Raw genomic sequence first — 55,158 nt, 5'->3', positions numbered from 1 at the left:
TCACCGGCCCGCCCGTCAGCCGCGGGTGTCCCCCGGCATGGGCGCGGCCGGTTCGGGTGCGGCGACCTGCGCCTGACCCGTCTTCACGTTGCGGCGCTCCCGCTTGGCGACCCAGTGGGCGAACCAGGACAGCAGCATGCACATCCCGATGTAGACCGGTGAGATCACCATGACCACCGGGATGAAGGGCAGGTCGTAGTCGAGATTGGAGGCGATCAGCTTTCCGGCGTGCAGAAACTCCTCATAGGTGATCAGAAAGCCCAGCGAGGTGTCCTTGAGGGCCACCACCAGCTGGCTGATGATGGCCGGCAGCATGGCCCGCAGCCCCTGCGGAACCAGCACATACGCCATGACCTGGGTCTTGCGCATGCCCAGCGAGTAGGCCGCCTCGCGCTGTCCGCGGTCCACCGCGCCCACGCCCGCGCGGAACACCTCGGCGAGCACCGAGCCGTTGTAGAGGGTCAGTCCGGCGACGAGGGCGGGCAGCGGCTGTACCTTCAGCGCCACGAAGATGAAGAAGATCATCACCAGGACGGGCATCGCGCGGAAGAACTCCACCACCAGCGTGGCCAGCCAGCGCACCGGGCCGTGGTCCGAGAGCCGCCCGGTGGCGAGCACTCCCCCGAGCGCGAGCGAGAGGACCGCGGCCAGGCCGAACGCCTTGAGGGTGTTGGCGAGTCCGCGCAGCAGCAACAGCTGGATGCCCTTGTACTCGAACGGCATCCACTTCTGGTAGGTGAACTGGCCCGTCTCGACAAGGAGATGGACGATCCAGGCCAGCAGCGCCAGGAGTACGGCCGCCGAGAGCAGTCCGTAGACCCGGTGGCGGCGGCGGGTGCCGGGCCCGGGGGCGTCGTAGAGGGCGGTCTTGGTGGTGGCGGTCATCGCGGCACTCCCCAGCGCCTCTCCAGGACGGCGAAGATCGCGCTGATGGTCAGCGTCACGATCAGATAGCCGGCGGCGATCCAGACGAAGGTCCAGATGATGCTGTAGCCCATCTCATTGAGCGGTTTGTAGGTGCCGAGCAGCTCGGTGACGCTGAACGACCCGGCGATGGCCGAGTTCTTGGCGAGCGCGATCAGCGTCGAGCCGATCGGCGGAATGACCGAGCGGAACGCCTGCGGCAGGACGACCGTGCCCAGCGTCTGCTCGAAGGACATGCCCAGGCTGCGCGCGGCCTCGCCCTGTCCGACCGGCACCGTGTTGATGCCCGAGCGCACCGCCTCGCAGATGAAGGCCGAGGTGTAGCAGCCGAGTGCGAGCACCGCGAAGGTGGTGAACGGCAGCACGAGCCCGAAGCGCGGCAGCCCGAGCATCACCGCGAAGAAGAGCAGCGTCAGCGGCGTATTGCGGAGCACCGTCACCCAGGTGGTGCCGAAGGCCCGGAGCGAGGCGACGGGCGCCACCCGGAAAGCGGCCATCAGGACACCGACCACGAGCGCGAGCAGCGAGGCGTACGCGGTCAGCTCGACGGTGCCGAGGAAGCCCCTGCCGTAGAGCGAGAAGTTCTTGGTGAGCACGTCCATGGGGTGGCCTCAACCCGTTTGGTAGCGGTCGATGGGGGGAGGTTTGGGAGCGGGGACGCCGGAAAGGCCGAGGGTCGCGTTGTACGCCTTCTTCCAGTCGCCGTTGCGCTCGTGGGTCTGGATGGCGTCGTCCAGCGCGAAGCGGAGCGCGTTGTCGCGCTTGGGCACGCCGATGCCGTACGGCTCCTTGGAGAAGGGTCTGCCCACCACCTTCAGCTCCTCGGGCGCCTTGGCCGCGTAGCCGAGCAGGATGACGTTGTCGGTGGTGACCGCGTCCACCTGGAAGGTGAGCAGATTGTCGACGCACACCGAGTAGGTGTCGTACGCGACCGCGCGAGCCTTGGGGTAGTCGGACTCGATGCGCTGCAGCGGAGTCGATCCGGCCACCGAGCACACCGTCTTTCCCGCCAGATCCCGCGGGCCGTGGATGTCGTTCTCGTCCGTGCGCACCAGCAGCGCCTGGCCGGCCATGTAGTAGGGACCGGCGAAGCCGACCTGGCGCTTGCGCAGCGCGTTGATGGTGTAGGTGCCGACGTAGTAGTCGATCTGGCCGTTCTGGAGCGCGGTCTCGCGGTTGGCGGACGCGATGGTCCGGAATCTGATGGCGCTCGGCTTGAAGCCGAGGGAGGCCGCCATCATCTTGGCGATCTCGATGTCGAAGCCGGAGTAGCGTCCGGTGGCCGGATCCTTCTCGCCCAGATAGGGCTGGTCCTCCTTGACCCCGACGGTGAGATGGCCGCGGCGCTCGGCCCGTCGCCAGGTGGGCGAGGAGGGCAGCCGGAAGCCGGTCGCCACCTGGTAGGTGGGCAGCTTCTCCGGCTTGGGCCCCTTGGCGGGCGGGCTGCCCTCCTTGCCGCAGCCGCCTGCCGCGGGCAGCAGGGCCAGGGCGAGCACCAGGGCGGCGAGCGCGCGGCGCGAACGCCCGGGGGCGCGGCGGTGGGGTCTCATGTCCGTCACCACCCGGCTCAGTGCTTGAGGATCTTGGACAGGAAGTCCCGGGCCCGGCTGGACTCCGGCGCCTTGAAGAACTCCTCCGGCGGCCGGTCCTCGACGATCCGCCCGTCGGCCATGAAGACCACCCGGTTGGCGGCGGAGCGCGCGAAACCCATCTCGTGGGTGACGACGACCATCGTCATGCCGTCCCGGGCTAGTTGGCGCATGACCTCCAGCACCTCGTTGATCATCTCCGGGTCGAGCGCCGAGGTCGGCTCGTCGAAGAGCATCACCTTGGGGTCCATGGCCAGGGCGCGGGCGATGGCCACGCGCTGCTGCTGGCCGCCGGAGAGCTGGCCGGGGTACTTGTCCGCCTGGTCGGCGAGTCCGACGCGGTCCAGGAGCTCGCGGGCGCGCCGCTCGGCGTCGCGTTTCCCGCGTTTGCGGACCTTCGTCTGAGCGAGCATCAGATTGTCCAGCACCGTCCGGTGCGCGAACAGATTGAACGACTGGAAGACCATGCCGACCTCGGCGCGCAGCTGCGCCAGCTCCTTGCCCTCCTGGGGCAGCGGCCGGCCGCCGAAGGCGATGGAGCCGGAGTCGATGGTCTCCAGGCGGTTGATGGTCCGGATCAGGGTCGACTTGCCGCCACCGGAGGGGCCGATGACCACCACCACCTCACCGCGGCCGACGGTGAGGTCGATGTCCTCCAGGACGTGCAGCGCGCCGAAGTACTTGTTGACGTCGCGCAGCTCGATCAACGGCTCACCGACGGCCATACTCGGCCCCACCCACTTTCCGCTGTGTCCCGGTCAGCGCAAGCTATCCAGACAAAAGCGGCACTTCATCGAGGACACGCATCGACGGGCGGATAATCCCCGATAGGAGTGGGGCGAGCCGGCCTCGCCGTGTCCCGGCGAGGCTATGTCTCGGCGACCTCCGCGTACAGCCGGAACAGTTCGGGGGCGCCGTCGGCCGCCCACTGATGGCCCGCCTCCACCACATCGACCTCCCGCCCGGAGCCGAGCCGGACGACGGGCCGGCCGTTCGGCCACACCTGCCAGACGGCGCCGGGGACGGTACGGACGATGACCGTGCCCAGATAGAGACCGGCGTCGTTACCGAGCCAGGGCAGCTCTTCCGGGTCGTCGCGCCAGCGCGGCACCAACTGGTCCAGGGCCTCCAGGGAGGCCGCCGAGTCATCGAGCCCGACGCCCGCGGCGGCGGCCCGCGCACGCAGCAGCTCGCACTCCGAGAGCAGTTGCGCCACGCCCTGCGGATCCTCCTCTTGGGCGCTCATCAAGGCCGTACCGGAGGCCGGACCGCGTCGCTTGCGCCAGTTGTCCAAGAAGGGGATGTTCATACCACTCAGCCTCGCATCAAGGACACGGGCGCACCACAGGGCGCGCGGTAAGGGGCGTGACCCGATGATTGTCTTGACGCCACCCGCCCGCCTCCCTACGTTCGTCCCGCACCTGTCGAATCGCCAAGGGGGCGCGTCGCTGTCGTAAGGGAGAGCGCGCAGGCCCCGAGGAACGAGGGGCCGAGCACGGTCGACCGTCGGCAAGGGCCCCTCCCAGCGGTGGCTGGGGGAGGCTGAGGTGCCCCGGCGGCGAACCGAGTCCTGGAGACGGTCGGGTTGGTTGCGAGAGGGGACAGTCATGCGCGTCGGCAGACGGTGGACAGCAGCCGGGACCATCGCGGGAGGTTTCTCCCTCGTCCTGTTCGCCTCGCCCGCCGCCGTGCGGGCCGAGCCGACCGTCCATCAGCCGCTCCCTCTGGAGCGGCTTTTCGACAACCGGGCGGTCAGCGACGACGCCAGGCCCGGCGACGCGGACTTCGACGGTGCGGGCAGCTCGCTCTCCGCACAGGACCTCAGCGCCGCCGGCTGGACCCCGGGGCGCGTCATCGCCCTCGACGCGGCACGGCTGACGTGGCCTCGGACCACCGCGGACGCGGAGCGGGGCGCCCCCGACAATGTGATCGCCGACGGGCAGTCAGTGCGGCTGCGCGGGCGCGGGGACGGGCTGACCTTCCTCGTCGCGAGCAGTTCGCCGGACGGGCCCGGCGCCGGGGTGAGCGGCACCGGCACGGTGCGCTACCGGGACGGGTCGAGCAGTACGTACACGCTGAGCGCGCCCGACTGGCGCGCCGGCCCCGCCGCCTCCAGGGCGGTCACCCTGCCCCACCGCAACACCCCCGACGGCCCGCGCCAGGAGCCGGCGCGGCTGTACGCGGTGACGGTGCCGGTGGAGCACGGCCGTGAGATCGCCTCGGTGGCGCTGCCGAAGGACCCGGGCCCGGCGGCCGACCTCCATGTCTTCGCCGCCTCGGTGAAGCGGTCCACGCCCGGCTGGACCGGCAGCTGGTCGGCGAGCACCGCCGGATACACCAAGGCCGGACCGTGGACCGACCAGACGCTGCGGCTGGTGGTGCACACCAGCACGGGCGGCCCGAGGGCCCGGATCCGGCTGGAGAACACCTTCGCCGCGGCCCCCGTGGAAATCGGCCGTGCGACGGTCGCCCTCCAGGCGGACGGCGCGGCGGCGCACGGCGCGCCGGTCCCGCTGACCTTCGGCGGCCGGTCCGGGACCTCGATCCCGGCGGGGACGCAGGCGTTCAGCGATCCGGTGGCCCTCGACCATGGACGCAGCGCGGTTCCAGCCGACGCCAATCTGCTGGTCAGCATCCATCTGCCGGGCACGGTCAGCGCGGTGCCGGTGCACAGCCAGGCCACCCAGCGCTCGTATCTCAGCGCCCCGGGCAGCGGTGACCGTTCGGGCGATTCCGGCGGTGAGAGCTATACCGGCGCCCTCACCACCTGGCCGTTTCTGACCGGGGTCGACGTCCAGGGCGGACCGGGTTCGGTCGTGACGCTCGGCGATTCGATCACGGACGGCACCAAGTCGACCGACGGCGCCAACCGCCGCTGGCCCGATGTCCTCGCGCGCCGGCTGCGCGCCCAGTCCGAGGTGCCCGCGTACGGAGTCCTCAACCAGGGGATCTCCGCCAACCGCGTGGTGACCGACGTCTATCCCGGCGAGGGGGTCAACACGAACACCAGCGGGGTGAGCGCGCTCAGCCGGCTGGAGCGGGATGTCCTCGCCCAGACCGGGACCCGTACGGTCGTCGTCTTCCAGGGCATCAACGACCTCCGCTGGGGCACCCCGGCCGAGGACGTCATCGAGGGGCTGCGCACCATCGCGGCGCGGGCGCATGCCCGTGGGCTGCGGGTGCTCGGGGCGACCATCGCCCCCTGCGAGGGCGAGTCGCGGTGCACCGCGGACGCGGACGCGCGGCGCGGTGCGGTCAACGCCTTCGTACGGGACAGCGGCGGGGTGTTCGACGCGGTACTGGACTTCGACGCCGTGGTGCGGGACCCGGACCACCCGTCACGGATCCTGCCCGCGTACGACAGCGGTGACCATCTGCACCCGGGCGACGCGGGGTTGGAGGCGCTGGCGCGCTCGATCGACCTGCGGCAGCTGACGGGGTGACCCGGGCCGGCGCCCGGGCGCGCCCCGGGCGCCGCCCGCGCGGTCACACCTCCAGGTCCACGACCACCGGGGCATGGTCGGAGGCACCCTTGCCCTTGCGCTCCTCGCGGTCGACGTACGCGTCGCCCACGGCCTTCTCGAACGCCTCGTTGCCGTAGACCAGGTCGATGCGCATGCCCCGGTTCTTGGGGAAGCACAGCTCCCGGTAGTCCCAGTAGGTGAAGGGGTGGTCGTACTTCAGGGGGCGCGGCACCACGTCCGACAGCCCCTCCCCGCGCAGCGCGGCCAGCGCCTCGCGCTCCAGGTCGGTCACATGGGTGAGGCCGTCGAAGCGGGCGCGGTCCCACACGTCCTCATCGGTGGGGGCCACGTTGAAGTCGCCGAGAACGGCGAAGGGGCGGGAGGCGGTCGCGTCGGTGGCGACGGCCCGGCGCAGGGCCTCCAGCCAGCGCAGCTTGTACTCGTAGTGGGGGTGGCCGATCTCACGGCCGTTGGGCACATAGACCGACCAGAGGCGGACGGGGCCGCAGGTGGCCCCTATCGCGCGCGGCTCCTGCTCGCCCTCGTACTCGGGGCCGCCGGGCAGGCCGAGGGTGATGTCGTCGAGGCCCACCCGGGAGATCACAGCCACCCCGTTCCACCTGCCGTTGGCGTTGACCGCGGCGTCATAGCCGAGCTCGCGCAGCGGCTCGTAGGGGAAGGCTGACTCGGCGCACTTGGTCTCCTGGACGCACAGCACGTCCGTACCGCTGCTCTCCAGCCAGGCGAGCAGTCGGGGCAGCCGGGCGGTGATCGAATTGACGTTCCAGGTGGCGATGCGCATAGGGGTCAACTTACATCCCGGGTCCGACAGCCGCCCCGGCCCGGCTGCTCCTCACCCGGTCCTCGCCCGGCGGTCCTCAGAGCGTGAGGCTCTCGCCCGGCGTCAGCCGCACATGCTCGGCGCCGCCGGTGCCCGGGCCCTGGGGGCCGAGCAGGCGGTCGTAGACCAGGGGCGCGACGTCGGACAGCAGGGCGTCGTGGACGTCGACCGCGCGGCGCGGCCCGACGGCCCGGACGTAGTCGAGGATCTCGGCGAACTTGTTCCAGGGGGCGTGCACCGGCAGCAGCAGCGTCTCCACCCGGCGCCCCTCGGGCACCGTGAGCGCGTCGCCGGGGTGGAAGACCGCACCGCCGTCCACCACATATCCGACATTGGTGATCCGCGGGATGTCGGGGTGGATGACGGCGTGCAGCTGGCCGTGCACCTCGATGTCGAATCCCGCCGCGGTGAAGGTGTCGCCCTCACCCACGGTGTGCACCCGGCCGGGGAAGGCTGCCGAGATCTGTTCGGCGACGCTGGCGAGCGTCCAGATGTGGGCGCCGGGGTTGGCCTCGAGCGCCGTCCGCAGCCGCTCCTCGTCGAAGTGGTCGGCGTGCTCGTGGGTGACCAGGATCGCCTCCGCGCCGACCGCGGCGTCCGCTTCGCTGAAGGCCCCGGGGTCGATGACGAGCTGCTGCCCGTCCTTCTCCAGCCGGACGCAGGCGTGGCCCTTCTTGGTGAGCTTCATGGGGATCATTGTGCTCCCGCGGTCCCCAGATACCGCGCTATCCGGTCACCGCGCCGCCCCGCCGTGCTACTCGGGGCTGGTCTCCTCGCGGATGACGCGCTGGGCCACCGCGAACGCGGAGTTGGCGGTGGGCACCCCGCAGTAGACGCCGGTGTGCAGCAGCACTTCCTTGATCTCGGCGGGGGTCAGGCCGTTGCGCAGCGCGGCCCGGGTGTGGAAGGCGAGTTCGTCGAGGTGGCCGCGGGCGGCGAGAGCGGTGAGGGTGATCACGCTGCGGGTGCGCCGGTCGATACCGGGCCGGGTCCACACCTCGCCCCACGCATAGCGGGTGATGAAGTCCTGGAAGTCGCCGGTGAACTCGTCGGCCAGGGACTCCGCGCGGTCCACATGGGCGTCGCCGAGCACCTCACGGCGCACCTTGATCCCCTGGTCGTAGGCGTCGGAGCGGGCGTCGGCCCGCGCGTCGGGCTGCGGGGCGAAGCCGATCTCGCCGACCGGGCCGGCGTACGCCGGGGCGCTGAGCACGGGCTTCACCGGGGGCGCGGGGATCGCCGTCATGCCGGTGGGGTGGTCCGAGGACTGCCAGGAGGTGGAGAAGTGGCGCACCAGCAGATCGGTGACGGCCATCGGCTGTTCCACGGGTGCCAGATGGGAGGTGCCGGGGACGAGGGCGAGCCGTGCGTCGGGGATGCCGGCGACCAGGACGCGGGCGTCGGCGGCCGGGGTGACCTGGTCGTCCGCGCCGACCAGCACCAGGGTGGGGACGCCGATCCGGCCGAGCTCGGCGTGGATGTCGAAGCCGGCGAGGGCCTCACAGGCGGCGATGTAGCAGCCGGGGTCGGTCGTACGGACCATCTGGACGGCCCAGTCCACGATGGCGGGCTGGGCGGCGGCGAAGGCGGGGGTGAACCAGCGCTCGGGGGTGGCGCGGGCGATCGGGTCCAGTCCGTTGGTGCGGACGACGACGCCGCGCTGCCGGAAGGAGTCGGCGGTGCCGAAGCGCGGGGAGGCGGAGACGAGGGCCAGTGAGCCCACTCTGCCGGAATGTCTCAGGGCGAGTTCGGCGCCGATGGCCGCGCCGATCGAGCAGCCCGCGTAGCCGAAGCGGTCGATGCCCAGCATGTCGAGGGTGGCCAGCAGCCGGCCCGCGAGGTCGGCGATGGAGGGGGCGGGGTGGGCGGGCGAGCCGCCGTGGCCGGGCAGGTCGAAGCGGAGGACGCGCCAGTGGCGGGACAGCTCGGGTATCTGGCGGTCCCACATGTGCCATGTGGTACCCAGGGAGGGACCCAGGATCAGGACCGGGGCGTCTTCTGGCCCGTCGAAGCGGTATTGCAGGGTGTTCGGTGGTGTCTCGCTCACCCGTCAGACCCTCTCATCTCTCCCGAGACATCACATCGCCGGTCCCAACCTAAGGGCTCTTGCCCCTCTCACTACGACAGGCCCGGCACTGCCGGCACCCTCGGGGGTCCAGGTACGTGTTCTCCGGCGTGTACCCGTGACTGTGTCGACAGTCGGTCCTCCGGGAGCGTGACCTCGCCCAGTCCCGGTGATGAAGAGCTTCCTCACGCGTCACCGCTTCCAGGTGATGCGGGGGGCGGGCAACGCCGGTGCCAGCACCGCCGCCGACCACATCACCGTTCTGGACGCGGCCCTGGCCCAGATCCCCGACGCACACCGCCACGGCACTAAACTCCTCATCCGCACCGACAGCGCCGGAGGCGCCAAGGCGTTCTCGCACCACATACGTGCCCTGCGCTCCCGCGGGATCCGTACCTTCTTCCCGGTCGGGTATCCCGTCACCGAGCCGGTCCGCCGCGCGATCCGCCATCTGCCCGAGCACCTCTGGCACCCCGCGCTCGAGCAGGACGGCGACCTGCGCCATGGTGCGCAGGTCGCCGAGCTGACCGGCATCTACCAATCCACCAGCGCCACCGGGTCCACCGTCAGCGTCATGGTCGAGCGCTCTCCTACGGTCAACGACTACTTCCGAGTCCCCGCCCGCGCCGTGGTCACCTACGACCTCCCCTAACATGCACGGTGGAAGGTTGCCGGTCTACTGCCAGTCCCTCCGGTCGACCAGCACGAGTAGAGAAGCCCACTGGGCTGACTGATTCAAGTGCCATGGGCTTGTGTCGTCGTACATCCCATCATTCCCGCGTTGCGCTGGATGGAAGACCATGGTGGGCCGTTGGCGTCCTCGGACCAGTCACTTCGGCGCCGCGTCCTTGCAGCTCTCCGTAGTCTTCATTACGTTGAAGATCACCGGGAATTTGGTGATCTGCTGGTTCGGGCCCGGCTGGGAGTTGCAGATCTTCCACGCAGCCGGGTCGTCCACTGGACGGCCTTGTCCGCTCGCGTCCTTGAATGTCATGTCGAGTTCGGAGCTCATCTGCTCGTACGCGCGCCCGGCGTTGCCACCGATGACGTCGGGCACGGTGGCGGCGACAGGCGCACGGTCTGCCGGACGACGCGTCTCGGCAGGCCCCGAGCTTGGCGGGGTGTTCGCCGAGACATCAGGCACGGACGACGCGCCGCAGGCGGCAACTGAGGCCAGGAGGGTGGCGGCGAGGGCGGGTCTCAGAAGCTTGGTGACGGTCATATTTCCCCCGAGCGTGATGGCAGTGTGCAACAGTATTCACGGTGAGACAAAAGAAAGCATCGCTTTCTGGATCAACTCTGAGTTGGCAGCCCTGGAGGATCTTCGTCCAGGAGGCCAAGGAACAGGGCCGGCTCGGCGAGGTCTCCGCGATCGAGGCCAGTCTCCTCGCCGCTGGGCAGAAACTCGCCGCCATGCACGACCTCGAAGCCCGACACACCACCGTCCACTCGGCACGCCCGGCTATTCCGCGAGCACAAGTGATTCCTTGGTGATGAGTCGCGGCTGTCCCGTAACAGCGGTTCGCAGGCATCCCGGGCGTCCGTACAGGCGTGAACCGGTGCTGAGAGACTCCAGCTATGGGATCTTGGGGAACGTTGGGGCCGGCGCTGTTGTCTCTCGCCGGTGTTGCACTCGGGGCGGGCGGGTCGCTGTTTGGCCAGTACCTCGTGTCGCGAGCGAGCGCCCGACAGCTTGAGGTACAGGAATCAGCCGAGCACCGCGCGGAGCTCAAGGATGCGGTCCTGAAGTTCCTGAGTCTCGCCTCACAGTTGGAGAAGGCGGCGCTCACGCGTTCGGATGGTGGCGGCACTCTGGCCGGTGCCGAGCTCGGGCAGCTTGTCGATGACCTTTGGCTCGCGCAGGCGGAGATCGACCTGGCGGCCAGAAGTGAGCCCTTGCGGGGCGCTACCTATCGTTATGCGTTCCGCCTTGCTGAGGCGGCCCGAGGCGGGATAGCCGACGCGTCCGCCCTGCGTGGGCCGCAGGTGCAGTTCATGGATGCCGCGTATGACGACATGTGGCCCGGCCAGCGACGGGCAGCTGGGCACCCAGCCACACCTCAGTGAGACGATCTCGCTGTGGCTGGTGTGATCACGGCGTCGGAGCCGTCCTGGACAGCCCCGTTTACCGGGCTGAGCCCACATCAGTTCGGCAAGCTGATCACGCCGCTGCGGCGCGAGGGCGCGGACCCGGTGCGCAAAGGCCGACCGTGGAGTCTGCCGTTGGAGGACCGGGTGCTGCTGGTCGCCGCGTACTGGCGGACGAACCTCACCCTGCGGCAGCTCGCCCCGCTGTTCGGCATCTCGAAGTCGGCGGCCGACCGCATCATCGACCACTTCGGCCCGTCGCTCGCGCTCCAGCCGCGCAGGCGGTTCCGCAAGGACACCGTGCTGATCGCGGACGGAACCCTGGTGCCCACCCGTGACCACACGATCGCCGAGCAGTCGAAGAACTACATGCGGCCCGACTTCCAAGCCCGACAACGGATCTCGTTCTGGACGATCAGTTGACGAAGTCACCCCTCACAGGCCGCTCCGCCGGACCAGAGTTGAGTACGGGTGCTCATGCGCATCACCACCAGCCGCGGCACCCTGCACGCATGACCGACACCCTTTCAGCCCCGGAACGCCGGCGCCCCTGGTCGCACAGAACACGCCTGGGCGTGGACCTCGCCCTCGCGATCCCGCTGTTCCTGTTGGAGACCGCGTGGCTCGTGCTGGACTGGATATACGGCTTCGGCCTGGAGGTATGGGCAGCGCAAGGCGACCAAGCACGGATTGACGCGGCCAGCCTCGCGCACATCGGGCGGGTACAGATGCTGCTGATCGCCGTACTCATCCTGGCAGTGCTCGCGGGAATCTTCCGTGCCCGCTGGACGGTGACCACGCACCTGCTGGTCGCCCTCCTGGCAGGCGGAGGGCTGGCGGCTGCGCGGCAAGAGTGGGACAACAGCCACTCCTCGTCACCCGCTTGCATCCGCTACAGCGCGAACTGCTGAGACAGCCAGGCGCGGATCGTGCCACGTCGGAACCCGCAGGCTAGCCCGTGAGGAGATATCTACGAAGCCGACCGGAATGTGACCTTCGCGTTCTTGCAACCAGCAGCGACAGCGCGCCGGGCTTTCACCTCGGCTCGTCGACGGCTGCGCATCCGGGCGGCGGCTCCCCCGCCCGGCGGCTTCCGCCACGACGCACGCGCCTCCAACGAAAGCGCCCTGCACAGCACCCGCGCCGCAGCTCCCCCGTTATCTTTTTCGCGGTCCTGCAAGAGGGCCGCTGGCCTCCGTACTCGACCACCTCGCCTCGCCATCTGTCTGCCCGGCGAAGGACGCTGCCTCAGGGCCCTCTCAGCCCACTTGCTCCTGAGCGCCGAGGGCACTCGGGTCTCCACTACTGCGAACGCCGGAAAACACGACAGGGTGCACGAGATCTTCTCCGGCACCGGGCGAACGGTTCGGCCACGGAAGGTGGTACCGCTTTCACCACTCCCTGTTCCGGCCGCCGGCGTGATCCGATCGTGCTGAGGCACCCACTGCGGGTGTCCCGCTCCGTCGGGAAAAGGAGATCACACAGGCAATGGATCCCCCTGTCCCGCTCTCCGGGTACCGTCAGGGTATGAGTCATCCGCACCCCGAGCTGAAAACCGCCCCGCCCCTTCCCGAAGGAGGGCTGCGGGTCATCGCCCTGGGCGGCCTCGGTGAGATCGGCCGCAACATGACAGTCTTCGAGCACGCGGGCAAGCTGCTCATCGTCGACTGCGGCGTGCTGTTCCCCGAGGAGACCCAGCCCGGGGTGGACGTGATCCTGCCGGACTTCACCTCGATCCGGGGCCGGCTGGACGACATCGTGGCCGTGGTACTCACCCACGGCCACGAGGACCACATCGGCGGCGTGCCGTACCTGCTGCGCGAGCGGTCCGACATTCCCGTCGTCGGCTCCAAACTGACCCTGGCGTTCCTGGAGGCCAAGCTCAAGGAACACGGCATCCGGCCGCGCACGGTGCGCGTGCGCGAGGGCGACCGGCGTGGCCTCGGGCCCTTCGACTGCGAGTTCGTGGCGGTCAACCACTCCATCCCGGACGGCCTCGCGGTCGCGATCCGCACCGGTGCCGGGACGGTCCTGCACACCGGCGACTTCAAGATGGACCAGTTCCCTCTCGACGACCGCATCACCGATCTGCGCGCCTTCGCCCGTCTCGGCGAGGAGGGCGTGGACCTGTTCCTCACCGACTCCACCAACGCCGAAGTACCCGGCTTCACCACCTCCGAGCGTGAGCTGAACCCGGCGATCGAGCAGGTGATGCGCACCGCGCCGCGCCGGGTCATCGTCTCCAGCTTCGCCAGCCATGTGCACCGCATCCAGCAGGTCCTGGACGCCGCCCACCAGCACGGCCGCAAGGTCGCCTTCGTCGGCCGGTCGATGGTTCGCAACATGGGTATCGCCCGTGACCTGGGCTATCTGAAGGTCCCGTCCGGTCTGGTCCTGAGCACGAAGGAGCTGGAGAAGCTCCCGGACCACAAGATCACTCTGGTGTGCACCGGCTCCCAGGGCGAACCGATGGCCGCGCTGTCACGGATGGCCACCCGCGACCACGTGATCCGCATCGGCAAGGGCGACACCGTCCTGCTCGCCAGCTCCCTCATCCCCGGCAACGAGAACGCCATCTACCGGGTGATCAACGGACTCACCCGGTGGGGCGCCCACGTGGTCCACAAGGGCAACGCCAAGGTGCACGTCTCCGGGCACGCCAGCGCCGGCGAACTCGTCTACTGCTACAACATCGTCAAACCCCGCAACGTCATGCCCGTGCACGGCGAATGGCGCCACCTGCGCGCCAACGGTGACCTCGCCATCCGTACCGGTGTCGACCCCGACCGGGTCGTCATCGCCGAGGACGGCGTCGTCGTCGACCTCGTCGACGGGCGCGCGTCCATCACCGGCAAGGTCCCCGCCGGCAACGTCTACGTGGACGGCATGGAAGTCGGCGGCGCCACCGAAGCGTCCCTCAAGGACCGCCTCACCCTCGCCGCCGAAGGCGTGCTCACGGTGGTGGCGATCGTCGACGCAGACACCGGCGCGCTCGCCGAGGCCCCCGACTTCCTGGCCCGCGGTTTCGTTCACGACGACACCACCTTCGAGCCGGTCATCCCTGTGATCGAGAAGACCCTGTCCACCGCGGCCGAGGAAGGCGTCGGGGACGCGCACCAACTCGAACAACTCGTCGCCCGCGCCGTGGCGAACTGGGTGTTCCGCACCCACCGCCGCAAGCCCCTCATCATCCCCGTCATCATCGACGCCTGAGCCACAGCCCGGCAGCACGGTCCCCGTTCCGGTCGCGGCCCCGCCAGCATCGAGGTCGGGCACGGGAGTCAGCAGCCACCCCAGCAGGCCGGGGTGGCAACGCGCTCCACATGCTGAGTCATCGGGAACACATCCCGAGGACTGGAGGCGCGAAAACCCGCAGTTCGACGGGGGTTCTCCCACCTTGGGGGCGGTCTCTGGAGTGGCCGGAGCGTCAAATGAGCGTCACGATCACGCCAGACGACGGCGTGCAGGACCTCGGCCACCTGTTACCTGATCGTCCGCACCCGCGCGCTGCATCCCCGTGAGGCCGCTCGCACCCTCATCGTGGCGGTCGTCGACGCCCACCACGGCCACCTGAAGGACGACGCGACCGTCATGTGCCTGGACTGGCACGGCGTCGGCCACTCCCAGCGGGACGCCGACACCGGAGCCGACCTCGCCGACGCCTCCGCCCGGCGGACGGGGCGGACCTCGAAGCCGGCCATCTCGATGTGAAGGGCGTCGCAGGCATCGCAGTCGTCGCGGCTGCCCACTCCGATGGCTATGCGGCCACCGGCCATCTCCTCGGGCTGCTGGCCGCACTGCCGGCCCCCACAAGGCAGGAGAACGCTTCTGGTCGGACCTGTGGAGGTCTTCGGGCACCGCGTACCTGCTACCCGGCAACATCAAGGCTCTGGTGCTGCGCTCCCTGGCAGGAGAAGGAACCCCACTGGCCCGACAGATCCTCTCGGCCGTCGATGAGATGACCCCGCCCCAGCGCGTCGCAGCCGGGGAGGCGATCGGTCAGGCCCTCGCCGAGTCCGACCATCTGCCCGACCTCAAGACACAGGTCATCGGAGAGTTGTGGCTCCGAGATCTCGAACTCACCGCCTGGCGCGTTCTGCATGCGGACCGCAGATGGGACGATCCGGCTGGACGGCAAGCTTTCGTCGATGCCTGGACGAGCGCCTGACCGTCTGCTTCTCCAAGCTGCACGAACAGCCGCGCAGGACATGCAGCACCCGAACCCAACGACGCTTGAAGCGACAGAGGTCAGGAGTTCGGGGCCGAGGTCGCACCGGCCCCGCGCCTCGACGGATCAGGGGCCGCGCAGCAATGACTGCGCGGCCCCTGATCCTGTGCACGCCCGGCACGAGAGCAGGCGCCTTCGTCCGGTCGGGCGGCCCGGCCCGCACGGGCGGCGATCACAGGACGCGATGTGCGCGATCCCTCGCGCAGGTCTGCGAGGTCAGGCCAGGTTGATGTTCTCGGCCTGCGGACCCTTCTGGCCCTGGGTGACGTCGAACGTCACGGCCTGGCCCTCCTGGAGCTCACGAAAGCCTGTGGAGTTGATCGCGGAGTAGTGCGCGAAGACATCCGGGCCGCCGCCGTCCTGGGCGATGAAGCCGAAGCCCTTCTCCGCGTTGAACCACTTCACAGTTCCCGTAGCCATGTCTCATGCCTTCCAGTCGATGAACGCCTCCCACTCCATGTGGCAGACGGAGGTGATCGCCCTGGTCCCTGCGGCACAGCACAGCAAAACGCCCACACCCCAGGCGTGGGCAAGAGGGAATTCCGAACCACGACAGCTGACGCAGACGCTACACGCCCACACACCGCGTCACCATAGGAAATGGATCACGCCGCACACGAGACCGTGCGTGCGGTGCCCGCCGACGCCGACGGGCACGCTCATCTCATGCTGCTGCCGTTGGGTTCGCTGATTCGGCGGCGCGGCGATATTCGGCGTTGATGCGCTGGGCTTCCTCGAGCTGGTCTTCGAGGATGACGATCCGGCAGGCGGCCTCGATGGGGGTGCCCCGATCGACGAGTTCCCGGGCGCGGGCGGCCATGCGCAGTTGGTAGCGGGAGTAGCGGCGGTGGCCGCCTGCGGAGCGGAGTGGGGTGATGAGGCGGGCTTCGCCGATGGCGCGGAGGAAGCCCTGTGTGGTGCCGAGCATCTCGGCGGCCCGGCCCATGGTGTAGGCGGGGTAATCGTCGTCGTCGAGACGGCCGAACGTGTCGTCTGCTGTCATTGCACCTCTCTGTGGAACGCGCGGAGGGGCCCTGGCGCCGTACTGGCACCAGGGCCCCGAAGGAACTACTACACCATCTGCCGGCCCTGATACTGCACCGGCCCTCTGTTTCCGCAGACCCGACCGAGACACTGTCGGGGGCGCGGGGATCGCGGTTGCTTGACCGGAGACCACCTCACTATCGATGTCCTGCGGTACCCGGGTCCAAGACTTCCACCCGGGCGATCCTGATGGCGCTCGGCTCCTCCGTTCTTCCCTCTTGATCAACTACTCACTAACGGAAACTGCGAACTGCTGGTACCGCAAACTGCTGGTGGCCTTGAACAGCGCCACCCTTCGGCAGCCAGCCCCGTCGCCCGTCCTGCGTCTGCTCTGGCTTAGAACCCCACTGCCGAACCTCCCGGTGCGCGCGCCCGCAGCCGACGCCTTCACCGAGGTACTGCTCACTGACTTCACTGCTGGGTACTGCGAACTTTCACTTACGGGTACTGCCACTGCGGTACTGCTCACGGCGGCCCCTGATCACTGCGGGCCACCCGGTCCGGTCGTCAGTCCCGTCGCCGTCCTGCAACCGCTCTGGCTTCGGAACTCCACCACCGCACCGTCCTGCGAACTGCAACTGCGGTACTGCTGCCCGGCAGTTCATCTCTGCCGGGCCTCGCTCGATCTCGGCTACGAGAGAAAACATAGCCACACCGCCGCCCAATGTCTACCCCAGCCGACATAGATTTCCGCGCGCTCGAAGATGAGGTAATCCGCCTCGACGGGTCCATGGATGGTTCAAGCAGCTCCGAGGCTCCGTCCGGCGCTCACAGTGACCCACCGCCGCGCAGCACGTCGGGCTGAGCGTGACGTCGCCGACTGCGCCGCGGCTACCGTCGGCGGGCACCGGCCAACACCGCGTCTCGCGCAGAACACCACCGACCGGGACGGACGCTTCCAGCCGTGACGCCCCGCAGGTCGGCCGTTGACGGGCGCGGCACGGGGGTCTGCGCCGCCCTCGACGATCCCGGGATGATCGAGCAGCTCGTGGAAGTGTGCACGCGGGTGCCGCGATCCGCAGGTCGACCGGGCCTCCGCCGGCAAGACCGTGAGCGCCTTCCTTGCCTGGTAGCGTCACCGCTCAAGCAGCCGGATGGTCCGCGAATATGGTCCGCCTCATGTCACAGCCTGACGAGCTGCTCGTTGACGTCGCCGCCCTGGTGGAGTCCGACCAGAGCAATCAGACGTCCCTGACCGTGGTCACCGGTGGCGCTGTCATCACCGGTCGACTGGCTCTCGCAGCCACGCGGAGGCAGAGGGTGTCGGATGTGCTGACGGATTCCGCCCGCTTGGGCGAGTTCGCCGCCGTCTTCGACTCCCCCGCGAAGAAGGACGGGCCGCCCACGCATCTGCACTTCGATGTCACCCGGATCCTGCAGGGCACGCTGGGGATCCCGGAGACGGGTGGGATGTACCGGGTTGCGAAGGACGTCAGCGCCTGATCCGTGGGCGACTTCAGCTATTCCGACCACTGAGCGACGGCGACGGGAACCCGCTGCACGCAGTGTGGGCCCGACCGGCGTACCGGTCGGGCCCACACTGCTGGTCAGATGTCGGCTCGTGCCTGTTTCCCCGGTCAGAGCGCCACGGGGGTGCCGAGCATCGCGGAGGCGTGCTGCAGCGAGCCGTGGATGCCCAGAGGCGCCGCTTTGGGGAGGGCGCGGCAGGTGAAGCCGAGCTGAGTCATGGCCCGGAGGACTTCGGCGGCGCTGAAGTCACGGCGGTCCTGGCGGGTGATGACTTGGCCGACTTGCTTGACGGGGTAGTGGCGGCGGCCGATGATCACCGATTCTCCGGTGACCGGTTCGGGCTTGATGCCCTTCATCGATTCCAGCACTCCGCCCTTGGTGAGCTCGAAGGGGAAGCGGGCGATGACGCAGCGCATGTGGCCTCACAGGGAGAAGGGAAGAACGGTCCGACCAGGGGCAAGGCGTTTCAGCGGGAGAGGGCGAGGATGCCCGGGGCGCTGCCTTGCTCGTCTACGACTCGCAGAGCACCGAGCCGACGGGAGCGCATCGCGTGCTCGGCTTCGCCATCGTGGTCACGGGTGAGGTGAACGATCTGTTGGTCGCCGAGGTTGTCGCGCAGGCGGACGCGGTCCGTGTGAGCGCCGCTGTCGCGGACGGCGGTGAGGTCGGTTCGGGTCACCAGGCCGATGCGCTGGTCGTCCTGGTCGCAGACGACCAGTCGGCCCGTGCGTGCGGCGGCCATGACGGCCAGCGCCACCGCGACGCTCATGTCGTCACAGACCTGCGGTCCGGCCGCGTCCATGACCTCCACCGCCGTCCTGTGCACGGGGTTGGCGTCCGCCGAGCGGGGCTGGATCTGAATCAGCGTCAAAAGGTGTCTCCTGCATAGATGGGTCGACTTCCCGATCACGAAGGTTCTAGGGCCACCGCATCGAGGACGGGCCGGCGTACGGGGGCGCGCCGGGTCTCCGAGGAAGGGCCGGAACCGGTGCGCCCGCGGCCCAGTACGTCACGGCCCGCCAGCGAGTTCGGCAGCGTTGCTCCCTGGATCGGGAACGGTGCGGTCACACGCTGCTTGCCGAGTTCGGGCAGCAGGTGCTCGGGCATGTCGAGATCGGCATCCGGGGGCACAGGTGCTGAAATGGGTGACGCGATGGGGACGTAAGATCCGGGCATCGGCTGCGGCGCAGCTCTTCAGGACGCTTCTGCATCACTGACGGAGGAGCCGCGCGGGGTGAGACTGCGGATTCCTCCGAGTCGTCCCGCGGGTGAAACCGCTGCGGGGGATGCGTGCAGCTGGGGCCCGCACCCCGAAGGATGCGGGCCCCAGCTGCAAAATGTGCGTCAGCGTCAGGCCGCAACGATGTTCTCGGCCGTCGGGCCCTTCTGGCCCTGCGCGATGTCGAAGGATACCTTCTGGCCTTCGAGCAGCTCACGGAAGCCCTGCGCGGCAATGTTCGAGTAGTGGGCGAACACGTCAGCGCCGCCACCGTCCTGCTCGATGAAGCCGAAGCCCTTTTCCGCGTTGAACCACTTCACGGTACCAGCAGCCATGTCACATCTCCTTTGGGGCAGTACATCGGGATCCGCACTGCGCGGACGCCGTGTCGCCGCGATGATTACCCCGCCCGGAAATGACCGGAAATATAAAAGCGCTCCCAACCGACAGAACCGGGTGGGGCACTTGAAGTTTCGGGAACCACAACTGCAACTGAGATCGACAGTAGCACACTGAAACGGCCCGTGCACATTACGCAATTCCGCTCTGCTCATTGCGGCAAAAACTCTCACTTCACGGTCCGCCAAAGCCTCACTTCGCGAGCACAGATATTAATCCGCTCGGAGTGCTACGTTTCAGGAAGAGCGATCTCACAAAGTGCAACCCTGACCGCCAGGGGGCGACGGTACGCGGCTGTCCGTAAGAGTCTTCAAAAGGCGTCCAGCAGCTCGTACCGACGTCCTGGTGGCCGGATCCCGGGGTGCGACTACTCCCGCTGACCGCCTGCGGATCAGCGCCAGCGGTGGGTTGCCCCACCGGGCCGGCGAATGAGCTCCCACCGCCGCACGCCCCCTTGAGGACCAGCTCGCCGAGAACGCGCCTGGGCGGCGGTGATGTCTTGGGACAGTGATCAACGAACACCGATGCCCTGGACCGGCTTCGCGCTCTCGCGAGCCCTGGCTACCAGCGCTTCCCCCTCCCTGCGAGCAGCACCAGACCACCAGAGCCGTGGAACCCGGTCTGGCCCGTCGAAGCGGTATTGCAGCCTCCACGCCGCCGTTCCACCAGCGAGACATCCACCTCTGGCGCGACAGCCCATAGGGCTGTCGCTGGCGCGTCGGTCACGCGTGACCAACAGCGGTCAGGAACAGCCACGGGCGCACCTGGTCGGTGTCACTGGCGTTGTCGAGGACGACGAGCACTCTGCGATGGGCGAGCAGCGATCGATAGCGTTCGACCCGCCGCCGCGGGTCCGCCGGTCAGTCGTCCTCGTGTACACCCAGGCATCCGAGCAGCACGCCCAGGGCCTGCTCGGCGTCCAGCGCCCCGTGCTCACCCCGCAGATCGACATCAGCCGACCGTCCGGAAAGTCGTCAGCCATGCTGTGCGCCCACCGGATTGCGAACGCGGTCTTCCCGACGCCGACCGGGCCCGAAATGAGGAAGACGCTGTTCCGGTGCCGCTGGACCAGCTCGTCAGCAGCCTTGAGCACCGACCCGCGGCCGACCAGGGACCGCACGTCGAGCGGGAGATGATGGGGCACGCTCCCCGCCTTCGGCGTCTCGGTGACCGGGTCGCACTGGGGGTCTCCCCCTCCGGGCCTTCCCTCGCCTCTGCCGCATAGAGCACTCGCCAATGGGCGAGCCGGCGCTCGGTCTCCTCCGCCACCTTCTCCGGAGGCTGCCCGCCGTACACGAGGCAGGCCGTCACAAACGCGGAGACGAACTCCGATCGCGGCAGCTTGTTTCCACACAGGACCGTCGAGACCGTGCTCCGTGGCAGCGCGTCCACCGCGTCGCCATTGGCTGCCTTGGTCTGTCCCCAACCGTTGCAGATGCCGCATAGAAGGCTGCCCAACGCTCAGCGGAAGTTCTCGCAGCTGCTCTATAAAATCCGATGCATTGTGAAGTGCCATCCGGGACAGTCACTCCCCCGTATCTCCGGATGCTTTTGCTGCTGTGACGCTGTGTCATCTGGTCAGTGAATGACTGCGTCTTTCTGGCGTCCGGCCGGCCATGCTCTTGCCGAAGCTGCGGGCTGCCAGCCCGAACACCAATCCACCGAGAATGAACCAGGGGTTCCACAGGGCGAGCGTCCAGAACTTCTGCGCGGCACTGATCTCGCCGACGGTCGACGCCCCGGCGATGAGCAGCACCTCGACAAGAAGCCCCCGGGTCAGCAGCAGCAGGCTGATCGCTACGCCGAGCCACCGGAGCGCACGCCAACGGCGCCCATGCACACCGCGCCGCTGCAGCCCGAGCGCCACCGCGGCGCCGGCCAGGCACAGGATGCCCACTCCCCAGAGGCCTCCGGCTACGAACCAGGTCGGTCGTTCGGACGCGAGACGCTCACCGGACGAGACATCCAGCCCCACTTCCCCGCCGAGGGCCCAGAAGAAATGCAGACCAGCGAAAGCCACTGCCCAACCGGCAGCAAGAAGTCCATAGCAGCGCGACGAGCTCAACCTCACCTCGCGACCCCCGTTTTGCAACCGCATCGCAGCAACCTGCGACACGGTCGATCCTTTCTCAGCGGCACCAGGCCACGCAAGCATTTTAGCCAGCTCCTGCCTGTGATATGCAGCCAACCACCTTTGCCAAGCGTTATGTTGAATTGCAAACCAGGTGCGGCGCTTCTCGTCCCGCCGGTACGACGTACCTCACCGGTCGGCCGGTAAAAGCCTTGCCCGCAGGGCTGGGGCGATCTTTGACAACGCATTCGGTTCCGTCATCTGAGTGTGTTCGCAGTCGACCTCGATCTCCGTGATCCGGCCCTTGATCAGGGGCTGCCAGCTCGATGCGAAGTCCGGCTCATTCGGATGGCTGCGCCTCGCGGTGAAGAACAGCAGGTCGGTGTCGACCGCACGGCCGAACGGCTTCTCTCAGCATCGCGGTCTGCCGACCGAGGATCTCCGGCAGGGCGGCCAGGCTGCGCTCGTCCAGACCGGCCAGCGGGTGGTCGATCTCACGCAGGAACGCGTGCACCCGGCCGAAGTCGAGCTCCTCCCCCGCCATGTGCGGCAGGTCCAGGCCGACATAGTGCAGGGCCTGGAACATCACGTCGGTGTCCGGGTCGGTGTAGTCGGGCCCGGGGACCGTGGTGCCGAGCATGGCGAGCAGGTGCACCCTGCTCACCCTGGTCACGCAACAGCCTGGCGATGGCTTGGGCCACCGCGCCGCCGGACGACCAGCCCATGAGCTGATACGGCCCGTGCGGCTGCACCTCGCGGATCCGGTCGAGATAGTCGTCGGCCATCTCGTCGATCGACGCGGCGTACCCGCCCCGCCCGTCCAGCCCGCGGGCCTGGATCGCATAGAGCGGCTGGTCCTTCTCGAGCTGCCGCAGCAGACCTGCGGACACCCAGCCGAGCCCGGTCGCCGGGTGCACGCAGAACAGCGGAGGACGGCTGCCTTCGGCGCGCAGCGGCAGCAGGACCTGGAGCGAATCCGCTCCGGGCTGCGGACCGCGCTGGAGCACGTCGAGATCGGCGGCCGGCTGATCAAGGTGGGAGAGACGGTCGTCGTCTCCCTCCCCGGCCGCCAACCGCGACCCGGCGAAGTACCCGGAGCCCGACCGCCTCGACCTGCGCCGCAAGGCCATCGGGCACCTGGCCTTCGGCCACGGCGCCCACCAGTGCCTGGCCCAGCAGCTGGCCCGCGTCGAGATGGGCGTACGGCTCCTGCATGCCGGCCACCATGCAGGCCGGTGCCCTGCGAACCGGCACACCGCGTCATTCCGAAGGAATGCGAAACTCGAATTCGGGACGGTCCCACGGCACGGCAGGCGGGTTCGCGAGCGCGGTCCCGGTCCGCACCGCACCAACACGGTGGTAGAAGTCCTCGGCGGGAAGATGCGACACGACCTTGACACGGTCGAGCCCGGCGGCACGGGCCTCGGACTGCATGTGCGCGACAAGCAGTCGTCCAATACCCCGTCCTTGCGCTTCGTCGGCGACGAACAGCAGGTCGAGCTCCGGTGGCGCGAGGACGAGCGAGTAGAACCCGAGGACCCGGCCTCCATGCTCGTCGGCGCCGACGGCTACGAAGGCGCGGTGGGCCTCGATGTAATCAGGACCGACCCGGTAGCCCGCGACTGCGGCTGCGTACTTACCCTCGTAGGCTCCTGAGCCACGCACGAGCCGCGTGAGTCGTTTGGCATCCCGCGCGACGGCCCGTCGTATCGTGATCGGCTGGCCGATCGGGGAAGTGCGTGAACTCATCGGGAGAGTATGTCGCACCGGGGAGTGCCTGCCTGCGGCGGGTCGGCTGCTCGGGCAGGCGTTCCTGCACCGCTCCCGGGAACCGCTCGCCCAAGCCCCGATCGACCACGCCACTGCCACCGAATGGGCCGCCCGCCAACAGCGACTGGCCGTCTGAACCGCTGCGGAGGAGCTGGAGAACGGGGTGGTCGAGGGCTGCTCTCCCTGGGCCTGCCGCGGCGCCTGTGCCAGGTGGTGCCCAACGACGGTCCGAGGATGAGTACAGGCCCGTCCTCGGGGCCGTCGGTCCGGTACTGAAGTGTCTTGGTCTCGCTCACCCGGAAAGGTATCCGACCGGACAGAGGGCCTTCGCGGCCGATGTGGTGGCCTTATGGCGTGACGGTGGAGACCACGTACACCTTCGGGTGGGCGGCGTGCGGATGCCTGACCGTGATCTTCAGGAAGGGCTGCGGATCCTTCTGCTTGACGACCAGTCCCGACAGGTCCTGGCCGCTGCCGAGATTCCAGCCGACCGTCCTGGCCTCCTTGGCGCTGATGGTCACCTTGTCCGTCAGGGCGGACGGCCGGGTGCCCAGCTGGGCGAGGAAGCGGGCGAGCCCTTCACGGGAGGTGATGAACTGCACGTACAGCCTGCTGGTGTCCCAGGAGTTGGTCTCGTAGAAGGCCACCTTCGCCGAGTAGGGCGGGACCGGCACATCGTAGATGCGCCGCTGCACCCTGGTGGGATAGCCCGCGGAGAGGCCCTTGGCCTGGGCGCTCTCGGCCTTGTCCGCGCCGCCGTTGCGGCTCTGGAGGGCTGAGATCACCAGATAGCCCGCCGGGATCGCGATCAGCAGGAAGATGACCAGCGCCTTGAACCAGCGGCGCGGAGGCCGCCCGCCGTCGCCGGGCGCGCCGGGCCACCGCGGGGCGCCGCTGTCGCGGCCCGGGGGAGTGCCGCCCGCGCCGAAGGGGCCCGTACCCGGCGCGGGGCGCTGCTCGGCGGCGGTCACCGGCTGCCTGCCTGGCCGCGCGACGCCAGCCGCAGCGGGGACGACCCGGCGCGCTCGTACCGCTCGACGCGGCGGCGGTTGGCGCGGCGGAAGCGGCGGGCGACCAGCCGGGCGAGGTCGGCGGCCCCGACCATGCCGGCCTCGGGGCCCAGCTGGGCCTTGACGATCCGGGCCTCCGGCCGGTAGCCGCGGCCGGTGAGGGTGCGCCGGAAGGCGTCCCGGGCGGGCCCGATGAGCAGATCGTCGGCGGCGCTGACGCCTCCGCCGATGACGAAGCAGGAGGGGTCGAGGGCGGCGGCGAGATTGGCGATGCCGACGCCGAGCCACTGGCCGATGTCCTGGAGCAGCTCGACGCACATCGCGTCGCCCCCGCGCGCCAGCTCGGTGATCAGCGGACCGGTGATCTCGTTGATGTCGCCGCCGACCCGGTCGGTGATCCCGTACGCCACCGGGGACTCGGCGGCGGCGAGCTCCCGGGCCTCCCGGACCAGCGCGTTGCCGGAGCTGTACTGCTCCCAGCAGCCGCGGTTGCCGCACGGGCAGCGGTGGCCGCCGGGGACGACCTGCATATGGCCGAACTCGCCCGCGACCCCGTACTTACCGCGCTTGACCTGGCCGTCCTCCAGGATGGCGCCGCCGATACCGGTACCGAGCGTGATCATGACGAGATGGTCCTCGCCGCGGCCCGCGCCGAACCGCCACTCGGCCCAGGCGGCGGCGTTCGCGTCGTTGTCAACCATGACCGGGACGGCGAGCCGCTCCGCGAGCCGGTCGCGCAGCGGCTCATTGCGCCAGGACAGATGCGGTGCGAACAGGACGCGGTTGCGATCGGCGTCCACCCAGCCCGCGGCGCCGATACCCACCGCGTGCACATCGTGCCGGTCGGAGAGGTCCAGGACCAGCTCGGTGATGGTGTCCTCGACGACCTTGGGGCTCTTGGACTTGTCGGGCGTCTCGGTGCGCACCTTCTCGAGGATGTTGCCGTCGGCGTCGACCACGCCGGCCATCACCTTGGTGCCGCCGATGTCGATGCCCACGGTCGGCACCCGGGGCGCGGTCAGATGCGAACGGCGCTCGCGGGTGCCCACGGTCCGCAGCACGGTGGCCCGGGCCGAGCCCCGATGCACTCTTTCGCGGTAGATGCTCATCGGCCGACCCCTTCACCGGTGCGGGGGGTGCGGTCGCTGCGGGTGCGTGCTCGCAAGAGTTCGTCGTCCCTGCGGGGGTCTCGGGAGGCCGGGGGCCTCGGGCTGCGTGGTCGTGGCGGGTGGGGCCCGCCGTGCGATTGTGCCTCACCTTGGCCTCTTGCCGCATGGTGGAAACCCCGGGCCCGGGGCGCGCCCCGGGCCGGGTGGCTCACCGCGCCAGCTCGTGGCTCAGCTGTTCGAGTTCGCTGCCGCCCGCCATCTGCCGGGTGAGCTCGTCCAGGCCGATCTCCTCCTTGGCGTGGCTGCCGGCCATCGCACCCCGCTTGAGGAGCACGAAACGGTCGCCGACCAGGTAGGCGTGGTGCGGATTGTGCGTGATCAGGACCACTCCGAGGCCCGCGTCACGGGCGGCGGCGACGTACTTGAGCACCACCCCGGACTGCTTGACGCCCAGCGCCGCCGTCGGCTCGTCCAGCACGAGCACCCTGGCGCCGAAGTGGACGGCGCGGGCGATGGCCACGCACTGGCGCTGACCGCCGGAGAGGGTGCCGAGGGGCCGGTCGACATCGGGCAGGTCGATGCCCATGCGCAGCAGTTCGCTCCGGGTGGTCTCGCGCATCGTCGCCACGTCCAGGCGCTTGGCGGGGCCGTATCCCTTGCGCAGCTCGGAGCCGAGGAAGAAGTTCCGCCACACCGGCATCAGCGGGACGACGGCCAGGTCCTGGTAGACCGTGGCGATACCGCGGTCCAGGGCCTCGCGCGGGGAGCCGAGCAGGGTCTCCTCGCCGCCGATGGTGAGGCTGCCCCCGTCGTGCCGGTGCAGCCCGGCGATGATCTTGATGAGGGTGGACTTGCCGGCACCGTTGTCGCCGAGGACACAGGTGATCTCCCCGGCGTGCACCTCCAGGGAGACGCCGTCCAGGGCCTTGACGTTGCCGTAGTACTTACCGACGTCGCGGAGCGCGACCAGCGGCGGTCGAGATGTCTCGGATGTCTTGGACAGCTGGGTCTTACTCATTTACTGGCCTCCGCCCGCTTGCGGACCCACCAGTTGAGCAACGTGGCGAGCAGCAGCATCGCCCCGAGGAAGAACTGGAACCAGTCCGCGCCCCACTGCGCGTACACGATGCCCTTGTTCGTCATGCCGAAGATGAACGCGCCCACGGCGGCGCCGACCGCCGAGCCGTAGCCGCCGGTCAGCAGGCAGCCGCCGATGACGGCCGCGATGATGTAGAGCAGCTCATTGCCGACGCCCTCGCCGGACTGCACCACGTCGTAGTTGAACAGCAGATGCTGCCCGGAGATCCAGGCGGCGAAGGCGACGCCCATATAGAGCCCGATCTTGGTGCGGTTCACCGGCACGCCCACCGCGCGGGCGGCCTCCTTGGCGCCGCCCACCGCGAAGATCCAGTTGCCGGCGCGGGTCCGCAGCAGAATCCAGGTGGCGAGCGCGATCAGGACGAACCACCACAGAATGGTGATCTGCAGATCGACATCCCCGAAGGACAGCCGCGAGGCGAAGACCTTATGGGCGGAGGGAAAGCCCTCCATGTCGGCGATGCTCTTGGTGGAGACGGTGTCGCTGATCATCTTGGTGAAGCCGAGGTTGCAGCCCTGGAGGATCAGAAACGTGCCGAGCGTGACGATGAAACTCGGCAGACCGGTGCGCACCAGCAGATAGCCGTTGAAGAAGCCGATGGCGAGGGTGGCCAGCAGGGACACCCCGACGCCGACCCACACGTTCGCCGTCATCTGGTACGAGAACATCGACGAGATCAGCGCCGACGAGGTGACCATGACCCCGGTCGACAGATCGAACTCGCCACCGATCATCAGCAGGGCGACCGGCACCGCCATGATTCCGATGGTCGACGAGGCGTAGAGCACGGTGCTGAAGCTGGACCACTGGAGGAAGGCGTCGGCGACGATCGAGAAGAAGGCGAAGACGGCGACGGCGCCGACGACCGCACCCAGCTCGGGACGGCTCACCAGCCGGCGCGCCAGCGAGGTACGGACCGGCCGCTCGCCGTCCGGCTCGGCGCTCACGGGCGGCGCGTCCACGCTCATCGGGTCCCCCGCTTCGCGTACGCGGCGAGCTTCGTGGCGTCGTCCTTGGTGATGATCTGGGGACCGGTGAGGACCGGCTTGCCCCCGCCGAGGACGTTGGCGTTGTACCGGTTGAGCCACAGCAGATCCACGGCCTCGTAGCCCTGGAGGTACGGCTGCTGGTCCACCGCGAAGCCGAGCGTGCCGTCCTGGAGCCCGGCGGCGACCTTCCCGTTGAGGTCGAAGGTGTCGATCTCGGCGTCGCTGCCCGCCTGGTCGGCGGCCTTGGCGGCGGTGTCCGCGAACGGCGCGCCAAGCGTCACGACGGCGTCGATGCCCTTGTCCGACTGAAGCTTGGCCTCGATGGAGGACTCCACGTCGGGCATGTTCGTGCCCTTGACGTAGACCTTCGTCATCTTGCCCTTGAAGGTCTCCTCGGCACCGTCGCAGCGCTGCTCATGGCCCACGTTGCCCTGCTCGTGCAGGACGCACAGCGCCTTCTTGCGGCCGCGCTTGTTCAGCTCCTCGCCGACGGCCTCGCCCGCGATGGTCTCATCCTGGCCGACGTGGGTGAGCGCGCCGAACTCCTTGGAGACCTCGGAGCCGGAGTTGACCGTGATCACCGGGATTCCGGCCTTCTCGGCCTTCTTCAGCACCGCCTTCATGGCGTCGGGCTTGGCAAGGGTGACGATCAGCGCGTCGACCTTCTGGTCGAGGTAGGACTGGACCAGCTGCGCCTGCTCCTTGCCCTCCTCGTTGTTGGCGTAGAGGAACTTGATGTTGTCCTTGGCCGCCGCCTGTTTGGCGCCGCTGCGCACGATGTCCCAGAAGGTGTCGCCGTCACCGGAGTGGGTGACCATCGCAAAGGTCCACTTGGGGGTGGTAACCGCGGCCCGTCCCCGGGCCGCCTGCTGCGCGGCCCGCTCCTCGGCGCGCTTGCCCCCCGTACTGCTGCACCCTGCCAGGGCCGTACCCAGTACCGCCGCCAGCACGGCCGCGGATATCGCGCGTACCCCTGCCCGAACTCTCGCCACGAAGAGTCGCCCTTCTCGCTGTCGTCCCGCTGTCGTGTACGCGGCCGGGGCCACCGCATGATCGGTCGGCCCGGCCGCCGCCCAAGTATCCGCTACGGGCGGCCGCCGGGGCTGCGGGGGTCTTCAGCGGTGGGCCGCCGCCCGGGCGCGGCGGCGGTCAGGGGCGTACGAGCAGCTGGAACTCGAAGGCGTAGCGCGAGGCCCGGTAGGTGTGCGAGCCGAACTCGACGGCCCGCCCGGTGTCGTCGTAGGTGGTCCGCTCCATGGTCAGCAGCGGCGCGCCCTCCGGCTCGCCGAACCGCTCCCCCTCCTCGGCGGTGGCCGCGCGGGCGCCGACCGCCTGGCGGGCACTGTGCAAGGTGATGCCGGCCGCCCGCATCAGCCGGTAGAGCCCGGTGTTTTCCAGCTCCGCGCTGTCCAGCTTGAGCAGACCGGCGGGCAGGCGGTTGGACAGATGCGCCATGGGCTCGCCATGGGCCAGCCGCAGCCGCTCGATCACCACCACCTCGGTGCCCTCGGCGATCCCGAGCGCGGCGGCGACCTCGGCGGTCGCCGGCTCGGTGGCGTGGCGCAGGACGCGGGTGGCGGGGCGCTGGCCCGCCGCCTCCAGGTCGTCGTAGAGGCTGCTCAGCTCCAGCGGGCGCTTGACCTGGCTGTGCACCACCTGGGTGCCGACACCCCGGCGGCGTACCAGCAGGCCCTTGTCGACCAGCGACTGGATGGCCTGGCGGACGGTGGGCCGGGACAGCCCGAGCCGACCGGCGAGCTCGATCTCATTGCCGAGCAGGGATCCGGGCGCCAGCCGCCCCTGTTCGATCGCCGCCTCGAGTTGCTGGGACAGCTGGAAGTACAGCGGGACCGGGCTGCTGCGGTCGACGCTGAACCGGAGCGCTTCCGCCCCGCCAGAGGAGTCTTCTTCCTGCGTTGCCACGGGGCGAGCGTATCCGGATGAGCACATGACGGGAAGTCGTGAAGTTCTGTTGTCCGGACAAACTACTCGATCATGCCGAGGATGCTGTCGCCGGTCGGGGCCGCCGACCCCTGGAAGGCCCGCTTCTAGAAAGCCCGCTCGCGCAGCCGTGCGGCGGACCGCCACAGCCGCACGGCGCCGGCCACCGGGAGACTGACCGCCATCAGCAGGGCGAGCACGACCGCGGTGGCGCTGATCCCGTCGAACACCGACGAGAAGACGAGGGCGAGGCAGGGCACCGTCACCAGGGGCGACAGCACGAACAGCGTGGCCTGCCGCTTCTCGCGCCGCCCCCACGGCGCGGACCGCCACAGCCGTACGAGAGCGGCGAAGGCGGCGACCAGCCCGAGCGGTATCCCGATCCCCGGGACGAGGCACAGCGGCACGGGCAGGACGGCGAGGACGAGGGTGACCCAGGTGCCCCCCACGTTCTCCGGCTCGGGAGGGATGCTGCCCCACTCCTCGGCCAGCGCGTCGTGTGCGATCTCCAGCGGAGTCCCGAGCCAGTCGAGCACCTCTCGCACCCGCTCCTCGCCGACCTCCACATCACCGTCCACCGCGAGGGCCGCCTCGATCTCCTCGCGCAGATCCGCGAGCAGTTCCTCACGCCGGTCGGCGGGAAGCGCGGCGGTCTGCTGCTCGACCGAGGACAGGTACGTCCGCACGAGAGGGTTGCTTAGGGCGCTGGGCATATCGTCTCTCCGGGGCGAGGAAACGTCCGCCGGCCCAGGGCATATGACCGGCATCCGTCAGCGTGTAGTACGTCGTGACCTCCCGCTGCCGGATTCGCGCAAATGCGCAATCGCGACGCCGGGCACGACCTCCTGGGTACGGACGGGGCGGGCGGTATCGGCGGCACGCACACGGCGCATGATCACAGGGCACTCAGGTTGGCAGAAGTCACCGCCGCCGTGAACCCGTTGACCGCCTGCTGGGATGCGGTTGCGCTCCACAGGAATCCGCCGTCCGCACGCCGTCCGTACCTCAGTCAGTACGGCTCCGGCCCGGTCTCCGGCGGCGGCGCCACCTCCGCGAGGCGGGCCAGCAGCTCGGAGACGCGCTTGGAGACGGTGTCACGGTCGCCTTCGGAGAGCGCCGAGCCCATCCCGCAGGCCACCGCCCCGGCGGCGATCCACTCCGGGGCCTCGGCCGGGGTCACCCCACCGGTCGGCACCACGGCGGCCTGGGGCAGCGCGGCCCGTACATCGGTGATCCATCTGGGTCCGTAGGCCGAGGCGGGGAAGAGCTTCAGGGCGTCCGCGCCCAGCTCCATCGCGCGCAGCGCCTCGGTGGGCGTTGCGACGCCCGGGAAGACCGGCAGCCCATAGCGGTGGCCGGTGCGGATCACCTCGGCGTCCAGGCTCGGGGAGACAAGGAAGCGGGCGCCCGCGTCGACCGCCATCCGGGCGGAGGCCGCGTCGAGTACCGTGCCCGCGCCGATCAGCGCGTCATCGCCGACCTCACGGATGAGCGTGGTGACCGCCTCCAGCGCGAAGGGCGTGGTCAGCGAGATCTCCAGGCTGGTGATGCCGGCGGAGAGCAGGGCGTCCGCGGTCGCGTTGGCGTGGTCGTAGCTGTCGCTCCGGACAATGGCGAGGACGCGCTGAGCAAGCGCGGCCCGGGTGATCTCCCAGCGGTACACGGCGGTCGCCGCCTTTCCTCTCCGAGGGTCTGCCTGTAATGCCGCCCCGGATTGCCTCCGGGATATGCGGCATTTTCGGTGTGCGGTTGACGATGTGCGGTGCTGTGGTGCGCTTGGTGATCCGCTCGGGGATCCTTACGTGTTTGCGTCTCTGCGTCTATCCGCGTGCTCTGCTCGTGCTGTCCGCGTGCTCTGCCCGTGCTGTCCGCGCGCTCTGCCCATGTGCGTGAGCTGCGGAAACCCGGCTCAGCGGTGGACCGCGCCGCCGCCCTCGGTCAGCTCCGTGAGCGCCCGGTCCCGCGCGGCGGCGGTGGGCAGCCCGTCCGTATCGGTGGCGGCCTGGACGACGAGCGCGGCGACGCAGGCGGCCTCGGCGAGCGCCTGATGCTCGTGCAAACCTCGCAGCCGGGCCGACAGATAGCCCGCCGCGAAGCCGTCACCGGCGCCGACCGGGTCGACGACCGGCACCGCATGGGGCGACTGGTCCCAGCGGCCGTCCACGGTGAGGACCGACGAGGAGTGGTCGGCGCGCTTGATCACCACCTCGGAGCCCGCGCCGTGCAGCAGCTCCCGGGCAGCCTCGTCGGCCGGCTGGGCGGTCAGCAGCTCCAACTCGTCCTCCCCCGCGAGGACGATATCGGCCTCGCGCAGCAACGGCCCGGCGGTCTGGGCCCACTGGGCCGCGCCGCCCAGCTTGCTCCGTACGTTCGGATCGAAGGACACCCGCGCCCCCGCCTCCCGGGCCAGCTCCACCAGGCGCCGGCTCGCGGCGGCCGCGGTCGGCGACAGCATCGGCGTGATCCCCGACAGGTGCAGCAGCCGGGCGCCTTCGAGAGCCTCGGGGCGTATCTGCTCGGGGGTGAGCCGGGAGGCGGCCGATCCCATCCGGTAGTACTGCACATCGATGGCGCGGTGCGGATGGCTGTCGCGCATCATCAGTCCGGTGGGGGCGTGGTCGTCCACGATGGCGTGCGCGACATCCACACAGTCGGCGCGCAGCTCGCGCAGCACCGCCTCGCCCGCCGGGTCGGCACCGACCCGGCCGAGCCAGCGCACCCCATGGCCGAGCCGGGCGAGCCCCACGGCCACATTGGACTCGGCCCCCGCCACGGAGCGGCGGAAGTGCACGGCCCGGTCCAGCGGAACCCCGGGCTCGGCGAGCAGGAGCAGCATCGCCTCGCCGCACGTGACCGCTTCCGGACCGTTCGCCACCGGTGCCTCCCCGCACGTCCGCTTCTACCGAAACGTTATCGGGAAGGAGCGACATGGGGCCGCCCGGGGTTCCGAGATCGTTATGAGCGACGTCAAGGCGACACCCGGGGGAAGTCATGGTGATTCCATGACCGCGCCGTGAACGTACGGTCGAACGTACGGTGCGTCAGACGGTGGGAGTGGTGCCCCCGTCGATGACGTACTCGGCGCCGACGACGGCGGACGCGCGGTCGGAGACGAGGAAGGCGACCAACTCGGCGACCTCCCGCGGCTCGTTGGGACGGCCGAGCGGAATGCCGCCCAGGGAGTCCATCAGCCGCTCCAGGGCCGCTTCGGGGGCGATCCCCGCCCCTTCGGCGATCCGGTCGACGAGGGCCTCCGCGGCGGCGGTCCGGACAAAGCCCGGGGAGACGGCGTTGACCCGTACCCCGTACGGGGCGACCTCATTGGCCAGGCCCTTGCTGTAGGTGGTCAGCGCGGCCTTGGCGGCGGCGTAGGCGAGCGTGCCGTTCCACAGCGGCATCCGGCGCTGGATCGAGGTCACGTGCACGATCGCGCCCTTCCCGGCCTCGATCATCCCGGGCAGCAGCCCGCGGTCCAGCCGGACGGCGGCCAGGAGGTTGATGTTGAGCTCCTTGGCCCACTCCTCCTCCCCCAGGACCGCGTACCCGCCGGCCGGCGCGTCCGAGCCGCCGAGATTGTTGACCAGGATGTCGACTCCGCCCAGCCGGTCGAGCGTCTCGGCGACGACGGTGGCGGCCCCCTCGGCGGTGGCGAGGTCGGCCGCGATGAACCGCTGCGGATCGAGGCCGTCGGGGCGGCGGCGGGCGGTCACCAGCACGGTGGCGCCGGCCTGTGCCAGCCGGTCCGCGGTGGCCGCGCCAGAGCCCTGGGTGCCGCCGGTGACCAGGGCCCGGCGGCCGTCCAGCCCGTCGTCCGGAGCTGGGGTGAGGGGTTCGGCGAGGGGTTCGGCGGCGCGGGTGCTCACAGGCCCACGGTACGTCGGCGGAAGATCACCGGCACCGCGCCGCGACCGGCTGCCCCCACCATGTGCTGCGGCCGGCTACCCCGCCCATGTGCCGCGACCGGCCACCCCGGCCATGTGCCCCGACCGGCTACCCCCACCATGTGCCGCGACCGGCTACCCCCGCCATGTGCCGCGACCGGCCACCCCGGCCATGTGCTGCGGCCGCTGCCCTGGCTCAGGGCAGCGGCCGCGCGGTGCGGGGGGTGGCGATCCTCGTGGATGGCGGTCCTCGTGGGTGGCGGTCCTCGTGGATGGCGGCCGGATCAGCAGCCGTGGTCCACCAGGTCGAACGTCGCGTAGTGGTCCGCGGTGTAGTAGTCCTCGTCCGTCTTCTCACCGGTGACGACGCGGCGGGCGCCGCGGTCGTCGGAGCCCGGCGTGATGACGGTGTACTCGTGGTAGTAGCCGGAGGACTGGGACGGAAGGACGCCCTCGCGGTTCTGGAAGACGGTGCCGTCCTGCGGGTACGGGAAGGGCCCGCCCTTGTCGATCAGGTTCAGGGTGTCATGGGCCTGGGACGGCAGGTCGGAGTAGCAGATGTCGCCGACGGCGGCGATGACCCGGGCCGATGCGACGGTCCGGGGCGTGGGCGACGCGGTGGCGGTGGCCGTGGCGGCCGTACCACCGACGATCAGCGCCGAGGCGAGGGCGCCGAGGGCACCGATGCGGGCGATCCGTGGGGGGATTTTCATGCGCATAGCATGACGCGCGTAGACCATGGCATGTCAATGCCAAGTGCCTTTCGTTCCACGGGAGTTCACAAGACCTGCGCGAATCGCCACAAGGGGTAACGGAGCCGTAACCTTTGCCTGCTAGGCAAAAGTTTTGCCTCTGGGGCATAACCTGGCTATACCGGAGATATGAATCCGATCCCCCACGGGACTGCGGACGGACCCACCGACGAAGCGGCCGGCGGCGCGCCCGCCGAGCTGCCCACCGTCGCCCCCCGCCTGCGTGACCTGCGTCGACGCAGCGGACTGACGCTCGAAGCCGCCGCCCAGCGCGCCGGCCTCTCGCCCGCCCATCTGTCCCGGCTGGAGACGGGCCGCCGCCAGCCCTCGCTTCCGATGCTGCTGACCCTGGCCCGCACCTATGGAACCACGGTATCCGACCTGCTCGGCGAGGCAACGCCCGAGCGGGACCCGATCATCCGGGCCGACCGCATGGACGCGTCCGAGGCGGGCGGCTGGACGTACTGGCAGGCCGGCGGCTCGGGCCGGGCCATGCAGGCGCTGCGGCTGCATGTGCCGGAGCGGTCCGGCCGGCAGGACGAGCTGGTACGGGTCCACCCGGGCGAGGAGTGGCTGTACGTCCTCCGGGGGCAGCTGCGGCTGACCCTCGGCGACGCCGTCCACGTACTCGACGCCGGCGACGCCGCGCACTTCGACTCCCTCACCCCACACCGCATCGCCGCCGCCTCCCCCGGCGGCGCGGATGTGCTCTTCGTCCACACGCTGCTGCAGAGCGGCGCGGCCGAGCTGTGCCTCGGCGACACCGCCAGCGGAGGAAGGCCTGTTACCCCGTGAACGATCGCACCCACGACCACCACGACGGCTCCACCACCGACACCCCGGCCCCGAAGGTGATGAACGAGGAGGACAGGGCACCGATGTCCCTGACCGTCCGGGTCTTCATCTATCTCGTGGGCGTCCACTTCATCGCCGCGTTCCTCTTCCTGCTCTTCTACCTGGGCGGCGCGAAGTAGCGGCGCGCGCCCTCGCGTCGTCTCACCCCGCGTTGGTGGAGAACAGCCCGCCCGTCGGCCCCTGCTTGTCGCCGCCCTGCGCCTTTTTGAGGGCGTTCGCCAGGCCCTCGATGGTGAGCGACTGCAGAATCACCCGGCCGTTGCCCTCCAGCGTGGCCAGCGACAGCCCCTCGCCGCCGAAGACCGCGTTCATCAGCCCCTGGCGGTTGAGCCCACCGATGCGCTGCACCCCGTACTGAATGCCTTCCTCGAAGGCCACGATGCAGCCCGTGTCGACCTCGATCCGGCCCCCGAAATCGGCCGGATCGAGGTCGATGAAATTGCCCGCACCACAGATGATCACCGTGCCGGTCCCGGTGAACTTCTCCAGGATGAACCCCTCACCGCCGCTGCGCCCCGTCTTCCCGCCCTGGAACGCGATACCGAACTCCACGGTCGACTCGGCCGCCACAAAGGCGTCCTTCTCCGCGAACCAGGCCCGCGTCCCGTCCAGCTCCAGCGCCCGCATCTCCCCCGGCAGCACCCCCGCGAACCCGACGGTCCCCTCACCGCCGGTCGAGGTGAAGTACTGAAACGCCAGCGACTCCCCCGCCAGTGCCCGCTGCCCCACCTGCATCGCGGTCCCCATCGCCTGCCGCAGCATGCCCCCCATGCCGCCGTTGCCGCCGCCCCCGCCACCCCCTGCGGGCTGACCCTGAGAGCTCGGCCCGGACAGCCGGGTCTCCATCGTCACGTTCGCCGTTTTGAACAGGAACTTCCCGGCCTCGCAGTAGACGGTCTGGTTCGGCTTCAGGCTGCAGACAGCCATCTGCATGGCGTTGCCGACGATCTCTTGCTGCAGGGTCACTGCCGGTCTCCTCAAGCTGGCCGTAATCGGACATCCGGGTCAACGATCGACCCGAACCGTTCGGTTCCGGCTGGTGGCACACGCCTCCGGAGGGCGCCTGCGCATCACTCGTGTGTGCTGGAAGCCTCGCGGTCGCCCGGGATCGCCCGGGACACACCTTCGGTGGCTGGTTCCGCCTCCGCACACCGTATCCGTCGCTTGGCGAGGCGCCGCTGTCCGCAGTGGACGGGGCCTCCGCCCCGTGGTGGGACGACGCTGCCCCTCTCCCCACGAAGAGGACCGCACACCGGGCAACGTCACGGCGGCTTGTGGTTCAGCACGGCGCTCCGCGCCGCCCGGGCGAGGGGGCTCCGCATGCGGACAGGCCAGTGCGATCCCGCGTATGTCCCGCGACGCATGAAGGGTGCTTCCGGTGGGACACCGCTGCCCACAGCAGCAAACCCTCCGATCTGGCGTACTGCCTGATGAGAGGGCTATTTAGGGGGCTGCTCTGCGGTGCCCCGGCAGGATTCGGGCCTGCGCACACGGCTCTACCGGCGGTGGGTGAAGAAAATTCCGGGCCCGATGACGCATTCTCCCGCTCGGCTGCGTCTACAGGATGGTCGGCCGTTCTTCTTCGGCGGCCATCGGACTCGGCCCCACTGGGACCGGGGTCCGAGGCGATCGATACACCGAGAGGGGGAGCCGTCGATGACCGCAGTCGACGACGCCTTCCCGCGCGACCTCGCGGCGCGCCCCCGGGCGGAGAGCAGGGCCAGCCAGGTCCTCGCCGCCCTCATCACCGCCCGTGAGTTCACCTCCGACAGCCGCCCGACGCCGCGCCACACCGTCGGTTCCCGGTTGCCGGGCCATCAGTCCGCCGCCCCGACGACAACGCACGCTGCCGGCGTCGCGCGTGTCACCGGGAGGGACACATGAGCGGAGGGTTCGACGTACGGGAGGACTTCAAGGCATGGCTGTGCGAGCACACCGAGCCGCTCCGTCTGACCGCGCGCAGGCACGCTCGTGACCACCAGGCAGCGGACGACGCCGTGCAAATCGTTCTGGAGCGCTTCTGGAAGAAATGGGAAGACGCGGAATTTCGCGAAAAGGTCAAGAATACGCCTGGATACGCGCAGCGCTGCGTGATCAATGCGTGGCGCTCCACGGAGCGCAGCGAGACAGCAGAACGTGAGCGTCTCAAGAAATACGGCTCCGGCGAGCTGGTGCCGGAAACCCAGGACCTGTACTCCGACATCGAGTGGAAGCTGAGTTTACCGCCCATGTTGGAGATGCTGGAGCCCACCTGGCGTTCCGTCATTGAACTGCGGTACCAGCAGGGCAAGTCGTTCCCCGAGATCGCCGCCGTCATGGGCATCTCGGAATCGACCGCCCGCCGATACGACAAGGGGGCTCTGGATGCCCTCTCGAAAGCCGAACGGGCATGGGGAGAGAAAGGAGGCCGGGATGGACCTCCCTGAGCGTCTCGCCCTGGCGTCCCAACACCCTTCCCCGGATTCGGTTCGGCCCGACACGGAGGAATTTCTCGCCCGGGTGTTCCCGGAGCTGGGATTCCCCTCTCCACTGGCTTCTGTCCCAAGGGCCGACCGCGGTGCGGTCGGCCCCGGGCAGGCCGAATCCGAGGTTCGCGTCGTCCAGGAGTCCCGGGAGGAACTTCTGGACGAGCTCCGAGAAATCAGCCGGAACATCGGCGGAAAGGATGGAAACCGACTCCGACGAATCGCGGAAATCGTGGAGCTTCTGGACGATGAAGAAGCGGCCTACGTGTGGTGGCGCCACGCAGCGGAGGCCGGCGACCCGGTAGCGGTCGCAGTCGTCGAGGAACTTCATCCCGAACAGCACCACCCGGGAGAACGGCCCAGCGTTGTCCCGTTGCTCGACTCGATCGTCCCTAAACGGGGGGCGGGGACGATCGAGGTGTGATGCAACACTTGCGGATGCTGTGAACACGGGGTCCAGCATCGCAAGTGTCGGGGGGAATTGGGGTCCGGCTTCGGGACGGGGAGGTTCCGAGGCCGGGCCCCGTCTTATTCTTCCTCAGCTATGCACCCTCAACGCTGACGGAATGCCCTCTCGGGCCGCGTCTTCTCACTGACACCACACCGAGGAGGCACAGCAGTGGACACGACCCACAAGGGCCGGCACAGGCGATGGGCAGCGGGCCGGATCTACGCGAAGAAGGGACTCGGCGCGGCCATCAGTGCGACGATCGCCTCACTGATCAAGCTCGGCTGGGAATACGTACGCCGGGAGCACGGCCTGTGAACACCTCATGGGAAAGGAGCACGACGATGGAGGACAGCGCCTCGGCGGAGGACAGCCACTCGGCGACGGCCCGCAGGATGTGGGCCCTGTTCGAACCCATCCACGCGGTCACCTACTTCGCGCCGGAGGCCCACGCGGCGTACGAGGACGCGGGCCTGCGCGGCTTCTGGCGCGGCTACTTCACCGGCCGCGCCGCGCCTCTCGGCCCCGTCGGGCCGGAGCCCGTCGTGGCCGCCTTCTTCAGCTTCGCCCCCGCCATGGTCGCCCGCGCCCTGCCCGACGCCTGGGCCCTGACCGCCCCCGAACGCGCCCTGGAGCTCCGCCGCGCGGGCGCCGGGAAGGCGCTACGGCGTCTGCTCGCCGGATACGAGAGCGAAGTGGAACGCGCCGCCGAGGCCCTGGTCCCCCGGGCCGCCGGCCTGGACGGCTCCGGGCGCGTCCTGACCGCCGCGAACGCCTCGCTGGACTTCCCCGACAAGCCCGTGGAACGGCTGTGGCACGCCACCACCCTCCTGCGCGAACACCGCGGCGACGGCCACGTCGCCGCCCTCGTCTCCGCCGGTCTCGACGGCTGCGAGGCCCTCGCCCTCCGCGCCGCCACCGACCTCCCCCGCACCGAACTCCAGCCCTACCGCGGCTGGACCGACCAGGAGTGGGAAGCGGCCGAGCATCGCCTGACCGAGCGCGGCTGGCTGGACCCGTCCGGCTCCGCGACGGACGCCGGACGCGAGGTGCTGCGCACGGTGGAGGAGGCGACGGACCGAGCCGCGGAGCGGCCGTGGCGGGCACTGGCCCCCACTGAGGCCGACCAACTGGCCCGCCTGCTCACCCCCCTGGCAAAGGCCTGCGCCACGGCCCTCCGCTTCCCCAACCCGATCGGGCTGCCCGAGCCGGTGTCGTGACCGGTCAGCCGACGCTGCCCGTCCGTCCGCGTGTGCTGTCGCGCTGCGCCCGGCGGTAGGCGCGCAGCAGCGCCCGGCCGGTCTCGCAGCCCCCGGCGGGCTCCCGGCAGCGTGGGCACCCCGCGATATGGCCGAGAGCCACGCGCCATGCCTCGTCAGTGTCGCCGTCGTTTGTGTCGCGGCCGGAGCCGGGGGCCATCATGTCGTACGCCCCCGGTTACGAGCGCGGCGCAAGGCCGCGATCTCGGCGAGCGGGTCATGTTGCTTCGGGAAGCTGGGGGCGCAGCGGGGACACGCGTACGCGGTGTGGCCGCCGGCGCTGGCTCCGTGCCCCACCGCGACGATCACCGGCTCACGGGTCGGCAACTGGCAGCGGAGGCAGACCCGGGACGTCACCGCGTGTCCTCCTCGCCCAGCGCGGCAATCGCGGCCAGCACGAGCGCCCCGCGCAGCAGCGCCCCATCGGTGAGGTAGCGGCCAGGGCCGATGGGAATGCGCCAGTGCGTGCCCGGCCGCGTCGTTCGACGCACGGGCGGCACACCGAGATAGGTCGTCGTGGCAGTGGAGGGGCCGAGTACCCGCACCTGTCGCAGGTTCCACCCCTCGGCGGCGCCCGGCCGCACCAGCCAGTACATGGGCCCGTGCCTGTCTTGGATGACCGCGCCTGAGTGAGGGCCGAGCAGCTTCAGCGCATGCTCCCCGACGGACTCGGACGCCTTCACGGCGTCCCACCATCGGCCTGCGGGCACGAGCGCGAGGCCGCCTCCGCTCGGTGGACACCACTGCTGTAGGGGGGGGTTAGCACTCATTCCGCTTCGCCTCGATCATGGGCCTGCTTGTGTGGACGGGGCGATCCTGGTCCAGCACACGAACCACAAGTGACCCGGCGAGGGTCAGTCGGGCTCACCCATCGGCGGCATGACACCACTCGGCGAAGTGCGTCAGCGTTTCGGCATCGGCACGCTTGAGCCTCCGCAGCGTCGCGGCGTCCTCGCGCACCCAAGCGTGCTCACGGGTGTGTTGCGGAGCGATCCTGCGAGCCACCTTGAGCGACTCGAAGGCAGCATCCGGCAGCCCGGACCACAGTTGCGCCCGGGCAAGCTCGATGTAGAACCCTGATCTGCGCTCGGCGGGAAGAGTCAAGGGCGGCGCCCACGCACGGGCAAACTCAAGCGCACGGTGTACATGAGCATCACCGAGGCTCACAGCGACCGACACTTCATGGACGCGGAGGCTGTCGGGCCCGAACGCGGTGCCCTGGTACACGCCTTCGGACACCGCGTCCGCGAAGCGATGGGCCTCGCGCAGATGGAGGCTGGCGGCATCGGCATCACTCGCCCGCCCCGCCATGACAGCGGCCCTCATGTGCAAGGCCCCTCGTGAGGCTACGGCCGCCACGTCGAGGGGAGCGGGCATGGCGTCCATCGCGGCTTCCAAGGCCCGTAAGCCTGGACCGTACGCGTGGGCGGCGAAGAACGTCTCTGCCCGCACATACGCCACGGTCGCGGCCACGAGAGGGTTCTCGGCCTGCGGCTCTGCCCAGCGCATAAGGTCGACGAGGCGAGCGGACAGATCCAGCGCGCCGTACTTGTACGCCACGGCGTCGGCGGCTCGATAAGCCGAAATCAGCAGCTGAGCCGCCTCCGCTCGCTCGGCCGTCGGCGCGGTGTGGACCGCACGCGACAATTCGGCGATCAACTCGGGCAGCCGTCGGGCGATCCGCACGTACTGAGCCGCGAGGCGCCAGCTCACCGCGTCGGACACCGAGGAACGTAGCTCGGGCAAGGAGCGCACAGGCCCGTCGCCAGGGATGTCGTAGGCAGCGATGGCCGCGGAAAGTCCGGGCATGGCGTCGTGGACGCGGGATGCGGCCCAATCACGGTTGCCGAGAAGCCGGGAGGGATCGACCCCAAGAGCCGCCCCGACGGCTTCCAGGACGTTCTCACTCGCTCCGCGCGCACCTCGCTCGATCTTGCGCAGAGTGCCGACGTGGATGTTGGCCGCATCGGCGAGCTCCTGCTGGGTCATGCGGGCGACGCGACGGTGATAGGCGATGCGTTTGCCCAGATCGCGCTTTGGTTCTCGTGGCACACCGACTCCGTTCGGGGTGCCCGAAGAGTACCAACGCGACTACGCAAGGTGACGGCAAACGATGTCCACGAGCTCGGAAAGCGAGTCGACGCGCCAGTCGGCGCCGGCCGCTTCCGGGGCGGAAGCCCACAGGTATCCGTACGGGCCACGGCGCAGATGGGCCGTGAGAAGCCCGGCCGCCGCGGCGGGGGCGGTGTCATTGGCGGGGTGGTCACCGACATACAGCGTCCGCTGCGGCGGTGTGCCGGCGACCTGGATGACGCGCTCGAAGAACCGGGGGTCGGGCTTTGCCACGCCCCACTCCCCGGACGTGGCGATGGCGTCCACAGGCAGGTCCAGGCCACGCAACAATTCCCCTGTACGCCGCGTCTGATTGCCCGCGACGATCACCCGTGCCCCGGCGCCGCGAAGGGCTGCGAGAGCTGGCCGTACGTCCTCGTACAGATCCGACTCATCCAGGAATTCACCCCGCCCGGCGGCGTCCATCGCCGCACGCTCGGCAGCGATGTCGATTCCCGGCCGGATCAGGCGGATGGCGTCGGCGTTGTCCCTGCCCCGGGCGACCACCGCACCGGCGAGGGCGGACAGTGTGTGCCGGGGGACGCCGAGCCAGTCGGCCCATGCCGCCCATCCGCGATCGTCGCGGATGAGGGTCTCGCCTACGTCGAGGACGACGGTATCGATCACTGGCAGAAGCCTACGGGGTGGGGCGTCCCCGTGACCCGACTGCGACCCATGCTCATCGAACTCCTGGCGGATGCGCGTGAGTGCCTGGCTCCTGGGCGGGGAGCAACGGGTGGTGTCTCGGGGCGGCGTCCCCGTGACCCGACTGCGACCCATGCTCATCGAACTCCTGGCGGATGCCCGTGAGTGCCTGGCTCCCAAGCGGGGAGCAACGGGTGGTGTCTCGGGGCTCGGTGGCGGGGTCGCGGAAATCGGTGAGCACCGTATGGACTTCACGGGCGCACCGCAGCCGCTCGGGGTCCAGCTCGGCGACGACCAGTTCCTGTTCGGTGGAGCCGGCTTCGGCGGCGAGGCGGCCGGTGGGGTCCCAGATGGCGCTGCTGCCACAGGTGTTCCAGCCGCCGGTGGTGCCAACATGGTTGGCCAGCACCGTGTAGATGGTGTTGTCGAAGGCGCGAGCCGGGAACCACATCCGGGACTCGTGATAGCCGTTGCCCACGCTGAAGAGGCCGCCTACCAGGTAGGCGTGGCAGCCGTCGAGCGCTGCGGCGCGGGCGTGTCCGGGGAAGCCGGAGTCGTAGCAGATGCCCAGGCCCAGCCGCCATCCGTCGACCTCCACCGAGCCCCCGGTGCGTCCCGGCCTGTAAAGGTCGCGCTCGGCGCGGAACAGCATCTGCTTGTCGTAGCGGGCTGCCCATGTGCCGTCGGAGTCGATCACCACGGCAGAGACGTACAGCTTGCCGACCTCGTGCACGGCGGCGCCCACGATGGCCACGGTGCCCGTGTCCCTGCACGCCGCCATGAGAGGGCTCAGCCGGGCATCGCCTCCCGCTTGGACGGCACAGCGCACTGGGTCCGCGCGGATGAGTTCGGGCTCGTACCCGGTGAGGAATTTCTCCGGGAAGACGACCACGCGTACGCACGCCTGTGCGGCGGCCTGACGCACCATCGCGGCTGCGGTGGTGGCGTTGACGATGACGTCGCCCGGTGCGGGACAGGCCTGGGCAGCGGCAACGCGAAGCGGGCGAGAGGGCCACGGGGCCGGATCAACCATGGCGGCAGAGCCTACCGATAGCGATACCACACGCCGTCCGGCGTCGGGCGGCAGTTCCACACCCCTGCCAGACGGCGCTGAGACCGGTCGCCACCTCCGGCCGACGTTCCAGCCCACGCCCTGGAGGGGCGTGGCGGCGTGCGGCGCTTCCTCGCCAACGTGCACGAGGTCGTCGCCGCACAGCGGCCCTCCTCGGAGACGCCCGCCCGAAGTCCTTCGCCGGACAAAGGGCGGGAGGCTCAGTGATCCGGCACCTGCTCGCCCGTCCCGGACACGCTTCGGCCACCGCGCGGGCCGGTCTCAGCGGGCGAAGCGCCAACGGGTCTGGCTGAAGCCTTCGCCCCTGCTGAACCCGAAGACGGTGCGGGGTGCCACCTCGAAGACCAGGGCGCGGCCCCCGTGGTCCTTGGAGTCGAAGGCCTCGGCCCGCACCTCGAAGTGCCAGCGCGGGCCGTACTTCGCCTCCCACGCCGCCGCCAGCTGGGCCAGCCTGTTCTCGTCGGTGACCTGGACCGCCTCGCCCTCGACCACCAGGTCGCAGCCCTCGTCGGCGTTGGTGCCGGTGGTGAGGACGACGTGTGGGTTGGCGGCGAGGTTGAGTGCCTTGCGCTCCTGTTCGCCGGTGGCGAAGTGCAGCGCCCCGTCCCTCCACACCGACATCAGCGGCGTGACATGGGGGCGGCCGTCCGGACGTACCGTCGACAGCCAGGAGATCTCGGCCTTCTCCAGGCTGGACAGGGCCTCGGCCCAGGGCGTGGCGGTGGCGTCGGGGGAGCTGTAGCGCGGGTCCAGATCGGTCTGCGGTTCCTGCGTCTGCGCCTGTGTCGGCATGGCGGACTCCTTTCGGTCCTCGCTCCTTACACATGGTCTCCGTGAAGTGATGACTCCGCCCGACGACCGGACTCATCGCAGACCGTTGTATGCGGCGGCCGCCTGCTGGTGCTGCCGGTGTTCGGCGGCGCCGAACATGGCGAGGTTGGCGCCATCCGTAGCTGAACGGGCGGTCGGTAAGCAAGTAGGGTGGCGGTGACGAAAGGAACCGCTATGCCCACGGCCACGGGACATGAGCGACGCAGCGGCCTTGAGACACGCGCCGAGATCCTGCGCGTGGCGCTGAGGCTCTTCACCGAGAAGGGCTTTGAGGCGACCTCGACCCGGGACATCTCGGAGGCGCTCGGCCTCACGAAGTCGTCGCTCTACTACCACTTCCGCAACAAGGAAGAGATCGTGGCGAGCCTCGTCATCGAGCGCCGCCAGGAGCTGGACGAACTCATCGAGTGGATCACCGCGCAGCCCAGGACGCCCGATCTGCCGCGGCGGGCGGCGCTGCGGTGGGTGGAGAGCACCACGCCCGAGCGCCTTCAGGCCATGCGGCTCGCGCATGCCAACCAGCCGATCATGCGGCGGCTGACGGACAGCGGACAGGACATCCGCAGCGCCTTCGAGCGCGTCATCGACCTCCTCGTCGGGGAGGACGCGAGCGCGCAGGAGCGCCTTCTGCTGCGCATGACCTTCGACACCGCCGGAGCGGCGCTCCTCTCGGCGCAGGGAACCGACGCCGACGCCGAGGACATCATCGCGGCCGCCCGCCGCGCCAGCCTCGCACTCTCCCAGGCGAGGGAGACCCGCTCAGCGGAGGCGGTGAAACTCGCCGCTGATCCCTCGCCGTTCGGCCTGGCCGAGGGCTTGGACGCCGAGAAGGATCAGCACTTGACTTCGCCGTAACCGCTTAGGCGCCGTTCAACTCCGCGTGGCGCGCGGCCAGTAGCTTGGCACCCTCCTCCGTCAGCGTCCCGTGCAGCCGCAACCGGGCGATGCCGCCGTCCGGGTGGATGTCGATCCGAACGTGAGTGACCGGTGCGGCCTCGTCCAGCAGGAAGCGGTGGATCGTGTCGGGCTGGAGGCGGGTGCGGGGAAGGAGTTCGGTCCAGCCGGGGGCCGTGTGGTCGGAGGGGTCCGCGCCCGATGCGCCCGAGGCCGCGTCGATCCCGTACAGCGCCGCCCAGCCGGCCGCGTTGCCCTTGTAGCAGCCGGTGTCGATCTCCACGGCGCGGATGGACGCCTGGGCGGTGAGGCGGTAGCGGACCCAGTCATGGCCCTTGTCGCGGCGGCGGCGGGTTTCCCAGCCCTCGTCCATCTTGTGGGAGCGGCCGGGCCGGAGGGAGTTGGCGGGCGGGGAGTAGAAGCGGTCGGAGGCGTCTTCGGCCGCGCCGCCGTTCTCCAGGGCGACCAGGTCGAAGGTGGAGAGCGCGGTGAGCCAGCGGGGATCGGGGGCGACCTCGCCATGGACGCGGAGGCGGGCGATGCCGCCGTCGGGGTGCTGCTTCAGCCGGAGGTGGGTGAACCGGCGCTCCACCGCGATCGCGAAGCCGTTGGCCGCGTGGCCGCCCACCGGGGTGCGGGGGACGAGTTCCGTCCACTCCACGTCGTCGGCCAGCAGCTCCTCCGGAGACGGGGCGCCCTCCACCGACGTCGCCTCGACGCTCACCGCCTGCGGGTAGTTGCCACGGAAGTGGGCGGTGTCCACGACGATGCCGTGGATGACTCCCGGCACGCCGAGGCGGATCAGGGCCCAGTCGTGGTCCTCCTCCGTGGGGTGCGGGGCCTCGGCCGAGGCCCCGCGGCGGCGCCTGGTCTCCCAGCCGTCCATGACCTTGCCCTTGTGGCCGAAGGTCTCGGGATCGAAGTGCGGCGCCTGGTGCCGCAGCAGGTTCTCCCGGTCGGCGAAGAACTCGTCGTTGGCCGCGATGACGCTTGCCCCGAGCCGCCGATCGGCCAGGTCTGTCAGATGGCTGAAGGAAAATTCCGCTGTGCGGTAGTCGGCGTACGGGTCTCCGCCGCCGTACGGGTCGGCGTCTCCGGTGAAGCGGGGGATCGGCGCGGTCATGCGCGGGGCTGCCTTTCCAGGAGTCGGCCGGTGGGTTCGGTCGGCGCGCCGTGATCGGCGATCTTCCGGCCGCGCAGCCAGGTGGACCGTACGACGCCGTGCAGCGTCCTGCCCGCGTAGGCGGTGACCTGGTTGCGGTGGTGGAGGGCGGTGGGGTCGACGGTGAAGGTCTCCTCGGGGGCGAGGACCGCGAAGTCGGCGTCGCGGCCGGCCTCGATGGCGCCCTTGTGGTCGAGGCCGACCAGTGCGGCGGGGGCGGTGGACATCCAGCGGGCGACGTCCCGGAGGGTGTGGCCGCGCCGGCGGGCCGCCGACCATACGGTGGGCAGGCCCAGTTGGAGCGATGAGATGCCGCCCCAGGCCCGTCCGAAGTCGTCGACCTTGAGGTCGGCGGTGCAGGGCGAGTGGTCGGAGACGACACAGTCGATCAGCCCCGCGGCCAGGCCCTGCCACAGCGCGTCCTGGTTGGCCGCCTCCCGTATGGGCGGGCAGCACTTGAACTCGGTGGCGCCGTCGGGGACTTCCTCGGCCGTGAGGGTCAGGAAATGCGGACAGCTCTCGACGGTGATCCGGACGCCCTCGCGCCGGGCGTCGGCGATCAGCGGAAGCGCTTCGGCTGAGGAGAGGTGGAGGACGTGGACGCGGGCGTCGAGCCGCCCGGCGAGGGCGATGAGCCCGGCGATGGCGCGGTTTTCGGCCTCGCTCGGGCGCGAGGCGAGGAAGTCGGCGTAGCGCGGGCCGGTGGGCGGCGGGGCGCCGTCGATGAGGTGCGGGTCCTCGGCGTGGACGATGAGCAGTCCGCCGAAGCCGGCGATCTCCGCCAGGGCGGTCTCCAGCTCGGCGGGAGAAAGCTGAGGGAACTCCTCCACCCCGGAGGGAAGCAGAAAGCATTTGAAGCCGAGGACGCCGGCATCGTGCAGGGGCTTCAGACCGGCCGCGTTGCCGGGGACGGCCCCGCCCCAGAAGCCGACGTCGACATGGGCCGACCGCCGGGCGACGGCCCGCTTGGTCTCCAGCGCCTCGACCGTGGTGGTCGGCGGGATGCTGTTGAGCGGCATGTCGACGAGGGTGGTGACGCCGCCGGCCGCGGCCGCGCGGGTGGCGGAGGCGAAGCCCTCCCACTCGGTGCGGCCGGGGTCGTTGACATGCACGTGGGTGTCGACGAGGCCGGGGAGGAGGGCGTCGTCCCCGAGGTCCTCGACCCGGGCCGCGGCGGGGACTTCGGCGTCGTACGGCTCGACGGCCGCGATGCGGCCCCCGGCCACGGACACGGAGGCCGCGCGCATGCCGTCGGGGGTGACCACCCTCCTCGAGCGCAGCACCAGCTCCACGTCGGCGTCGGGCACCGGGCACCCACCTCCGCTTTCGCGTCCCGGAATCAACATTCCGTTGAATTTTTCCGTCCGCCGTCGGCCCGGTCAAGACCCCACCCAGGGGAGCTCCGCATGCCGGACCGGCCGACGACCGGCCGACGACCGGCCGGCGGGCCCACCGACCGATCGACCGATGGTGCCGGACCGGCAAACCGGCTGTGACCGGCGCCAACAGCCTTCCGAAGCCCCTGTGGAGGCCGCCGCGGACCGGTAGGCTGCCCGTGGCCGGCCGGCCGCGAGTCGTCACCGCGCGCGGGCCGGCGCCGCCCGCTGTGAAAGGAAACGCCGACGTGCCGTCCGCCGAGCCCAAGTCCGCCGCCGCCGGCTCCGGGGGCGTCCAGTCCCTTGAGCGCGCCTTCGATCTGCTGGAGCGGATGGCCGACGCCGGGGGCGAGGTCGGGCTGAGCGAGCTCTCCGGCAGCAGCGGACTGCCGCTGCCCACCATCCACCGGCTGATGCGCACGCTGGTGGCCTGCGGCTACGTACGCCAGCAGCCCAACCGGCGGTACGCCCTCGGCCCCCGGCTGATCCGGCTCGGCGAGAGTTCGTCGCGGCTGCTGGGCACCTGGGCGCGGCCGTATCTGGCGCGGCTGGTGGAGGAGACCGGCGAGACCGCGAACATGGCGCTGCTCGACGGCGATGAGGTGGTCTATGTGGCGCAGGTGCCCTCGCGCCACTCGATGCGGATGTTCACCGAGGTCGGCCGGCGGGTGCTGCCGCACTCGACGGGCGTCGGCAAGGCCCTGCTGGCCACCGCGCCCCCGGAAGAGGTACGCGCCCTCCTCTCCCGGACGGGCATGCCTGCCGCGACCAAGAGGACGATCACCTCGCCGGACGAGTTCCTGGACGCCCTGCGGCGGGTGCGCGAGCTGGGCTACGCGGTGGACGACAACGAGCAGGAGATGGGCGTCCGCTGCCTCGCCGTGCCGGTGCCCGACTCCCCCACGGCGGCGGCCATCTCGATCTCCGGCCCGGCGGGCCGGGTGACGGACGAGGCCACGGAGGACATCGTGCCGATCCTCAAGCAGGTCGCGACCGACCTCTCGGGCGCCCTGGCCAACACCGCCTCCGCCTGACGTTCGCGGCGCGGGTCGTACGGTGCGGGCGCGGCCGCCCGTCCGCCTCACGCCTCACCCTCATCAGGCCGCACCCCGCCGGTGTACGCCCCCGGCGGGCGGAGGCCGTACACCGGAACGCCGCAAGGGGTGCTCCTTCCTGGCGGCACCCCGGGCATCCCGGCACCCCGGGCATCCCGGCACCCCGGGCATCCCGGCACCCCGGGCATCCCGGCACCCCGGCACGCGGCACAGCGTGCCGCAGATCGGACAGCACGCCGTACCTGGCGCGAGGCGCTCACCGCCCGGCCCGGGCCGGGCGGTGGGCGCCCGGGAAGCTTGACTCAGTCCCTCGCCCACGACTGCGGCACGCTGCCGAAGACGTCGATCGCCGCCCGAACGCCCGCCAGGGCCGGGCCCAGGGCGCTGACCGAACCCAGGGCGCCCGCGATGAGCAGGAGGGAGCGGCGGAGGCGATGGAGCTCGGGGGCACCGGTGCGGGCCATGGCGTCCAGGGCCGCCAGCTCGTCGTCCGCGATCGCCCGGTCGGGTAATTCGACCGGATGCGCGGCCAGATCGCGCCTCAGCCGGGCCACGGCCAGGCGCAGTTCGACCGCTCGTGGGTCTTCATCAATGCCCGCCACTCGCCTGGGTTCCACGACTGCGGCGCCCTCCACTGACGAGGCGCCGGGAGCGTCCCAGAGCCTCGTTCCGTCGTTGGACAACACTGCCCTTCTCCCCCTCCCGCACTAGTCGCACGAGCCTGCCCTCTCTGCCGCACGGCCGCCATGCGCCGATTCGGGCACAAGGGGCTGCGGATCAGTTAACGCCACTCTGTGCATGACGCGCCATACGGAGAGCGAAAATCAGACCGGCTGGGAGGAAGCGCCCACGGCGCGCCCCGGTGCGGTAAGCAGGGCCCATGGATCGCACGACATGTGACAACGCGCAGGTCGCCGGAGTGCTGTTGGCGGCTGGTGGTGGACGGCGGCTGGGCGGGCGGCCGAAGGCCCTGCTGACGTACCGGGGACGGCCGCTGGTGGAGCACGCGGCGCGGGCGCTGCGGGAGGGCGGCTGCGCGCCGGTGCACATCGTGCTGGGCGCCGCCGCTGAGGCCGTACGGTCGCGGGCCCGCCTGCCCGGGTGCGTACTGGTCGACAACCCCGACTGGGAGCAGGGCATGGGGTCCTCGCTGCGCGCCGGGCTGGACTCGCTGACCGGGACGGGGGCGCGGGCGGCGCTGGTCGCGCTGGTGGACCAGCCGGGGATCGGCGCCGAGGCGGTGGCGCGGGTGCGGGCGGCCTATCGCTCGCCGACGAGCCTGGCGGCCGCGGTGTACGGCGCGGAGCGCGGGCATCCGGTGCTGTTCGGCGCCGAGCGGTGGCCCGATGTCGCGGAAAGTGCCGTGGGCGACCGGGGGGCACGCGCCTACTTGAGGGCGCATCAGTCGGCGATCACCCTCATCGACTGCTCGGACATCGCCCGGATGGACGACATTGACAACCCGGAGGACTTGACACGGCTGGAGTGAGCCTCAGGGAGGGTGAGCCACGGAGAGCCCGGTGCAACAAACAATTGAGCTTCCACCATGAGGAAATTAGTATCCACAGGTCAGAAGAAGGCCGCTATGGCAGGCCACCGCAGGCCGCTAAGGAGTGACAGCCCATGTCCGCAGCAGCGCCGTCCCCGCTGGCCATCGTCGATGCCGAGCCGCTGGAGCGTCAGGGAGAGGTGCTGACCGACGCGGCCCTGGCCTTCCTGGCCGAGCTGCACCACCGCTTCACCCCGCGCCGCGACGAGCTGCTCGCCCGCCGCGCCGAGCGCCGCGCCGGGATCGCCCGCGCCGGCACCCTGGACTTCCTCCCGGAGACGGCCCACATCCGTGAGGACGGCGACTGGCGTGTGGCCCCGGCCCCGCCCGCCCTCGAGGACCGCCGCGTGGAGATCACCGGCCCCACCGACCGGAAGATGACCATCAACGCCCTCAACTCGGGCGCCAGGGTCTGGCTCGCGGACTTCGAGGACGCCTCGGCGCCCACCTGGGAGAACGTGATCGGCGGGCAGCTGAACCTCACCGACGCCTACGAGCGCCGCATCGACTTCACCTCCCCCGAGGGCAAGACCTACGCACTGCGCCCCGCCGAGGAGCTGGCCACCGTCGTCACCCGGCCGCGCGGCTGGCACCTCGACGAACGCCATCTGCGGGACGCCGAGGGCCGTCCCGTCCCGGGCGCCCTGGTCGACTTCGGGCTCTATCTCTTCCACAACGCCCGGCGTCTGATCGCGATGGGCAAGGGCCCGTACTTCTACCTCCCGAAGACCGAGTCGCATCTGGAGGCCCGCCTCTGGAACGACGTCTTCGTCTTCGCCCAGGACCATCTCTCCATTCCGCAGGGAACGATCCGCGCCACCGTCCTCATCGAGACGATCACGGCGGCGTACGAGATGGACGAGATCCTCTACGAGCTGCGCGACCACGCCTCCGGGCTGAACGCGGGCCGCTGGGACTACCTCTTCTCCATCGTCAAGAACTTCCGCGACGGCGGCCCCGGTTTCGTCCTCCCCGACCGCAACGCGGTCACGATGACCGCCCCGTTCATGCGCGCCTATACCGAACTGCTGGTCCGCACCTGCCACAAGCGCGGCGCGCACGCGATCGGCGGCATGGCGGCCTTCATCCCCTCCCGGCGCGACCCCGAGATCAACGCCGTCGCCTTCGACAAGGTCAAGGCGGACAAGGACCGTGAGGCCGGCGACGGCTTCGACGGCTCCTGGGTCGCCCACCCCGATCTGGTCCCGGTCGCCCGCGCCTCTTTCGACGCCGTCCTCGGTGACCGGCCGCACCAGAAGGACCGGCTGCGCGAGGACGTCCGGGTCACGGCGGCCGAGCTGATCGACATCGCCTCGCTGGAGGCCAAGCCGACGTACGAGGGGCTGCGCAACGCCGTCCAGGTCGGCATCCGCTATATCGAGGCGTGGCTGCGCGGGCTGGGCGCCGTCGCCATCTTCAACCTCATGGAGGACGCCGCCACCGCCGAGATCTCCCGCTCCCAGATCTGGCAGTGGATCAACGCGGGGGTCGTGTTCGAGACCGGCGAGAAGGCCACCGCCGATCTGGTGCGCAAGGTGGCCGCCGAGGAGCTGGCGGCGATCCGCGAGGAAGTCGGCGCGGACGCCTTCGCCGCGGGCAAGTGGCGCGAGGCCCACGATCTGCTGCTGCGGGTGGCGCTCGACGAGGACTACACCGAGTTCCTGACACTGCCCGCGTACGAGCTGCTGGACTGAGCCGGGCGCGGCCCGGGCCGGAAGGCCCCGGACCGGAGAGCCCCGGGCCACAGGACCCCGGGCCGGAGGACCCCGGGCCACAGGACCCCGGACCAGAGAACCCCAGACCGGAGAGCCCCGGGCTAGAGGACCCCGGACCAGAGAACCCCGCACCAGAGGACCCCGGACCAGAGAACCCCAGACCACAGGGCCCCAGACCACAGGGCCCCAGACCGTCTGCGGACGGTCCGGGGCCCTCCCCGCGCTACGGCGCAACGCCGCACCGAGCGGTGCGGCGACAGGGAAGCCGCACCCGAGGACATGGATCCTTCAGCCATCGCCCCCGGGTGCGGCCGCCGCCACGGGTCCGGACGCGGGCCCGGGCCCGCGTCCGGCCAAAAGCCGTCCCTCCCGGCCGGAGTCCATGGGCCGGCGTGGGTCAGCTCTGCGCCGCGATACGGGCGAGGCGCCGTGCCTCGCTGCGCGCGTCCCGCGCGATCTCGTCCTCGTCGGCGGTCAGCAGCCGCCCCGACTCCACCACCGGGCGGCCGCCCACCAGCGACAGGGTCACGGGGGCCGCGGCGCCGAGGACGAGGGCCGCGACCGGGTCCTCGATGGACGAGTGGCCGAGGCCGTCCAGCTTCCAGAGCACCAGATCGGCGAGTTTGCCCGCCTCCAGGGATCCGATCTGGTCCTGCCTGCCGAGCACGTGGGCGCCGCCATAGGTGGCCAGGCGCAGTGCCTGACGGGTGGTCAGTGCCTTTTCGCGGTGGGGGCCGAGCCGGTTGATCAGCAGTGCGTTGCGCAGCTCGGTGTGGAGCTCACCGGATTCGTTCGAGGCGGTGCCGTCCACTCCGAGGCCCACCGGTAGGCCCTCGGCGAGCATGTCCGGGACCCGGGCGATCCCGGCCGCGAGCCGGGCGTTGGACGACGGGCAGTGGGCCACGCCCGTCCCGGTCCGTGCGAACGCCCGGATGTCGGCGTCGTTCATATGGACGCAGTGGGCCATCCAGACGTCCTCGCCCAGCCAGCCGGTCGACTCGAAGTAGTCCGTCGGCCCGATCCCGAACCGCTCATGGCAGAACTTCTCCTCCTCGACCGTCTCCGAGCCGTGCGTATGCAGCCGGACACCCTTGCGGCGGGCCAGCGCGGCGGCTTCGCGGAGCAGTTCGGTGGAGACGGAGAAGGGCGAGCAGGGCGCGACCGCGATCTGGAGCATCGCGTCGAAGGAGCCGTCGTGGTGGGTGTCGATGGCCTGCTCGGTGGCGGCCAGCGCGTCCTCGGTGGTCTCGACGGCGAAGTCCGGCGGCAGCCCGCCGTCCGAGGCGCCGAGGTCCATGGAGCCGCGGGCAGCGGTGAACCGCACGCCCATCTCGTGCGCCGCCCGGATCTCGGCGCCGAGCAGATCCCCGGCGCCGCGCGGGAACACGTAGTGGTGGTCCATGGCGGTGGTGACACCGCCGCGGACCATCATCGCGAGCGAGCCGCGCGCCGCAGCGTGGACCATCCGCTCATCGATCCGGGCCCAGACGGGGTAGAGCGCGACCAGCCAGTCGAAGAGGTTGCAGTCCTGGGCGAGGCCGCGGGTGAGCCACTGGTAGAAGTGGTGATGGGTGTTGACCAGGCCCGGGGTGACCAGATGCCCGGTGCCGTCGACCCGGCGTACGACATCCTCCAGGTCCTCGGGGGCGCGCCCCGAGCCCACCGACTCGATGCGGTTGCCCGCGACGACGACATGCCCGGAGGCGTATGCGGTGTCGTGTGCGTCCACGGTCGCGACGGCGCAGTTCTCGATGACGATGCGGTTCACGGGGCGGGGCCCTTCAGTCGGTGGGGATCGCGGCCTCGGCGCCGTCCCGCACGACGGTGGCCTCGATGAGCCCGTATGGCCGGTCGGCGGCGAAGTACACCTCGTTGTCGTTGGTGAGCCCGAAGGGCGCCAGATCGACCAGGAAGTGGTGTTTGTTGGGCAGCGAGAGCCGTATCTCGTCGATCTCGGGCCGGCGCTCGATCACCCGCGCCCCCATCTGGTACAGCGTCTGCTGGAGCGAGAGCGAGTACGTCTCGGCGAAGGCGCTCAGCAGATGGCCGCGCGCCTCCGCGTAGCCGTGGTCCCAGTCGGGCATCGGCTGCGCGTCGCCGCTCCAGCCGTAGCGCCAGCGGGCGTGCACGTCCGTGGCGAGGATGCGGTCGCGCGCCTCCTTGAGGGTGGTGTACTTGTCCTTGACGTACCCCCAGAACTCGGAGTCCGTCGAGTTCATGACGGTGAGGTCCTTGAGCCCGGCGAGCACCTCCCATCGCTCACCGTCGTAGGAGATCTGCGCGGTACGGACCTCCTGGCCCGCGCGGACGAAGGAGTGCCGGGCCGCCCCGGGCGTCTCGATCCGCTCCCAGGCGTACTCCTCGATGCGGATGCGGGCCGCGTGGATCGGCTCCTGGCTGGTGACGAAGTGGCGGGCGAGGTGGATGCCGAACTGCTCGGCCGACTCGATGCCGTGCTCCTTGGCGAAGGCGTACACGGTGTTCTTGGTGGTGTCGGTCGGCAGGACGTTGGCGTTGCTGCCGGAGAGGTGGACGTCGTCCAGGTCGCCCGACAGTGCCACCGAGACGTTGAGGTCCTTGATGTGGTGGACGGCGCCGTCGCGCACCATCCGCACGACGCGGGTTTCCGCTTTGCCGTACTGGTTCTGGGCGAGCTTGGGCATCGGTGCTAGCTCCCTCGGTAGACGGAGTAGCCGAACGGGGTGAGGAGCAGCGGCACGTGGTAGTGCTCACCCGGCTCGACGGCGAAGACGACGGAGACCTCGGGGAAGAAGGCGGGGGGCCGGCCCTTCGCACCGGAGAGGTACGGCCCGGTCTCGAAGCGCAGCCGTACCTCGGTGGTGGACTCGGGGAGGGCGGGCAGATCCATGCAGCGGCCGTCGGCGTCGGTGACGGAGCCGGCGTGAGCGGCCCACGGGGTGTCGTGCCCCGGACGGACGGACAGCTCGACGCCCACTCCCGCCGCCGGCCGGCCGAGACTGGTGTCGAGGATGTGGGTGGACACGGAGGTGGCGGACGCCATCACCGCTCTCCTTCCGCCGGGGGATCGATCAGCCGGGACAGCCGGATGCGGTTGATCTTCCCCAATTCGGTGCGGACGATCTCGCGCTCGGTCTCCGCGTCGTTCTCGATCCGTTCCCGGAGAGCGGCGAGCATCTCCTCGCCTGTCCGGCCGGTGGCGCAGATCAGAAAGACATGGCCGTGGCGCTGCTGGTAGGCGAGGTTCAGCTCCAGCAGCTCCTCGCGCAGCTCGTCCCGCACCCCGCTCTGCTCCCGGGCCGAGGTGGCGTCGCCCGGTGCCGGCCGGCCGATGGGCGGGTGCCCGGCCGTCGCCTCGGCGAGATCGTCGGCGGTCAGCCCGGCCATGGCCGCGTCAGCGGCGTCGAGCAGCTCGCCGGCCCTGCCGTACGGCCGCCCGGCGGCCATCACGGCACCCCAGGCCCGGCTGGCGCACACCTCGTGCAGCAGCCGGGCCACGTCCTGCTCGTCCGCTGCGTTGAACCGGGTCAGGCCCGGCGGAGCGCTGGAAGTCACCCCCGCAAGCTAGGAGCCTGCCCGGGCGACCGTCAACACTTTGTTGAAAACTTCGCGCCATATCAGCACCGCGGGCCACCACCCGGCCGGACGCCCCGGCACGCTGTACCCATGAACGACCCGAGCCCGCTGCTCACGCGCCATATCAGCACCGCGGGCCACCACCCGGCCGGACGCCCCGGCACGCTGTACCCATGAACGACCCGAGCCCGCTGCTCACGCGCCATATCAGC

At 70.2% G+C, this 55,158-nt stretch carries 59 protein-coding genes and 6 pseudogenes; 21 read left to right on the top strand and 44 right to left on the bottom strand.

The annotated features are described in order from the left end of the window. Positions 1–15: 15 nt before the first annotated feature. The 5 genes from ABZU99_RS18350 to ABZU99_RS18330 all read right to left on the bottom strand — a co-directional run bounded on the left by ABZU99_RS18350 (position 16) and on the right by ABZU99_RS18330 (position 3,822). Positions 16–885 carry an amino acid ABC transporter permease gene (locus ABZU99_RS18350; protein ID WP_355952152.1) on the bottom strand — a complete coding sequence of 290 codons (870 nt, stop codon included), beginning with the start codon at positions 883–885 and terminating at the stop codon, positions 16–18. Continuing rightward, complete coding sequence (locus ABZU99_RS18345; protein WP_356044690.1) at positions 882–1,526, bottom strand: amino acid ABC transporter permease; 645 nt, start codon at positions 1,524–1,526, stop codon at positions 882–884. The genes ABZU99_RS18350 and ABZU99_RS18345 overlap by 4 nt, the downstream gene beginning before the upstream one ends. 9 nt (positions 1,527–1,535) lie before the next feature. Then, complete coding sequence (locus tag ABZU99_RS18340) at positions 1,536–2,474, bottom strand: glutamate ABC transporter substrate-binding protein (RefSeq protein ID WP_356044693.1); 939 nt, start codon at positions 2,472–2,474, stop codon at positions 1,536–1,538. 17 nt (positions 2,475–2,491) lie between these two features. Continuing rightward, on the bottom strand, positions 2,492–3,238 hold the full coding sequence (locus tag ABZU99_RS18335) for an amino acid ABC transporter ATP-binding protein (RefSeq protein WP_355952159.1): 747 nt from the start codon (positions 3,236–3,238) through the stop codon (positions 2,492–2,494). 143 nt (positions 3,239–3,381) lie between these two features. Further along, a complete protein-coding gene (locus tag ABZU99_RS18330; protein ID WP_355952162.1) occupies positions 3,382–3,822 on the bottom strand; it encodes a DUF6278 family protein in 441 nt (146 codons plus the stop codon). A 298-nt stretch (positions 3,823–4,120) separates the two neighbouring features. Between ABZU99_RS18330 and ABZU99_RS18325 the strand changes: the two genes are divergently transcribed. Then, positions 4,121–5,956 (top strand): SGNH/GDSL hydrolase family protein, encoded by a 1,836-nt coding sequence (locus ABZU99_RS18325; protein ID WP_356044697.1) that lies wholly within the window; start codon positions 4,121–4,123, stop codon positions 5,954–5,956. Between the two features lie 43 nt (positions 5,957–5,999). Here ABZU99_RS18325 and ABZU99_RS18320 read toward each other — a convergent pair whose 3' ends face one another. The 3 genes from ABZU99_RS18320 to pcaC all read right to left on the bottom strand — a co-directional run bounded on the left by ABZU99_RS18320 (position 6,000) and on the right by pcaC (position 8,865). After that, positions 6,000–6,779 (bottom strand): exodeoxyribonuclease III, encoded by a 780-nt coding sequence (locus ABZU99_RS18320; protein ID WP_356044700.1) that lies wholly within the window; start codon positions 6,777–6,779, stop codon positions 6,000–6,002. A 76-nt stretch (positions 6,780–6,855) separates the two neighbouring features. Then, on the bottom strand, positions 6,856–7,506 hold the full coding sequence (locus ABZU99_RS18315; RefSeq protein ID WP_356044703.1) for an MBL fold metallo-hydrolase: 651 nt from the start codon (positions 7,504–7,506) through the stop codon (positions 6,856–6,858). A gap of 66 nt (positions 7,507–7,572) precedes the next feature. Beyond that, complete coding sequence (gene pcaC, locus ABZU99_RS18310) at positions 7,573–8,865, bottom strand: 4-carboxymuconolactone decarboxylase (RefSeq protein WP_356044705.1); 1,293 nt, start codon at positions 8,863–8,865, stop codon at positions 7,573–7,575. Positions 8,866–9,055: 190 nt separating this feature from the next. Between pcaC and ABZU99_RS18305 the strand changes: the two genes are divergently transcribed. Further along, the gene (locus ABZU99_RS18305) at positions 9,056–9,535 is read left to right on the top strand and encodes a hypothetical protein (protein WP_356044902.1); all 480 of its coding nucleotides are present in this window, start codon (positions 9,056–9,058) and stop codon (positions 9,533–9,535) included. 177 nt (positions 9,536–9,712) lie between these two features. Here ABZU99_RS18305 and ABZU99_RS18300 read toward each other — a convergent pair whose 3' ends face one another. Further along, entirely contained in the window at positions 9,713–10,105 is a 393-nt protein-coding gene (locus ABZU99_RS18300) for a hypothetical protein (protein WP_356044708.1), read from the bottom strand. A gap of 356 nt (positions 10,106–10,461) precedes the next feature. Here ABZU99_RS18300 and ABZU99_RS18295 point away from each other — a divergent pair, with 356 nt between their 5' ends. The 6 genes and pseudogenes from ABZU99_RS18295 (at position 10,462) to ABZU99_RS18270 (ending at position 15,139) form a co-directional block, all read left to right on the top strand. After that, positions 10,462–10,950, top strand: coding sequence for a hypothetical protein (locus ABZU99_RS18295; protein WP_355952179.1), 489 nt, complete (start codon positions 10,462–10,464; stop codon positions 10,948–10,950). A 12-nt stretch (positions 10,951–10,962) separates the two neighbouring features. Continuing rightward, a pseudogene (locus ABZU99_RS18290) lies at positions 10,963–11,340 on the top strand (transposase family protein); the annotation flags it as partial. A 143-nt stretch (positions 11,341–11,483) separates the two neighbouring features. After that, the gene (locus tag ABZU99_RS18285; RefSeq protein WP_355952182.1) at positions 11,484–11,882 is read left to right on the top strand and encodes a DUF6234 family protein; all 399 of its coding nucleotides are present in this window, start codon (positions 11,484–11,486) and stop codon (positions 11,880–11,882) included. 616 nt (positions 11,883–12,498) lie between these two features. Then, positions 12,499–14,184, top strand: coding sequence for a ribonuclease J (locus ABZU99_RS18280; RefSeq protein WP_356044712.1), 1,686 nt, complete (start codon positions 12,499–12,501; stop codon positions 14,182–14,184). A 273-nt stretch (positions 14,185–14,457) separates the two neighbouring features. After that, a pseudogene (locus ABZU99_RS18275) lies at positions 14,458–14,682 on the top strand (serine/threonine-protein phosphatase); the annotation flags it as partial. Between the two features lie 181 nt (positions 14,683–14,863). Further along, positions 14,864–15,139 carry a hypothetical protein gene (locus tag ABZU99_RS18270; protein WP_356044714.1) on the top strand — a complete coding sequence of 92 codons (276 nt, stop codon included), beginning with the start codon at positions 14,864–14,866 and terminating at the stop codon, positions 15,137–15,139. 276 nt (positions 15,140–15,415) lie between these two features. On the opposite strand, the gene ABZU99_RS18265 is transcribed toward ABZU99_RS18270, so the two are convergent. Both ABZU99_RS18265 and ABZU99_RS18260 read right to left on the bottom strand, forming a co-directional pair. Then, positions 15,416–15,619 (bottom strand): cold-shock protein, encoded by a 204-nt coding sequence (locus ABZU99_RS18265; protein WP_030052720.1) that lies wholly within the window; start codon positions 15,617–15,619, stop codon positions 15,416–15,418. 244 nt (positions 15,620–15,863) lie between these two features. Then, the gene (locus ABZU99_RS18260) at positions 15,864–16,202 is read right to left on the bottom strand and encodes a MerR family transcriptional regulator (RefSeq protein WP_355952192.1); all 339 of its coding nucleotides are present in this window, start codon (positions 16,200–16,202) and stop codon (positions 15,864–15,866) included. A gap of 1,160 nt (positions 16,203–17,362) precedes the next feature. Between ABZU99_RS18260 and ABZU99_RS18255 the strand changes: the two genes are divergently transcribed. Continuing rightward, positions 17,363–17,686, top strand: a complete 324-nt coding sequence (locus ABZU99_RS18255; RefSeq protein WP_356044717.1) for a hypothetical protein — start codon at positions 17,363–17,365, stop codon at positions 17,684–17,686. A 134-nt stretch (positions 17,687–17,820) separates the two neighbouring features. Here ABZU99_RS18255 and ABZU99_RS18250 read toward each other — a convergent pair whose 3' ends face one another. From ABZU99_RS18250 to ABZU99_RS18220, 7 genes and pseudogenes are all read right to left on the bottom strand, one after another. Then, complete coding sequence (locus ABZU99_RS18250; RefSeq protein ID WP_356044720.1) at positions 17,821–18,129, bottom strand: SCO5918 family protein; 309 nt, start codon at positions 18,127–18,129, stop codon at positions 17,821–17,823. 50 nt (positions 18,130–18,179) lie between these two features. Next, complete coding sequence (locus ABZU99_RS18245) at positions 18,180–18,584, bottom strand: CBS domain-containing protein (RefSeq protein ID WP_356044723.1); 405 nt, start codon at positions 18,582–18,584, stop codon at positions 18,180–18,182. A gap of 38 nt (positions 18,585–18,622) precedes the next feature. After that, a pseudogene (locus ABZU99_RS18240) lies at positions 18,623–18,832 on the bottom strand (DEAD/DEAH box helicase); the annotation flags it as partial. A gap of 231 nt (positions 18,833–19,063) precedes the next feature. Then, positions 19,064–19,267: a cold-shock protein gene (locus ABZU99_RS18235; RefSeq protein ID WP_355952203.1), complete on the bottom strand. Its 204-nt coding sequence runs from the start codon at positions 19,265–19,267 to the stop codon at positions 19,064–19,066. A gap of 1,634 nt (positions 19,268–20,901) precedes the next feature. Continuing rightward, on the bottom strand, positions 20,902–21,447 hold the full coding sequence (locus ABZU99_RS18230; RefSeq protein WP_355952209.1) for a DUF3995 domain-containing protein: 546 nt from the start codon (positions 21,445–21,447) through the stop codon (positions 20,902–20,904). Positions 21,448–21,742: 295 nt separating this feature from the next. Then, on the bottom strand, positions 21,743–22,066 hold the full coding sequence (locus ABZU99_RS18225) for a hypothetical protein (RefSeq protein WP_356044904.1): 324 nt from the start codon (positions 22,064–22,066) through the stop codon (positions 21,743–21,745). 52 nt (positions 22,067–22,118) lie between these two features. Beyond that, positions 22,119–22,292, bottom strand: a pseudogene (locus ABZU99_RS18220) (thioesterase domain-containing protein); the annotation flags it as partial. Positions 22,293–22,388: 96 nt separating this feature from the next. Here ABZU99_RS18220 and ABZU99_RS18215 point away from each other — a divergent pair. After that, positions 22,389–22,605: pseudogene (locus ABZU99_RS18215) on the top strand (cytochrome P450); the annotation flags it as partial. A gap of 57 nt (positions 22,606–22,662) precedes the next feature. Here ABZU99_RS18215 and ABZU99_RS18210 read toward each other — a convergent pair. The 13 genes and pseudogenes from ABZU99_RS18210 to ABZU99_RS18150 all read right to left on the bottom strand — a co-directional run bounded on the left by ABZU99_RS18210 (position 22,663) and on the right by ABZU99_RS18150 (position 33,914). Further along, a complete protein-coding gene (locus ABZU99_RS18210) occupies positions 22,663–23,151 on the bottom strand; it encodes a GNAT family N-acetyltransferase (protein WP_356044727.1) in 489 nt (162 codons plus the stop codon). Positions 23,152–23,375: 224 nt separating this feature from the next. Further along, positions 23,376–23,480 (bottom strand): annotated as a pseudogene (locus ABZU99_RS18205) (3-oxoadipate enol-lactone hydrolase); the annotation flags it as partial. 39 nt (positions 23,481–23,519) lie between these two features. Continuing rightward, positions 23,520–24,143 (bottom strand): hypothetical protein, encoded by a 624-nt coding sequence (locus ABZU99_RS18200; RefSeq protein ID WP_355952216.1) that lies wholly within the window; start codon positions 24,141–24,143, stop codon positions 23,520–23,522. Next, on the bottom strand, positions 24,140–25,291 hold the full coding sequence (locus ABZU99_RS18195) for an ROK family glucokinase (protein ID WP_355952219.1): 1,152 nt from the start codon (positions 25,289–25,291) through the stop codon (positions 24,140–24,142). The genes ABZU99_RS18200 and ABZU99_RS18195 overlap by 4 nt, the downstream gene beginning before the upstream one ends. A gap of 208 nt (positions 25,292–25,499) precedes the next feature. After that, entirely contained in the window at positions 25,500–26,309 is an 810-nt protein-coding gene (locus ABZU99_RS18190; protein ID WP_356044731.1) for an ATP-binding cassette domain-containing protein, read from the bottom strand. After that, a complete protein-coding gene (locus ABZU99_RS18185) occupies positions 26,306–27,358 on the bottom strand; it encodes an ABC transporter permease (RefSeq protein ID WP_356044734.1) in 1,053 nt (350 codons plus the stop codon). Before ABZU99_RS18185 ends, ABZU99_RS18190 begins: the two co-directional genes overlap by 4 nt. Continuing rightward, complete coding sequence (locus ABZU99_RS18180) at positions 27,355–28,371, bottom strand: sugar ABC transporter substrate-binding protein (RefSeq protein ID WP_356044737.1); 1,017 nt, start codon at positions 28,369–28,371, stop codon at positions 27,355–27,357. Before ABZU99_RS18180 ends, ABZU99_RS18185 begins: the two co-directional genes overlap by 4 nt. A gap of 157 nt (positions 28,372–28,528) precedes the next feature. After that, complete coding sequence (locus ABZU99_RS18175) at positions 28,529–29,302, bottom strand: GntR family transcriptional regulator (RefSeq protein ID WP_355952231.1); 774 nt, start codon at positions 29,300–29,302, stop codon at positions 28,529–28,531. Positions 29,303–29,427: 125 nt separating this feature from the next. After that, complete coding sequence (locus ABZU99_RS18170; RefSeq protein WP_355952234.1) at positions 29,428–30,006, bottom strand: hypothetical protein; 579 nt, start codon at positions 30,004–30,006, stop codon at positions 29,428–29,430. A 323-nt stretch (positions 30,007–30,329) separates the two neighbouring features. Then, positions 30,330–30,983: a bifunctional 4-hydroxy-2-oxoglutarate aldolase/2-dehydro-3-deoxy-phosphogluconate aldolase gene (locus ABZU99_RS18165; RefSeq protein WP_356044740.1), complete on the bottom strand. Its 654-nt coding sequence runs from the start codon at positions 30,981–30,983 to the stop codon at positions 30,330–30,332. A 246-nt stretch (positions 30,984–31,229) separates the two neighbouring features. Continuing rightward, positions 31,230–32,195 carry a sugar kinase gene (locus tag ABZU99_RS18160; protein ID WP_356044743.1) on the bottom strand — a complete coding sequence of 322 codons (966 nt, stop codon included), beginning with the start codon at positions 32,193–32,195 and terminating at the stop codon, positions 31,230–31,232. Between the two features lie 166 nt (positions 32,196–32,361). Further along, on the bottom strand, positions 32,362–33,183 hold the full coding sequence (locus ABZU99_RS18155; protein ID WP_356044745.1) for an SDR family oxidoreductase: 822 nt from the start codon (positions 33,181–33,183) through the stop codon (positions 32,362–32,364). Between the two features lie 302 nt (positions 33,184–33,485). After that, positions 33,486–33,914 carry a ribonuclease gene (locus ABZU99_RS18150; protein WP_356044747.1) on the bottom strand — a complete coding sequence of 143 codons (429 nt, stop codon included), beginning with the start codon at positions 33,912–33,914 and terminating at the stop codon, positions 33,486–33,488. Positions 33,915–34,082: 168 nt separating this feature from the next. Here ABZU99_RS18150 and ABZU99_RS18145 point away from each other — a divergent pair, with 168 nt between their 5' ends. Then, the gene (locus tag ABZU99_RS18145; RefSeq protein ID WP_355953195.1) at positions 34,083–34,748 is read left to right on the top strand and encodes an XRE family transcriptional regulator; all 666 of its coding nucleotides are present in this window, start codon (positions 34,083–34,085) and stop codon (positions 34,746–34,748) included. Next, positions 34,745–34,927 carry a DUF6126 family protein gene (locus ABZU99_RS18140; protein ID WP_355953192.1) on the top strand — a complete coding sequence of 61 codons (183 nt, stop codon included), beginning with the start codon at positions 34,745–34,747 and terminating at the stop codon, positions 34,925–34,927. Before ABZU99_RS18145 ends, ABZU99_RS18140 begins: the two co-directional genes overlap by 4 nt. 22 nt (positions 34,928–34,949) lie before the next feature. Here the strand turns inward: ABZU99_RS18140 and ABZU99_RS18135 are convergent, their stop codons facing one another. Beyond that, positions 34,950–35,774: an AIM24 family protein gene (locus ABZU99_RS18135; protein WP_355953189.1), complete on the bottom strand. Its 825-nt coding sequence runs from the start codon at positions 35,772–35,774 to the stop codon at positions 34,950–34,952. 690 nt (positions 35,775–36,464) lie between these two features. Between ABZU99_RS18135 and ABZU99_RS18130 the strand changes: the two genes are divergently transcribed. The 5 genes from ABZU99_RS18130 (at position 36,465) to ABZU99_RS18110 (ending at position 38,941) form a co-directional block, all read left to right on the top strand. Further along, positions 36,465–36,692, top strand: coding sequence for a hypothetical protein (locus ABZU99_RS18130; RefSeq protein WP_356044752.1), 228 nt, complete (start codon positions 36,465–36,467; stop codon positions 36,690–36,692). Beyond that, positions 36,689–37,234, top strand: a complete 546-nt coding sequence (locus ABZU99_RS18125) for a sigma-70 family RNA polymerase sigma factor (RefSeq protein ID WP_355953183.1) — start codon at positions 36,689–36,691, stop codon at positions 37,232–37,234. The genes ABZU99_RS18130 and ABZU99_RS18125 overlap by 4 nt, the downstream gene beginning before the upstream one ends. Further along, a complete protein-coding gene (locus ABZU99_RS18120; RefSeq protein WP_355953181.1) occupies positions 37,221–37,697 on the top strand; it encodes a hypothetical protein in 477 nt (158 codons plus the stop codon). The genes ABZU99_RS18125 and ABZU99_RS18120 overlap by 14 nt, the downstream gene beginning before the upstream one ends. 195 nt (positions 37,698–37,892) lie before the next feature. Then, on the top strand, positions 37,893–38,039 hold the full coding sequence (locus ABZU99_RS18115; RefSeq protein WP_355953178.1) for a hypothetical protein: 147 nt from the start codon (positions 37,893–37,895) through the stop codon (positions 38,037–38,039). Between the two features lie 26 nt (positions 38,040–38,065). Next, positions 38,066–38,941, top strand: a complete 876-nt coding sequence (locus tag ABZU99_RS18110; RefSeq protein ID WP_356044756.1) for a hypothetical protein — start codon at positions 38,066–38,068, stop codon at positions 38,939–38,941. A gap of 392 nt (positions 38,942–39,333) precedes the next feature. Here the strand turns inward: ABZU99_RS18110 and ABZU99_RS18105 are convergent, their stop codons facing one another. The 5 genes from ABZU99_RS18105 to ABZU99_RS18085 form a co-directional block, all read right to left on the bottom strand. After that, positions 39,334–39,690 (bottom strand): hypothetical protein, encoded by a 357-nt coding sequence (locus ABZU99_RS18105; protein WP_356044761.1) that lies wholly within the window; start codon positions 39,688–39,690, stop codon positions 39,334–39,336. Between the two features lie 154 nt (positions 39,691–39,844). Next, a complete protein-coding gene (locus tag ABZU99_RS18100) occupies positions 39,845–41,032 on the bottom strand; it encodes a helix-turn-helix transcriptional regulator (RefSeq protein WP_356044764.1) in 1,188 nt (395 codons plus the stop codon). Between the two features lie 39 nt (positions 41,033–41,071). Continuing rightward, positions 41,072–41,719 carry an HAD family hydrolase gene (locus ABZU99_RS18095; RefSeq protein WP_356044766.1) on the bottom strand — a complete coding sequence of 216 codons (648 nt, stop codon included), beginning with the start codon at positions 41,717–41,719 and terminating at the stop codon, positions 41,072–41,074. 52 nt (positions 41,720–41,771) lie between these two features. Next, complete coding sequence (locus ABZU99_RS18090; protein ID WP_356044768.1) at positions 41,772–42,770, bottom strand: carbon-nitrogen hydrolase family protein; 999 nt, start codon at positions 42,768–42,770, stop codon at positions 41,772–41,774. 300 nt (positions 42,771–43,070) lie between these two features. Continuing rightward, positions 43,071–43,601 (bottom strand): pyridoxamine 5'-phosphate oxidase family protein, encoded by a 531-nt coding sequence (locus tag ABZU99_RS18085; protein ID WP_356044771.1) that lies wholly within the window; start codon positions 43,599–43,601, stop codon positions 43,071–43,073. Between the two features lie 213 nt (positions 43,602–43,814). Here ABZU99_RS18085 and ABZU99_RS18080 point away from each other — a divergent pair, with 213 nt between their 5' ends. Continuing rightward, on the top strand, positions 43,815–44,495 hold the full coding sequence (locus ABZU99_RS18080; protein ID WP_355953156.1) for a helix-turn-helix domain-containing protein: 681 nt from the start codon (positions 43,815–43,817) through the stop codon (positions 44,493–44,495). A gap of 4 nt (positions 44,496–44,499) precedes the next feature. Here the strand turns inward: ABZU99_RS18080 and alc are convergent, their stop codons facing one another. After that, positions 44,500–45,657 (bottom strand): allantoicase, encoded by a 1,158-nt coding sequence (gene alc, locus ABZU99_RS18075; RefSeq protein WP_355953154.1) that lies wholly within the window; start codon positions 45,655–45,657, stop codon positions 44,500–44,502. Continuing rightward, a complete protein-coding gene (allB, locus tag ABZU99_RS18070) occupies positions 45,654–47,003 on the bottom strand; it encodes an allantoinase AllB (RefSeq protein WP_356044775.1) in 1,350 nt (449 codons plus the stop codon). The genes alc and allB overlap by 4 nt, the downstream gene beginning before the upstream one ends. Before the next feature lie 317 nt (positions 47,004–47,320). On the opposite strand from allB, the gene ABZU99_RS18065 reads away from it, so the two are divergent. After that, a complete protein-coding gene (locus ABZU99_RS18065; protein ID WP_355953148.1) occupies positions 47,321–48,106 on the top strand; it encodes an IclR family transcriptional regulator in 786 nt (261 codons plus the stop codon). Between the two features lie 323 nt (positions 48,107–48,429). Here ABZU99_RS18065 and ABZU99_RS18060 read toward each other — a convergent pair whose 3' ends face one another. Next, a complete protein-coding gene (locus ABZU99_RS18060; RefSeq protein WP_355953146.1) occupies positions 48,430–48,744 on the bottom strand; it encodes a DUF5955 family protein in 315 nt (104 codons plus the stop codon). A gap of 263 nt (positions 48,745–49,007) precedes the next feature. Here ABZU99_RS18060 and ABZU99_RS18055 point away from each other — a divergent pair, with 263 nt between their 5' ends. Both ABZU99_RS18055 and aceB read left to right on the top strand, forming a co-directional pair. Then, on the top strand, positions 49,008–49,616 hold the full coding sequence (locus ABZU99_RS18055; protein ID WP_356044779.1) for a nucleotidyltransferase family protein: 609 nt from the start codon (positions 49,008–49,010) through the stop codon (positions 49,614–49,616). Positions 49,617–49,750: 134 nt separating this feature from the next. Then, a complete protein-coding gene (aceB, locus tag ABZU99_RS18050) occupies positions 49,751–51,370 on the top strand; it encodes a malate synthase A (protein ID WP_356044782.1) in 1,620 nt (539 codons plus the stop codon). 418 nt (positions 51,371–51,788) lie between these two features. Here the strand turns inward: aceB and ABZU99_RS18045 are convergent, their stop codons facing one another. The 4 genes from ABZU99_RS18045 to uraD are packed head-to-tail and all read right to left on the bottom strand — an operon-like array spanning position 51,789 to position 54,925. Then, positions 51,789–53,159, bottom strand: a complete 1,371-nt coding sequence (locus ABZU99_RS18045; RefSeq protein ID WP_356044784.1) for an 8-oxoguanine deaminase — start codon at positions 53,157–53,159, stop codon at positions 51,789–51,791. Positions 53,160–53,172: 13 nt separating this feature from the next. Beyond that, on the bottom strand, positions 53,173–54,054 hold the full coding sequence (gene pucL / locus ABZU99_RS18040; protein ID WP_355953136.1) for a factor-independent urate hydroxylase: 882 nt from the start codon (positions 54,052–54,054) through the stop codon (positions 53,173–53,175). Between the two features lie 5 nt (positions 54,055–54,059). Continuing rightward, entirely contained in the window at positions 54,060–54,413 is a 354-nt protein-coding gene (gene uraH, locus ABZU99_RS18035) for a hydroxyisourate hydrolase (RefSeq protein WP_355953133.1), read from the bottom strand. Then, positions 54,413–54,925, bottom strand: coding sequence for a 2-oxo-4-hydroxy-4-carboxy-5-ureidoimidazoline decarboxylase (gene uraD, locus ABZU99_RS18030; protein WP_355953131.1), 513 nt, complete (start codon positions 54,923–54,925; stop codon positions 54,413–54,415). The genes uraH and uraD overlap by 1 nt, the downstream gene beginning before the upstream one ends. Positions 54,926–55,158: the final 233 nt, after the last annotated feature.

This window comes from Streptomyces sp. NPDC005266 (assembly GCF_040607655.1).
Lineage (GTDB): Bacteria > Actinomycetota > Actinomycetes > Streptomycetales > Streptomycetaceae > Streptomyces.
This window is presented reverse-complemented; position numbering and strand designations above follow the sequence as displayed.

Coding starts and splice junctions, on each gene's coding strand:
- pucL (WP_355953136.1), bottom strand. CDS start 54,054: ATGCCCAAGCTCGCCCAGAACCAGTACGGCAAAGCGGAAACCCGCGTC.
- ABZU99_RS18085 (WP_356044771.1), bottom strand. CDS start 43,601: ATGCCGACACAGGCGCAGACGCAGGAACCGCAGACCGATCTGGACCCG.
- ABZU99_RS18280 (WP_356044712.1), top strand. CDS start 12,499: ATGAGTCATCCGCACCCCGAGCTGAAAACCGCCCCGCCCCTTCCCGAA.
- ABZU99_RS18260 (WP_355952192.1), bottom strand. CDS start 16,202: ATGACAGCAGACGACACGTTCGGCCGTCTCGACGACGACGATTACCCC.
- ABZU99_RS18120 (WP_355953181.1), top strand. CDS start 37,221: ATGGACCTCCCTGAGCGTCTCGCCCTGGCGTCCCAACACCCTTCCCCG.
- ABZU99_RS18080 (WP_355953156.1), top strand. CDS start 43,815: ATGCCCACGGCCACGGGACATGAGCGACGCAGCGGCCTTGAGACACGC.
- ABZU99_RS18325 (WP_356044697.1), top strand. CDS start 4,121: ATGCGCGTCGGCAGACGGTGGACAGCAGCCGGGACCATCGCGGGAGGT.
- ABZU99_RS18255 (WP_356044717.1), top strand. CDS start 17,363: ATGTCACAGCCTGACGAGCTGCTCGTTGACGTCGCCGCCCTGGTGGAG.
- ABZU99_RS18250 (WP_356044720.1), bottom strand. CDS start 18,129: ATGCGCTGCGTCATCGCCCGCTTCCCCTTCGAGCTCACCAAGGGCGGA.
- ABZU99_RS18295 (WP_355952179.1), top strand. CDS start 10,462: ATGGGATCTTGGGGAACGTTGGGGCCGGCGCTGTTGTCTCTCGCCGGT.
- ABZU99_RS18335 (WP_355952159.1), bottom strand. CDS start 3,238: ATGGCCGTCGGTGAGCCGTTGATCGAGCTGCGCGACGTCAACAAGTAC.
- ABZU99_RS18305 (WP_356044902.1), top strand. CDS start 9,056: ATGAAGAGCTTCCTCACGCGTCACCGCTTCCAGGTGATGCGGGGGGCG.
- alc (WP_355953154.1), bottom strand. CDS start 45,657: ATGACCGCGCCGATCCCCCGCTTCACCGGAGACGCCGACCCGTACGGC.
- ABZU99_RS18190 (WP_356044731.1), bottom strand. CDS start 26,309: ATGAGTAAGACCCAGCTGTCCAAGACATCCGAGACATCTCGACCGCCG.
- ABZU99_RS18265 (WP_030052720.1), bottom strand. CDS start 15,619: ATGGCTACGGGAACTGTGAAGTGGTTCAACGCGGAGAAGGGCTTCGGC.
- ABZU99_RS18235 (WP_355952203.1), bottom strand. CDS start 19,267: ATGGCTGCTGGTACCGTGAAGTGGTTCAACGCGGAAAAGGGCTTCGGC.
- ABZU99_RS18340 (WP_356044693.1), bottom strand. CDS start 2,474: ATGAGACCCCACCGCCGCGCCCCCGGGCGTTCGCGCCGCGCGCTCGCC.
- ABZU99_RS18090 (WP_356044768.1), bottom strand. CDS start 42,770: ATGGTTGATCCGGCCCCGTGGCCCTCTCGCCCGCTTCGCGTTGCCGCT.
- ABZU99_RS18145 (WP_355953195.1), top strand. CDS start 34,083: ATGAATCCGATCCCCCACGGGACTGCGGACGGACCCACCGACGAAGCG.
- ABZU99_RS18300 (WP_356044708.1), bottom strand. CDS start 10,105: ATGACCGTCACCAAGCTTCTGAGACCCGCCCTCGCCGCCACCCTCCTG.
- ABZU99_RS18315 (WP_356044703.1), bottom strand. CDS start 7,506: ATGAAGCTCACCAAGAAGGGCCACGCCTGCGTCCGGCTGGAGAAGGAC.
- ABZU99_RS18195 (WP_355952219.1), bottom strand. CDS start 25,291: ATGAGCATCTACCGCGAAAGAGTGCATCGGGGCTCGGCCCGGGCCACC.
- ABZU99_RS18210 (WP_356044727.1), bottom strand. CDS start 23,151: ATGAGTTCACGCACTTCCCCGATCGGCCAGCCGATCACGATACGACGG.
- ABZU99_RS18345 (WP_356044690.1), bottom strand. CDS start 1,526: ATGGACGTGCTCACCAAGAACTTCTCGCTCTACGGCAGGGGCTTCCTC.
- uraH (WP_355953133.1), bottom strand. CDS start 54,413: ATGGCGTCCGCCACCTCCGTGTCCACCCACATCCTCGACACCAGTCTC.
- ABZU99_RS18285 (WP_355952182.1), top strand. CDS start 11,484: ATGACCGACACCCTTTCAGCCCCGGAACGCCGGCGCCCCTGGTCGCAC.
- ABZU99_RS18150 (WP_356044747.1), bottom strand. CDS start 33,914: ATGAAAATCCCCCCACGGATCGCCCGCATCGGTGCCCTCGGCGCCCTC.
- ABZU99_RS18330 (WP_355952162.1), bottom strand. CDS start 3,822: ATGAACATCCCCTTCTTGGACAACTGGCGCAAGCGACGCGGTCCGGCC.
- ABZU99_RS18185 (WP_356044734.1), bottom strand. CDS start 27,358: ATGAGCGTGGACGCGCCGCCCGTGAGCGCCGAGCCGGACGGCGAGCGG.
- ABZU99_RS18320 (WP_356044700.1), bottom strand. CDS start 6,779: ATGCGCATCGCCACCTGGAACGTCAATTCGATCACCGCCCGGCTGCCC.
- aceB (WP_356044782.1), top strand. CDS start 49,751: ATGTCCGCAGCAGCGCCGTCCCCGCTGGCCATCGTCGATGCCGAGCCG.
- ABZU99_RS18125 (WP_355953183.1), top strand. CDS start 36,689: ATGAGCGGAGGGTTCGACGTACGGGAGGACTTCAAGGCATGGCTGTGC.
- ABZU99_RS18055 (WP_356044779.1), top strand. CDS start 49,008: ATGGATCGCACGACATGTGACAACGCGCAGGTCGCCGGAGTGCTGTTG.
- ABZU99_RS18130 (WP_356044752.1), top strand. CDS start 36,465: ATGACCGCAGTCGACGACGCCTTCCCGCGCGACCTCGCGGCGCGCCCC.
- ABZU99_RS18350 (WP_355952152.1), bottom strand. CDS start 885: ATGACCGCCACCACCAAGACCGCCCTCTACGACGCCCCCGGGCCCGGC.
- ABZU99_RS18110 (WP_356044756.1), top strand. CDS start 38,066: ATGGAGGACAGCGCCTCGGCGGAGGACAGCCACTCGGCGACGGCCCGC.